Annotated in this window: 58 protein-coding genes and 2 pseudogenes; 33 read left to right on the top strand and 27 right to left on the bottom strand. The window is 65.9% G+C overall.

Translation table 11 applies throughout. From position 1 onward, the window contains the following. Nucleotides 1-530: 530 nt before the first annotated feature. The 6 genes from BP26_RS27320 to BP26_RS0104655 all read left to right on the top strand — a co-directional run bounded on the left by BP26_RS27320 (nt 531) and on the right by BP26_RS0104655 (nt 9710). Nucleotides 531-4766, top strand: a complete 4236-nt coding sequence (locus BP26_RS27320) for a PAS domain S-box protein (RefSeq protein ID WP_051748313.1) — start codon at nt 531-533, stop codon at nt 4764-4766. 149 nt (nt 4767-4915) lie between these two features. Next, entirely contained in the window at nt 4916-6304 is a 1389-nt protein-coding gene (locus BP26_RS0104675; protein WP_157572360.1) for a hypothetical protein, read from the top strand. 2 nt (nt 6305-6306) lie between these two features. After that, nucleotides 6307-6741, top strand: coding sequence for a hypothetical protein (locus tag BP26_RS0104670; protein ID WP_157572359.1), 435 nt, complete (start codon nt 6307-6309; stop codon nt 6739-6741). 1 nt (nt 6742) lies between these two features. Next, entirely contained in the window at nt 6743-8356 is a 1614-nt protein-coding gene (locus BP26_RS0104665; RefSeq protein WP_029919416.1) for a sensor domain-containing diguanylate cyclase, read from the top strand. A 495-nt stretch (nt 8357-8851) separates the two neighbouring features. Then, on the top strand, nt 8852-9226 hold the full coding sequence (locus BP26_RS0104660; protein ID WP_211254827.1) for an ArsR/SmtB family transcription factor: 375 nt from the start codon (nt 8852-8854) through the stop codon (nt 9224-9226). After that, the gene (locus BP26_RS0104655) at nt 9198-9710 is read left to right on the top strand and encodes an SRPBCC family protein (RefSeq protein WP_029919414.1); all 513 of its coding nucleotides are present in this window, start codon (nt 9198-9200) and stop codon (nt 9708-9710) included. The genes BP26_RS0104660 and BP26_RS0104655 overlap by 29 nt, the downstream gene beginning before the upstream one ends. A gap of 319 nt (nt 9711-10029) precedes the next feature. Here BP26_RS0104655 and BP26_RS0104650 read toward each other — a convergent pair whose 3' ends face one another. From BP26_RS0104650 to BP26_RS0104640, 3 genes are read right to left on the bottom strand one after another with little or no spacing between them, the layout of a single operon-like run. Then, nucleotides 10030-10761 carry a Crp/Fnr family transcriptional regulator gene (locus BP26_RS0104650; protein ID WP_029919413.1) on the bottom strand — a complete coding sequence of 244 codons (732 nt, stop codon included), beginning with the start codon at nt 10759-10761 and terminating at the stop codon, nt 10030-10032. Between the two features lie 25 nt (nt 10762-10786). Beyond that, nucleotides 10787-11626, bottom strand: coding sequence for a response regulator (locus BP26_RS0104645; protein WP_029919412.1), 840 nt, complete (start codon nt 11624-11626; stop codon nt 10787-10789). After that, complete coding sequence (locus BP26_RS0104640) at nt 11623-13338, bottom strand: PAS domain-containing hybrid sensor histidine kinase/response regulator (RefSeq protein ID WP_051748308.1); 1716 nt, start codon at nt 13336-13338, stop codon at nt 11623-11625. The genes BP26_RS0104645 and BP26_RS0104640 overlap by 4 nt, the downstream gene beginning before the upstream one ends. A 448-nt stretch (nt 13339-13786) precedes the next feature. Here BP26_RS0104640 and BP26_RS30300 point away from each other — a divergent pair, with 448 nt between their 5' ends. Beyond that, nucleotides 13787-14857, top strand: coding sequence for a YXWGXW repeat-containing protein (locus BP26_RS30300; RefSeq protein ID WP_051748306.1), 1071 nt, complete (start codon nt 13787-13789; stop codon nt 14855-14857). A gap of 70 nt (nt 14858-14927) precedes the next feature. Here BP26_RS30300 and BP26_RS0104630 read toward each other — a convergent pair whose 3' ends face one another. Next, nucleotides 14928-15836, bottom strand: coding sequence for a LysR family transcriptional regulator (locus BP26_RS0104630; protein WP_029919409.1), 909 nt, complete (start codon nt 15834-15836; stop codon nt 14928-14930). 124 nt (nt 15837-15960) lie between these two features. Between BP26_RS0104630 and BP26_RS0104625 the strand changes: the two genes are divergently transcribed. Continuing rightward, nucleotides 15961-16710 carry an SDR family oxidoreductase gene (locus BP26_RS0104625; protein ID WP_029919408.1) on the top strand — a complete coding sequence of 250 codons (750 nt, stop codon included), beginning with the start codon at nt 15961-15963 and terminating at the stop codon, nt 16708-16710. A gap of 73 nt (nt 16711-16783) precedes the next feature. Beyond that, the gene (locus tag BP26_RS0104620) at nt 16784-17548 is read left to right on the top strand and encodes an SDR family oxidoreductase (RefSeq protein WP_029919407.1); all 765 of its coding nucleotides are present in this window, start codon (nt 16784-16786) and stop codon (nt 17546-17548) included. Nucleotides 17549-17566: 18 nt separating this feature from the next. Here BP26_RS0104620 and BP26_RS31015 read toward each other — a convergent pair. The 6 genes and pseudogenes from BP26_RS31015 to BP26_RS0104585 form a co-directional block, all read right to left on the bottom strand. Further along, nucleotides 17567-17947: pseudogene (locus tag BP26_RS31015) on the bottom strand (flavin reductase family protein). A gap of 26 nt (nt 17948-17973) precedes the next feature. After that, the gene (locus BP26_RS0104610; RefSeq protein WP_029919406.1) at nt 17974-18243 is read right to left on the bottom strand and encodes a hypothetical protein; all 270 of its coding nucleotides are present in this window, start codon (nt 18241-18243) and stop codon (nt 17974-17976) included. A 207-nt stretch (nt 18244-18450) separates the two neighbouring features. Further along, nucleotides 18451-18810, bottom strand: coding sequence for a hypothetical protein (locus BP26_RS0104605; RefSeq protein WP_029919405.1), 360 nt, complete (start codon nt 18808-18810; stop codon nt 18451-18453). Between the two features lie 453 nt (nt 18811-19263). Continuing rightward, complete coding sequence (locus BP26_RS0104595) at nt 19264-20754, bottom strand: glycine betaine ABC transporter substrate-binding protein (protein WP_029919404.1); 1491 nt, start codon at nt 20752-20754, stop codon at nt 19264-19266. Beyond that, nucleotides 20751-21509 (bottom strand): ATP-binding cassette domain-containing protein, encoded by a 759-nt coding sequence (locus tag BP26_RS0104590; protein ID WP_029919403.1) that lies wholly within the window; start codon nt 21507-21509, stop codon nt 20751-20753. Before BP26_RS0104590 ends, BP26_RS0104595 begins: the two co-directional genes overlap by 4 nt. Nucleotides 21510-21567: 58 nt before the next feature. Continuing rightward, nucleotides 21568-22452 carry a LysR family transcriptional regulator gene (locus BP26_RS0104585; protein WP_029919402.1) on the bottom strand — a complete coding sequence of 295 codons (885 nt, stop codon included), beginning with the start codon at nt 22450-22452 and terminating at the stop codon, nt 21568-21570. Nucleotides 22453-22549: 97 nt separating this feature from the next. Here BP26_RS0104585 and BP26_RS0104580 point away from each other — a divergent pair, with 97 nt between their 5' ends. After that, the gene (locus BP26_RS0104580; RefSeq protein ID WP_029919401.1) at nt 22550-22954 is read left to right on the top strand and encodes a CidA/LrgA family protein; all 405 of its coding nucleotides are present in this window, start codon (nt 22550-22552) and stop codon (nt 22952-22954) included. After that, complete coding sequence (locus BP26_RS0104575; protein ID WP_029919400.1) at nt 22944-23648, top strand: LrgB family protein; 705 nt, start codon at nt 22944-22946, stop codon at nt 23646-23648. The genes BP26_RS0104580 and BP26_RS0104575 overlap by 11 nt, the downstream gene beginning before the upstream one ends. A 54-nt stretch (nt 23649-23702) precedes the next feature. Here BP26_RS0104575 and BP26_RS30840 read toward each other — a convergent pair whose 3' ends face one another. The 6 genes from BP26_RS30840 to BP26_RS0104550 all read right to left on the bottom strand — a co-directional run bounded on the left by BP26_RS30840 (nt 23703) and on the right by BP26_RS0104550 (nt 28153). Next, nucleotides 23703-23828: a hypothetical protein gene (locus tag BP26_RS30840; RefSeq protein WP_281172680.1), complete on the bottom strand. Its 126-nt coding sequence runs from the start codon at nt 23826-23828 to the stop codon at nt 23703-23705. Between the two features lie 80 nt (nt 23829-23908). Continuing rightward, on the bottom strand, nt 23909-25528 hold the full coding sequence (locus tag BP26_RS0104565; RefSeq protein ID WP_029919399.1) for a S10 family peptidase: 1620 nt from the start codon (nt 25526-25528) through the stop codon (nt 23909-23911). Nucleotides 25529-25701: 173 nt separating this feature from the next. Then, nucleotides 25702-25983: a DUF3299 domain-containing protein gene (locus BP26_RS0104560; RefSeq protein ID WP_051748304.1), complete on the bottom strand. Its 282-nt coding sequence runs from the start codon at nt 25981-25983 to the stop codon at nt 25702-25704. A gap of 365 nt (nt 25984-26348) precedes the next feature. Continuing rightward, entirely contained in the window at nt 26349-26813 is a 465-nt protein-coding gene (locus BP26_RS29180; RefSeq protein WP_157572358.1) for a hypothetical protein, read from the bottom strand. A 129-nt stretch (nt 26814-26942) separates the two neighbouring features. Continuing rightward, on the bottom strand, nt 26943-27446 hold the full coding sequence (locus BP26_RS0104555; RefSeq protein ID WP_084182798.1) for a Fur family transcriptional regulator: 504 nt from the start codon (nt 27444-27446) through the stop codon (nt 26943-26945). Between the two features lie 137 nt (nt 27447-27583). Next, on the bottom strand, nt 27584-28153 hold the full coding sequence (locus BP26_RS0104550) for a TetR/AcrR family transcriptional regulator (RefSeq protein WP_051748302.1): 570 nt from the start codon (nt 28151-28153) through the stop codon (nt 27584-27586). A gap of 196 nt (nt 28154-28349) precedes the next feature. Here BP26_RS0104550 and BP26_RS0104545 point away from each other — a divergent pair, with 196 nt between their 5' ends. The 11 genes from BP26_RS0104545 to BP26_RS0104495 all read left to right on the top strand — a co-directional run bounded on the left by BP26_RS0104545 (nt 28350) and on the right by BP26_RS0104495 (nt 38284). Beyond that, nucleotides 28350-30836 carry a TonB-dependent receptor gene (locus tag BP26_RS0104545; protein WP_051748300.1) on the top strand — a complete coding sequence of 829 codons (2487 nt, stop codon included), beginning with the start codon at nt 28350-28352 and terminating at the stop codon, nt 30834-30836. 29 nt (nt 30837-30865) lie between these two features. Continuing rightward, complete coding sequence (locus tag BP26_RS0104540) at nt 30866-31675, top strand: phytanoyl-CoA dioxygenase family protein (protein WP_029919394.1); 810 nt, start codon at nt 30866-30868, stop codon at nt 31673-31675. A 7-nt stretch (nt 31676-31682) separates the two neighbouring features. Then, on the top strand, nt 31683-32480 hold the full coding sequence (locus tag BP26_RS0104535; RefSeq protein ID WP_029919393.1) for an SDR family NAD(P)-dependent oxidoreductase: 798 nt from the start codon (nt 31683-31685) through the stop codon (nt 32478-32480). A 22-nt stretch (nt 32481-32502) separates the two neighbouring features. Continuing rightward, nucleotides 32503-33441, top strand: a complete 939-nt coding sequence (locus tag BP26_RS26390; RefSeq protein WP_036516146.1) for a bile acid:sodium symporter family protein — start codon at nt 32503-32505, stop codon at nt 33439-33441. Beyond that, on the top strand, nt 33438-34217 hold the full coding sequence (locus tag BP26_RS0104525; protein ID WP_029919392.1) for a hypothetical protein: 780 nt from the start codon (nt 33438-33440) through the stop codon (nt 34215-34217). Before BP26_RS26390 ends, BP26_RS0104525 begins: the two co-directional genes overlap by 4 nt. 18 nt (nt 34218-34235) lie before the next feature. Then, nucleotides 34236-35945, top strand: a complete 1710-nt coding sequence (locus BP26_RS0104520; protein WP_029919391.1) for a neutral/alkaline non-lysosomal ceramidase N-terminal domain-containing protein — start codon at nt 34236-34238, stop codon at nt 35943-35945. A gap of 336 nt (nt 35946-36281) precedes the next feature. Beyond that, complete coding sequence (locus BP26_RS0104515; protein ID WP_029919390.1) at nt 36282-36527, top strand: hypothetical protein; 246 nt, start codon at nt 36282-36284, stop codon at nt 36525-36527. Between the two features lie 45 nt (nt 36528-36572). Next, on the top strand, nt 36573-36926 hold the full coding sequence (locus BP26_RS0104510) for a hypothetical protein (RefSeq protein WP_029919389.1): 354 nt from the start codon (nt 36573-36575) through the stop codon (nt 36924-36926). A gap of 122 nt (nt 36927-37048) precedes the next feature. After that, the gene (locus BP26_RS0104505) at nt 37049-37228 is read left to right on the top strand and encodes a DUF1328 domain-containing protein (RefSeq protein ID WP_029919388.1); all 180 of its coding nucleotides are present in this window, start codon (nt 37049-37051) and stop codon (nt 37226-37228) included. Between the two features lie 316 nt (nt 37229-37544). Further along, nucleotides 37545-37739, top strand: a complete 195-nt coding sequence (locus BP26_RS0104500) for a CsbD family protein (protein WP_029919387.1) — start codon at nt 37545-37547, stop codon at nt 37737-37739. A gap of 272 nt (nt 37740-38011) precedes the next feature. After that, the gene (locus tag BP26_RS0104495; RefSeq protein ID WP_157572355.1) at nt 38012-38284 is read left to right on the top strand and encodes a hypothetical protein; all 273 of its coding nucleotides are present in this window, start codon (nt 38012-38014) and stop codon (nt 38282-38284) included. Nucleotides 38285-38303: 19 nt separating this feature from the next. On the opposite strand, the gene BP26_RS0104490 is transcribed toward BP26_RS0104495, so the two are convergent. Next, nucleotides 38304-38990 carry a GNAT family N-acetyltransferase gene (locus BP26_RS0104490; RefSeq protein ID WP_029919385.1) on the bottom strand — a complete coding sequence of 229 codons (687 nt, stop codon included), beginning with the start codon at nt 38988-38990 and terminating at the stop codon, nt 38304-38306. Nucleotides 38991-39372: 382 nt separating this feature from the next. On the opposite strand from BP26_RS0104490, the gene BP26_RS0104485 reads away from it, so the two are divergent. Beyond that, nucleotides 39373-39714: a chitin binding peritrophin-A domain-containing protein gene (locus BP26_RS0104485; protein WP_029919384.1), complete on the top strand. Its 342-nt coding sequence runs from the start codon at nt 39373-39375 to the stop codon at nt 39712-39714. 11 nt (nt 39715-39725) lie between these two features. Here the strand turns inward: BP26_RS0104485 and BP26_RS0104480 are convergent, their stop codons facing one another. The 4 genes and pseudogenes from BP26_RS0104480 to BP26_RS26385 all read right to left on the bottom strand — a co-directional run bounded on the left by BP26_RS0104480 (nt 39726) and on the right by BP26_RS26385 (nt 42565). Next, a complete protein-coding gene (locus BP26_RS0104480) occupies nt 39726-40010 on the bottom strand; it encodes a hypothetical protein (RefSeq protein ID WP_157572354.1) in 285 nt (94 codons plus the stop codon). 20 nt (nt 40011-40030) lie between these two features. Further along, on the bottom strand, nt 40031-41143 hold the full coding sequence (locus BP26_RS0104475; protein WP_157572353.1) for a hypothetical protein: 1113 nt from the start codon (nt 41141-41143) through the stop codon (nt 40031-40033). A gap of 122 nt (nt 41144-41265) precedes the next feature. Next, nucleotides 41266-41769, bottom strand: coding sequence for a hypothetical protein (locus BP26_RS0104470; RefSeq protein ID WP_029919381.1), 504 nt, complete (start codon nt 41767-41769; stop codon nt 41266-41268). A gap of 506 nt (nt 41770-42275) precedes the next feature. Continuing rightward, a pseudogene (locus tag BP26_RS26385) lies at nt 42276-42565 on the bottom strand (ArsR/SmtB family transcription factor). A gap of 40 nt (nt 42566-42605) precedes the next feature. Between BP26_RS26385 and BP26_RS0104455 the strand changes: the two are divergent. After that, nucleotides 42606-42944: a hypothetical protein gene (locus BP26_RS0104455; RefSeq protein ID WP_029919380.1), complete on the top strand. Its 339-nt coding sequence runs from the start codon at nt 42606-42608 to the stop codon at nt 42942-42944. A gap of 102 nt (nt 42945-43046) precedes the next feature. After that, on the top strand, nt 43047-43253 hold the full coding sequence (locus tag BP26_RS0104450) for a hypothetical protein (protein WP_029919379.1): 207 nt from the start codon (nt 43047-43049) through the stop codon (nt 43251-43253). 49 nt (nt 43254-43302) lie between these two features. Here BP26_RS0104450 and BP26_RS0104445 read toward each other — a convergent pair whose 3' ends face one another. Then, entirely contained in the window at nt 43303-44523 is a 1221-nt protein-coding gene (locus BP26_RS0104445; protein ID WP_029919378.1) for an MFS transporter, read from the bottom strand. Nucleotides 44524-44743: 220 nt separating this feature from the next. On the opposite strand from BP26_RS0104445, the gene BP26_RS0104440 reads away from it, so the two are divergent. Continuing rightward, entirely contained in the window at nt 44744-45157 is a 414-nt protein-coding gene (locus BP26_RS0104440) for a hypothetical protein (protein ID WP_029919377.1), read from the top strand. A gap of 75 nt (nt 45158-45232) precedes the next feature. Here the strand turns inward: BP26_RS0104440 and BP26_RS0104435 are convergent, their stop codons facing one another. After that, nucleotides 45233-45655, bottom strand: a complete 423-nt coding sequence (locus BP26_RS0104435) for an OsmC family protein (RefSeq protein WP_029919376.1) — start codon at nt 45653-45655, stop codon at nt 45233-45235. A 162-nt stretch (nt 45656-45817) separates the two neighbouring features. Here BP26_RS0104435 and BP26_RS30290 point away from each other — a divergent pair, with 162 nt between their 5' ends. Next, nucleotides 45818-46846, top strand: coding sequence for a YXWGXW repeat-containing protein (locus BP26_RS30290; RefSeq protein WP_051748298.1), 1029 nt, complete (start codon nt 45818-45820; stop codon nt 46844-46846). A 29-nt stretch (nt 46847-46875) separates the two neighbouring features. Here the strand turns inward: BP26_RS30290 and BP26_RS0104425 are convergent, their stop codons facing one another. Next, a complete protein-coding gene (locus tag BP26_RS0104425; protein WP_157572352.1) occupies nt 46876-47796 on the bottom strand; it encodes a CPBP family intramembrane glutamic endopeptidase in 921 nt (306 codons plus the stop codon). Between the two features lie 31 nt (nt 47797-47827). On the opposite strand from BP26_RS0104425, the gene BP26_RS29170 reads away from it, so the two are divergent. Continuing rightward, nucleotides 47828-48274 carry a hypothetical protein gene (locus BP26_RS29170; RefSeq protein ID WP_157572351.1) on the top strand — a complete coding sequence of 149 codons (447 nt, stop codon included), beginning with the start codon at nt 47828-47830 and terminating at the stop codon, nt 48272-48274. A gap of 309 nt (nt 48275-48583) precedes the next feature. After that, on the top strand, nt 48584-48784 hold the full coding sequence (locus BP26_RS0104420; RefSeq protein ID WP_029919373.1) for a hypothetical protein: 201 nt from the start codon (nt 48584-48586) through the stop codon (nt 48782-48784). Between the two features lie 112 nt (nt 48785-48896). Here the strand turns inward: BP26_RS0104420 and BP26_RS0104415 are convergent, their stop codons facing one another. Beyond that, a complete protein-coding gene (locus BP26_RS0104415; protein ID WP_245611707.1) occupies nt 48897-50240 on the bottom strand; it encodes an adenylate/guanylate cyclase domain-containing protein in 1344 nt (447 codons plus the stop codon). 100 nt (nt 50241-50340) lie between these two features. Continuing rightward, nucleotides 50341-51837: a flavin monoamine oxidase family protein gene (locus tag BP26_RS0104410; protein ID WP_084182796.1), complete on the bottom strand. Its 1497-nt coding sequence runs from the start codon at nt 51835-51837 to the stop codon at nt 50341-50343. Nucleotides 51838-51948: 111 nt separating this feature from the next. On the opposite strand from BP26_RS0104410, the gene BP26_RS27305 reads away from it, so the two are divergent. Continuing rightward, on the top strand, nt 51949-52968 hold the full coding sequence (locus tag BP26_RS27305) for an AraC family transcriptional regulator (RefSeq protein ID WP_051748296.1): 1020 nt from the start codon (nt 51949-51951) through the stop codon (nt 52966-52968). A gap of 41 nt (nt 52969-53009) precedes the next feature. On the opposite strand, the gene BP26_RS0104400 is transcribed toward BP26_RS27305, so the two are convergent. Next, the gene (locus BP26_RS0104400; RefSeq protein ID WP_029919369.1) at nt 53010-53711 is read right to left on the bottom strand and encodes an ArsR/SmtB family transcription factor; all 702 of its coding nucleotides are present in this window, start codon (nt 53709-53711) and stop codon (nt 53010-53012) included. 247 nt (nt 53712-53958) lie between these two features. On the opposite strand from BP26_RS0104400, the gene BP26_RS31010 reads away from it, so the two are divergent. The 3 genes from BP26_RS31010 (at nt 53959) to BP26_RS0104385 (ending at nt 55153) form a co-directional block, all read left to right on the top strand. Continuing rightward, complete coding sequence (locus tag BP26_RS31010) at nt 53959-54294, top strand: NIPSNAP family protein (RefSeq protein ID WP_029919368.1); 336 nt, start codon at nt 53959-53961, stop codon at nt 54292-54294. A gap of 76 nt (nt 54295-54370) precedes the next feature. Beyond that, nucleotides 54371-54760 carry a c-type cytochrome gene (locus BP26_RS0104390; protein ID WP_051748294.1) on the top strand — a complete coding sequence of 130 codons (390 nt, stop codon included), beginning with the start codon at nt 54371-54373 and terminating at the stop codon, nt 54758-54760. 120 nt (nt 54761-54880) lie between these two features. Continuing rightward, the gene (locus BP26_RS0104385; protein WP_029919366.1) at nt 54881-55153 is read left to right on the top strand and encodes a hypothetical protein; all 273 of its coding nucleotides are present in this window, start codon (nt 54881-54883) and stop codon (nt 55151-55153) included. Nucleotides 55154-55573 lie beyond the last annotated feature (420 nt).

The following is a 55573-nucleotide window of genomic DNA, read 5'->3' as shown; positions in this document are numbered from 1 at the left end:
GGGCTTTCGCCGGGGTGACGATCGAATCCAGGTTTCCTAGCGAATGTCGGCGGCGGTGATACGGCTGTCGGACTTGAAGGCGCCGGTTTCGGCAGCAGTGGCTGGTGCTAAATCGATAGCCGAACGCTATGGGAGTAAAGCTATTGCCTGTCTCCGGCAGTGGGCGCTCATGGTCGAAGACATGACCATGAGCAAGCTTTCGGACAAACGGCGGCCGCTTACAGGCCGAGCCATCAGGAATTCTGAAGATACTTGCCCGAGCTTGAGGACACGCCGCAAAGTCGGGTAGCAGGATCGCAGCTGGCAATGCGGAATCTGAAGGTCTCCATGTTAAACGACCAAGGAGCAGGTGGTGCGCTGGAGGCTCTTTGGCCGTGCTGCGGCGGCGGATGTGACTGGTTGACCTGCGTCAATGCGGCAGCTCGGATAGCACGTATCCTTATCCAAAGGAGCGGCTTGGCCGGAGGGGCCGTTGTCGCGGAGCATGCTGTGAGATTTTGCAGGCGGCCCGCGAGTGCTGGAGTGTATTTATGACGAGTATCCGCCGTCCCCGGCCTTCCATCCGCCGCGCGCTATCCGCCGGACCTGGGCTTCGCGCGCGCAAGGCGGCGGAACAGGCGCTTCAATCTTCCGAACTGCGCTACCGGCGCCTGTTCGAAGCCGCGCAGGACGGCATCCTGATACTCGACGGCCAGACCGGCGCGATCGTCGATGTCAATCCGTTCCTGACCGGTCGCCTTGGCTTCAGCCGGAAAGAGCTGCTGGGCAAGCGGCTGTGGGAGATCGGCCTGTTCAAGGACCAGGAATCCTCGAAGGAGGCGTTTGCCGAACTCGCATCCCATGGCTATGTCCGCTACGACGACCTGAAGCTCCGGTGCAAAGACGGCAGTGCGCTGGCGGTCGAGTTCGTCAGCAACGCCTACGACGTCGCAGGGGACCGCGTCTACCAGTGCAACATCCGCGATATCAGCGGGCGGCGCAAGATCGAGCAGGCGCTGAAAGAAAGCGAGCAGCGCCTGCGCAGCCTCGTCGCGAACGTCTCGGAAGTCATCGGCATCATCGGTGCGGATGGCACGATCATTTATATCAGCCCCGCAATCCGGGCGGTGGGAGGTTATGAGCCGCAGGAAGTGACAGGACACGACCTTCTCGAAGTGGTACACCCGGACGACCGGGCGGCGGCCCGAAGCGCCATATCCACGCTCGCCGTCCGGCCGGGCGAGATGCTGCGCTTCGAACTGCGCCTCCTGCGCAAGGACGGAACGGCCCGCGATATGGAAACCGTGGCGCGGAACCTGCTGGATACGCCCGGCACCAACGGCTTTGTCTTGAGCTCGCGCGACGTCACCGAGAGTAACAAAGCCCAGCGCGACCTGCGGGCGGCGCACGAGCGCCTGCAATCCGCGACCGAAGGCGCCGGGGTCGGCGTGTGGGAGGCCGATCTGCGGACCCGGAAATTGATCTGGGACCCGGGGATGCGGCAGCTTTACGCCCTGCCCGACACCGAGCCGGATCCGGACATTCCGGCGTGGTTCAACCATGTCCATCCGCAGGACCAAGCCAGGTTTCGGGCAAAGGTGCTTGAAGTGCTGGAGGGCAGATCGGATCGTTTCGACGAGGACTTTCGCATTCGCCTGCCTGACGGCGCCGTGCGCTGGCTTCGAGGCCATGGCAAGGTGACCCGGAATCAGAACGGCGCGCCACTGCGCGCCAGCGGTATCAGCCTCGACATCACGGAACGCAAGCAGGCGGAGCAAGCGATCCGGGATGCATTGAGCGAACTGCACGAAGCGCAACGCGTGGCGCACTTCGGCAGTTGGCGCCTGGACAGCGCCACCCAGCAGGTTACATGGACGGACGAGATTTTCGAAATGTTCGGCATGGCGCCCCGGGCGGCCGCGCCTACGTACGCCGAGCAACAGCGGCTTTACACCAAAGAAAGCTTCGAACGCATGGCCGCGGCTCTGCGCCGGGCGGAGGAAGAGGACATTCCGTACGAACTCGACCTAGAGACGGTGCGTGCCGACGGCAGCAACGGCTGGGTGCTTGCACGCGGCAAGGCGGTACGGGACGACAAAGGGCGGATGGTCGGCATGCGCGGCACGGCGCTCGACATCAGCCGACGCAAGCATACCGAGCAGGCGCTCGCCCAGAGCCATGCGCGGTTCCGCGCCCTCACCGAGAATTCGAGCGACCTCATCGTCGTGCTGGACGCCGAAGGGATCGTGCGCTACGCGAGTCCTTCCCTGACACGCATTGGCGGCTATGGGCCCGACGAGATCGTGGGCCGCAGGTTCAGCGAAATCATGCACCCCGACGACGTCGGCAGGATGCTGGAAGACCTCGGCACGATGGTGGCGCAGCCGGGCGACGAGGTGCACACCACCGAGTCGCGCTACAAGCACAAGGACGGCCATTGGATCTGGCTCGCGAGCGTAGCGAAGAACGCCCTGGCCGATCCGGCCGTCAACGGGATCGTCCTGAATGCGCGGGACGTCACCGAGCGCAAGGAGAACGAGTCCGTATTGCTGTGGAAAAATGCCTTCCTGCAGGCGCTCGCGGAGTCGACCCTCGAGGGCATCCTGGTTGTGGATGCCAACGGCCACAAGATCTTCCAGAATCAACGCTGCGTAGAACTTTGGAAGATTCCGCCGGAATTGGCGGACGCCACCGACGACACGCGCCAAGTCGCGTACGTCATGAATGCAACCGTCGATCCCGAGGCTTTCGCGGAGGGCGTGCGTGATCTTTACACGCACCCACAGGAAAAGAGCCTTATGGAAATCCGGTTGAAGGACGGCACCATCCTCGACCGCTACTCGGCGCCGGTAGTGGACGCCGACGGCCACTGCTACGGCCGTATCTGGTCGTTCCGCGACGTCACCGAGTCCAGGCGCGCGGACAAGAAGATCCGGCGCCTGAACCGGGTCTACGCCGTGCTCAGCAGCATCAATGGCCTAATTGTGCGCATTCGCGATCCCATCGAGCTGTTTCGCGAGGCCTCGCGTATCGCCGTGGAAGCGGGCGGCTTCGTCATGGCCTGGGCCGGGCGCGTGGACCGCGAGACGAAGCTGGTGCGCCCCGAAGGCTGGGCAGGCGCGGATGTGCGCGGTTTTCTCGACGCAATCCCGGCTGACAGGCTGGCAACGGTGGCCGGAAACACCGGGCTGCCGGGACGCGCGGTCTACGAAAAACGTCCATTGATCTCGAACGACGTCCTCAACGACCCTCAGCGGAGCATGCGCAAAGAGCTCGCAGAGCGCGGTGTCAAATCGCTCGCCATGCTGCCGCTCCTGCAGGGAGGCCAGGCGCTCGGCGTAGTGGCGTTGTATGCCGCCGAACCAGGGGCTTTCGATGACGAGGAGCTGCGCCTGCTGGTCGAGCTGGCCGGGAACGTGTCGTTCGCCCTCGACTACATGTCGAAGGCCGACAAGGTCGCCTATCTCGCCTACTACGATGTACAGACCGGGCTGCCCAACCGCGCGCTGTTCGTCGAGCGTTTGCAGCAGTACCTCCGGCACGCCGCCGCGATCGGCGAACGCTCCGCACTGGTGCTCATCGATGTACAGCGTTTCCACAACGTCAACGAAACCTTCGGTCGCCAGGTCGGCGACATGGTGCTGAAGGAGCTGGCCGGGCGCCTCGCGGCAAGCGCAGGCGAGGAATCGAGCCCCGCACGCATCGGCACGGACGTATTCGCATTCGTCGCGAAGAACATTGCAGATGCGAGTGGGGCGATGGAGAAAGCGAAACGGAGCCTTGATGCGTGTTTTGCCAAGCCGCTCGTCGTGGAACGCAACGAGCTGCGCCTAGTGGGGCGCACGGGAATCGCCGTGTTCCCGAACGATGCCGCGGACGCCGAGGGCCTTCTCCGCAATGCGGAGGCCGCGCTCGGGAAGGCGAGGGAGGAAGGCGTGGAAGCCCTGTTCTACTCGCCGGAGATGAACGCGCATGTCTCCGAGAAGCTGAACCTGGAAAGTCAGCTGCGGCGCGCCGTCGATGCCGAGGAGTTCGTGCTGCACTATCAGCCCAAGGTCGACACCGTTACCGGAGCGGTGACGTCCCTCGAGGCGCTGATCCGTTGGCAGCGCCCCGACGGAGAACTGCTGCTGCCGCTGCACTTCATCCCGCTGCTGGAGGAAACGGGGCTGATTCTCCCCGTGGGCGAATGGGCGCTGCGCGAAGCCGCTCGCCAGCACGCGGTATGGCGCAGCGCCGGGCTCCCGGCACCGCGCATCGCCGTGAACGTGTCGGCGCTCCAGCTGCGCAGCAAGGACTTCGTCGCGAGGCTTCGCGCGGCGCTGGGCCCGACGCCGGTTGCAGAGTGCGGGCTCGACCTGGAAATCACCGAAAGCGTGATCATGCGGGACGTCCAAGACAACATCGAAAAGCTCTCCGCCGCAAAGAGGCTCGGCATGCGGATCGTCGTCGACGACTTCGGCACCGGCTATTCGTCGCTGCGCTACATCAGCAAGCTCCCGCTCGACGCGTTGAAAGTCGACCATTCCTTCATCGTCGACATGACGAGCAGCCCGGAGGACATGAGCATCGTCACGAGCATCATCGCGCTCGGCCGCGACCTCGGTCTGCTCACCATCGCCGAGGGCATCGAAACCGAGGAGCAGGCCAGGCTCATGCGTCTGCTCAAGTGCGACGAGATGCAGGGCTTCCTTTTCAGCAAGGCACTACCGGCATCGGAGGTCCAGGCGTTCCTCAATAAGTCGATGGCCTCGAAATGGACCGGCTCCGGGCCGGCTTCAACATGAGCGCCATGCGTCGGCCGTCCCTGGGACCTGTGCTGGACAGCGGCTCCGCCCGCGGGTGGGCTGACCTTGGCGCCATCCGCGCTCTGGAAAAGGACCGGTGTTCGGCCGGACATTCGGTGCGGAAGCATGGGGTGATGGAGGCTTCAGCCATGTCGAAGAAAAGGGGTGGACGGAACTTGTCCAACGCCGATCCATTCGCCGCGCAGGCTGCGACCCAGCACCGCGGCCTGGTCGGCATTGGCCTGATTTCCTTGCTTGGCATTGCGGCGTCGTTGTGGGGATCCCCAGCGCCGGCCGCGGAGAATGAAGGCGCGGTTCGGGCCGTGCAGTTCAACGGCTTCGGAACCGTGGGCTCGCTAGCATCGGAGATCACCCAGCCCTGGCATTTTCGTCGCGATTCGGACCAGCCCAACGACGCGGGCGGATATGCCAATATGCTGATCGACTCGCGTATCGGGCTGCAAGCCAACTATATGCCCTCGCCACAATGGGAACTGCTGGGACAAGTCGTAGCCAAGCAGCGTGAACAGGACACCCCGGTGTCCGACATGCTGCAGTGGGCCTTTGTTTCTTACGAGCCGGCAGCGGATTTGAAGATCCGCCTGGGGCGGACCAGTCCGGACGTTTTCCTGCTTGCGGACTACCGCGACGTGGGCTTCGCCTATCCCTGGGTCCGCCCCAGCGTGGAATTCTACGGCTGGTTCCCGATGCATTCCATCGACGGTATCGACCTGACCAAGATCTGGGCAGGGGGCGCGGCGACTTGGCGAGCCAAAGCGCTGTATGGCTACGCCGGATCAACCCTGCCTTCGCCGCCAGGCGACGACCCGATCAAATTGCGCGCCCAGGACTTCACCGGTGTGACGGTGTCACGCGAATCCAACGGCTTTACGGCCAAACTGAGTTACGCAATCTCACGGGTGAGCGTTTCGCGATCCGCCCAGGCCAACCAGGCGATCCAGGCCTTGAGCCCGATCGAGATGCTGGCACCGCAGCTGCCGGCGCAGGTAGTGGCGGAAGAGCGGCAGCTGGTTCAGCAGGAGGCTCCAACGGGAGCCTGGTCGCGTTACTTCGGCCTGGCCCTGGCCTATGATCACAACCCCTGGACGGCCCAAGCCGAAGCCAGCTACGTCAGCGGCGACATCTTTCCGGAGCACGCCATCCGGAGCTACGCCAGCCTGGGGTATCGAATCCGGTCGTTCACGCCCTTCGTCATGGCCAGCCGCGTCTGGCCGCGCAGCCGGCCGTTGAGCGCCCCCACCGATTGGGCGGCTGCGCTGACGCCGCTGATCGGAGCGCCCGACGCGCAAGCGCTCCAGCAGGTCGGAACGCTCTCAGCCATAGACATCAACGCAACCTTGCAGAACCAGCGCTCCGTGGCGCTGGGCCTGCGCTGGGATTTCAGCGCGCGAACGGCGCTGAAGCTGCAATGGGATTACTACCACGTCTACGCCAACGGCGCCGGGCTGTGGGGCGATGGCACGACGGCTGCGGCATACGCCAATATCTTTTCGGCCACGATCGACTTCGTCTTCTGACCGTGCCCTCCCTGACGAACACACTGATCGCCGGGTTGCTGACATTGGGCAGTGCCTGCGCGCGGGCGGACATCTATGTCATCGTCAACAAATCCAGTCCGGTGCACAGTCTGAAGCAACAGGAAGTGCAGGACCTGTACATGGGGCATACCCACAGTTTCTCCAACGGAGACTATGCGCTGTGTTTCGATCTGCCGCGCGACGGCGTCGCATATGCGGCGTTCTACCGCACATTGACGGGGATGTCGGCAGCGCAGCTCGGCAGCTACTGGGCACGCCTGATGTTCACCGGACAGACGCTGCCGCCGCAGCACCTGCCCAGCGAAGACGAAATGCTGGCCGTCGTCGGCCGCAACCCGAGCGCGATCGGTTATCTCAGCCGGCAGCCGACCGACCAGAATGTTCGTGTTGTCCTGGTGCTGAAGACACCGGATTGATATGGCGCTCAACCTCCCATTCCGCAGCCTGCAGGCGCGATTCACGCTGCTGATCGTCCTGGCTGCGGCGCTGTTCGCCGCCATTGCCGCGCCGTTGATCTACACCATCGTCCATGACCGCGCCATCGCCAATGATCGCGTACTGCTCGGCGACCTGGTCAACGCGGTTGAGACGACCGCCGCCGTTGCCGCCTACACCTCGGACCAGCTGCTTCTGCAGGACGTAGTGGACGGTCTGGGGCGAAACAGCCTGGTCTCAAGGGTCGAAATCAAAACATCGGCCGGCACTGTCGCCAGCCACGGTGAACCGTCGGGCCGCGGCGCCCCCCCGGCGGTTGTGGTGGAGCGCGAGCTCACCTCCCCATTCGCCGCAAACCAGCCGGTCGGCTCGCTGCGCATCGAAGCGAACCGGGCCGAGCTGGAAGCAAGCGCACGACACGAAGCGCTGACCCTGGTCGCATTCATGGCATCTATGGTGGTGATGATCTCCGTCATCCTCTACGCCACTGCCCAGTTCTATATTTCCCGGCCGATCGTCAAACTGGCGAATGAGTTGCACAGGATGAGTCCGGGAACTTCCATGCGGTTGCTGGTTCCGGCAAGCCACGCCGACGACGAGATCGGAACCCTGGTGAGCGGAGCCAACGCGGTGCTGAATTCAAACGAGATCGCGCTGCAGCAGGAACGCCGGCTCCGCGAAGAAGTGACCGCCATGGAGGCACAGTACCGAAAGATCTTCGATTCCACCAGCGCCGGCATTTTCGTGCTGGATCGACAGGGCCGCCTGATCAATGCCAATCCCACCGTACTCAAGATCATCGGCACCCCGGCCGGCGAGTTCAAGAAGTTGCAGAACGAGGACTTCATCCGGCGCGTGTTTGCCCGCCCGAATCGGGCGCGAAACATGATCGAACAATCGGCGCGCAGCGGCCAGACTGTTTCGGCCGATCTCGAGTTGCTGCAGAGTGACGCCGCGCCCGCGCACTGGGTGCACTGCCTGATCTCGGTTCAAGGAGAACGTGAGCGGAACGCCGACGCGGAACATACCGACACCACCGAAGGCGTTATCTACGACATCACGGAACGCAGGCGCCAGGAGGACTTGGTGCAACACCAGGCGGAGCACGACACGCTGACCGGTCTGGCGAATCGCGCGGCCACGGAAGCGGCCATCGAACATGCCTTGAACACCGCCAAGGCGCACGACTACAAGCTCACCCTGCTGTACGTCGATCTGGACGGCTTCAAGAGCGTCAACGACACGCGCGGCCATCAGGCCGGCGACATCGTGCTGCAGGAATGTGCGCGCCGCATGCAGGCCACCGTGCGCTCATCGGACCTGGTCGGGCGCATCGGCGGCGACGAATTCATAGTCATGCTCAACAGATGCGGTGTCGAGGATCAAGTCGCGAGCGAAATCGCCGCAAAACTGCTGGCGGTGGTAAGTCAGCCGATTGAGCTGGGCGCTGGACAATCGGTGCAACTCGGCTGCAGCATCGGCATCGCCGGCTTTCCACACCACGGCGACTCATCAGCGGGACTCATTATCGCAGCCGACGCCGCCATGTATGCGGTGAAGCGCAACGGCAAAAACGCCTTTGCGGTGGCTGTGTAGAGTTCGTTGTCCCTTTCCAGGCCAAACACCCACCCCCGATGCGGCGGTTGGTGTATGAATCCACGCGGATTGCAAACTGCACACGTTCGTTGAGGACTATGCGCATAGGAATGTTCGGAGACTCTACTGGGCACAGTTCGAGACCCATGTTCCGTCCAGGCGAACCCAGTCCGACGGGCACGCGCAGAGCGGATGGCTGGGCTGTGGGAAGCCCTAAAAGTCGAGGAGATACTTAGAGCCTGTAACAGAATGAATCGCGCCTGCGACGGCGGTCATTTTTGCGCAGTGCAAGTCGGACAGAGTGCGGCATGGTGAGTCCATGGTGCGCTCTGGCCGGCGCAGCACTGCGCAAAAATGGCCCCGTCCCGAAGGGTTGCGATTCATTCTGTTACAGGCTCTTAGAGAATGTAGTGACCTGTCAGAGGGTTCGGGTAAAGGAAGATCGGCAACCAGATGTCTTGGAATGCGAAATTACAAGGTTGACATCGAGCACAAATGCACTACCCTATGGTAGTGGATAGATTAGATACAACCTTTGCGGCTCTGTCTGATCCGACGCGCCGGGCGATGATCGAACGGCTCTCTCACGGGCCTGCCTCGGTGCGTGGACTGACGGAGCCGTTTGCGCTGTCGCAGCAGATGATTTCAAAACATATTGCCTATCTGGTTCGGGCACGAATTGTGATCAAGACGAAGCGCGGACGCGAGAGCGTATGCACGCTTCGGCCGGAAGCGATTAAGACCGTCAGCGATTGGGCGGTCCGCTACCGCCGGTTCTGGGAAGAGAGCTTCGACAAACTGGAACTGGTCGTCAATCAGATGAAGAAAGAGGAGGCAAGAGATGAAAGAAAACGCGGCAAGCGAAGTTGAGCGGATGGTCGTTACGAGAGTTTTTGATGCCCCACGCGAGTTGGTGTGGAAGGCGTGGACAGAGCCGAAGTACGTGATGCAGTGGTGGGGGCCGAAGGATTTTACTGCGCCGGTCTGCCGGATGGATTTTCGCGTTGGAGGAAAATCTCTCTTCTGCATGAAGACACGGGATGGACAAGAGTTCTGGAACGCCATTGAATATCACGAGATTGTGCCGCTCGAGAAGATCGTGTCCTCCATGTACTTTTCGGACGCGGAGGGCAACAAGATGGAGGCGGAAGAAGTGGGCATAGAACATGAGGCCATCGACGGGGCATTCGATGTGACCCTGTTTGAAGATCTCGGTGATGGCAGGACAAAGCTCACGCAGATTGGAAATGAGCCCATGGAGAGCGCGAGAGAGAGCGGTCAACTCGAAGGCTGGAACCAGATACTCGAAAAACTAGCTGACGTTGTCACGGGGCTGGTAAAGACGAACGGATGAGCCGGAGCTTGATGATCGTCATATGCGAGCGACTAAAGCTTACGTAAAGGCAGGCCAGGGCATCCAAATTCCGACCGTGCCACGTTGGCTCCTTACCTTGCAGGCAGGGGACATTCCACATTCCGCCCTCCGTCGAGATTAATGCCCAGTCTGCGGATATACGCTGCATGACTTATTTGAGCTGTGCCTGAAGCTTCAATCGCATGCCCGATAGCGGTCACCGGCGACAGGCCGGATTGGACCGACACCAGCCTGTCAGTTTGATCACAGGGACGTCGGCGCCGGGACGATTTGGCGGCGGGCCCAACCGGCACCTGCGCTAGACGGCTGCCGCACCCTGACGATGGCGGATGTCCGACAGCAGGCGGCCCGACTCCTGGCGCACCACGGCGTAGCATTCGCAGGAACGCTTTTCCAATCCGGCGCGCTCCAGCACCGAGATATGGCCACGGCGGTAGCTGATGATGCCGTCGCGCTGGAGGTTGCCGGCGGCCTCGGTGATGCCCTCGCGGCGCACGCCGAGGGCGTTGGCGACCAGCTCCTGCGTCATCACCAGTTCGCCGGTCGGCAGGCGGTCGAGCGTGGCCAGCAGCCAGCGGCAGAGCTGCTGCTCGATGGAGTGAAAGCGGTTGCAGGCGGCGGTCTGGAAGATGTGGGTGGACAGGGCCTGGGTATAGCGCAGCAGCAGGTGCCGCACCATGCCGCCGCGGTCGAATTCTTCCTTGAGCAGCCTGCCTTGCAGGCGGTAGCCGTGACCGGCGGTCTGAACGACGGCGGTGATGGGCGTGGTCTCGCCGCCCATGAAGGTGGAGATGCCGAGGATGCCCTCGTTGCCGACGCTGGCGATCTCGGCGGAGATGCCGGATTCCAGGATGTAGAGCATCGAGACGATGGCGGTGGTGGGAAAGTGGACGTAGCGCACCTGAATGCCGGGCTCGTGCAGGACTTCGCCGAGCAGCATCGGCACCAGTTCCAGATGCGGCAGCAGGCGCCCGAATTCCTCCGGCGGCAGGGCGGCGAGGAGATGGTTTTGATTGGGGCTGTGGGGCATGGTGGTTGTCCTGGAATCGTGCGTGCTAATGCTTGACGGTGATTTCCACGCCGATGCCGCGGTAGCCGATGAAGCGGCAGGACTGGCTGAACATGGGCTCGCCGCTGACGCGGAACCTGCGCTGCGTGCCGTCGGCATGATCGCGGTTGACCAGGAAATCCAGGAAGGGCTGGCGCGCGGCGATCATGGCCAGCAGCGCTTCCCGTTCCGCCGCGTTCCAGCCGCTCATCACCGCGCCGGACTTTCCACCCTTGACGGCCTTGGCATCCGCCAGGGAATCGACCTGGATGCCGAGCATGTCCAGCACCGGGCCGGAGACCTTGGTGAAGGCGCCGCTCTCGTCCTGCTCCCAGTACCAGTCGGAGGCCAGCTCGGTGAGGCTGCGGTAGCGGGCCTCGCTCTCGCGCAGCTCGGCGGTGCGTTCGCGCACGGCCAGCTCCAGGGTCTTGCTGTAGTCCTCGAGCTTGCGGTAGAGCAGACGCACTTCGAGCATGTTGTGGATGCGCGTCTTCACCTCCACCAGGTCGAAGGGCTTGCTGATGAAGTCCTTGGCGCCGGCCTCCAGCGCGCGCAGCTTGTGGCCGGGCTGGGCGGTGAGGACGATGACCGGCAGATAGCCGTCGGCGTCGTTGGTCCTGAGGCCGGCCATGACCTGGAAGCCGTCCATGAGCGGCATTTGCAGGTCGAGCAGGATCAGGTCGTAGGCGTTTTTGCGATGCAGGGCGCAGACCTCGGCGGGATCCGTGGTGGAACTGACGCGGGTGTAACCGGCATCGCCCAGCAGCTGTTCCAGCAGGGCCACATTGGATTCCTGGTCGTCGACGATGAGGATGCGGGCGTCGAGAACTTCCACTGCGTTGATCATGCTCTTCCTTCGTCCTTGATCGTGTCGTTGATTGGAGCCGCTCCGGCTTTGGCGAACTTCAGCGCCACATCCAGCGTATCCATGAATTCGTTGACCTTGATCGGCTTGGTCAGGTAACGGAAGAAGCCGGCTTCCAGGCCTTTCTCGATATCGCGGGGAATGGCGTTGGCACTGACCGCCACTACCGGGATGTGCGCGGTTACTGGACCGTCGCCGAGGATGCGCAGCGCCTGGATACCGCTGATGCCGGGCAGGTTGATGTCCATCAGGATCACGTCGGGCAATGCGGCGCGCGCGATCTCGATGCCGCTGATGCCGTCACGCGCGCTGAGCAGGCGGATGTCCGGCCGGCGCGCGATGAGGTCTTCGACCAGCATCAGGTTGGCGGGGTTGTCCTCGACATAGAGAACGGTGCTCTGCTTCACGCCAGCCTGTGCCTGAGGTATTGCCGCCGGCTCGATCGCCGCAACCACCGCGATGCGCTCCTCGGTGAGATTCAGCTCGAGCCAGAACACGCTGCCCTCGCCGACGGTGCTTTCCACGCCGATGGCGCCGCCCATCAGTTCGAGCAGGCGCTTGGACACCACCAGGCCGATGCCGGTGCCTTCTTCGAGGCTGCTCTCCTGGCCGAGACGGTTGAACGGCTGGAACAGCTGCGACAATTGCTCCGCAGTGAGTCCCTGGCCGCTGTCGCGCACGGAGATGCGCATGCGCTGCGCTGTGCTGGCGGCGTATTCCACCACCACCGCCCCGCCCGCCGCGTTGTACTTGATGGCATTGGACAGCAGGTTGATCAGCACCTGCTTGACGCGGGTGCGGTCGGCCTTGACGAAGCAGGGCATTTCGAAACGGGGGAAGCTGATGCCGATGCCGCGCTTCTGCGCCTGCGGCTCGATCATGGCGCGGCATTCCTGCATCACTTCGGGCAGGGAGATGGGCTCGAGCGAGAGGGACAGCTTGCCGGATTCGATCACGGCGAGATCGAGGATTTCGTTGATCAGGTCGAGCAGGTACCAGCCGCCCTTGAGGATCTGCTCGATACTGCGCTTCTGCGACACCGTGGGCGGCGGCGTGCCGGACTCCATCAGCTGGGCGAAGCCGAGGATGGCGCTGAGCGGGGTGCGCAGCTCGTGGCTCATGCTGGAGAGGAAATCCGACTTGGCCAGGTTGGCCTTTTCGGCGACGGCCATGGCGTTGTGCAGCTCCAGCTCCACCTGTTTGCGGATGGAGTTGTCGGCGCCGATCAGCAGGTAGCCGATGATGTCGCCATAGTCGTCGCGCAGGGCGGTGATGGAGACGATGGCGGGGAAGCGGCTGCCGTCCTTGCAGATGTAGGTCAGCTCATAGCTGTCCTCGATGCCGCGCGAGGCCTTGAAAGCCAGGGCCTGGAAGCCAGGGGTGATGGTGGTGGCCAGTTCCAGGCTGAGGGCGCGGGCGCGCTCGATCACTTCCTGCGGGTCGTGGATGTCGCTGGGGCTGATCTTGTTGACGACTTCGACGGCCTGGTAGCCGAGCATGCGCTCGGCGCCGACATTGAAGAGCTGGATGATGCCCTTCTCGTCGGTGGCGATGATGGAGAAGTTGGCGCTGGTGAGGATGGCGTTCTGCAAGGCGCCGGTCTTGAGCAGCGCCTCCTGCCGGCGCACCTCGGTGAGGCCTTCCGTCTTGCCAGCCTCTTCGGAAATGGCGGGGATGCTTGCTTTATCTGACATGGCCGGTCCTGGTGAAACACGTACAGCGCTGTGGCAGCGAGGGGCCGCGGACTGGCTTGCGGGGGAGCGCGGGGACGGCTGCTGAGCAAGGCCGTTCCCGGAAAAGCTGCCAACGATTCGCAACCTGAAGGGGCGTGCACCGCTCCGAACCGGGTTGTGGGAGCGACTATCGCGTACGCGGCGGGCATCGTCCGTACGGAAGGACACATAGGGCGGCGAAATGTGGCGGTTTTTACATGATTGGGGCCGCCCTACCGGGTATTAGTTACAGAGGCGGGCCCCGGGGCCCCGGGTGTGAGCCATTGCATCCCTGCAAGCTACTGATACCAGAGTGGTTTTTCCGGGGATCGGGAGCCGCGGTGGCGGCATGGTCCCTGCTCCTTCAGCAGTGGGACCGTGCATGCCAGGTTCCTGATCGCCCTCCCAAATAAGAAGCAGGAGACCACCCATGTCACGTCATATCACCCCTGGTCCGGGCGCCGCCCCGATCGCCATGCGCGTCGAGGCGAATGTGCCTGCGGAAGGTTCGCGGGCGTTGCGGCTGTCGATCCCGGCAAGACTCCGCCTGCTGGCCTGCGCGGCGGCGCTGTTCGCCCTGCCGCTGACTTCCTTCGCTCAGATCAATGTCTCGATCACGGTGGCGCCGCCGGCCTTGCCGGTATACGAACAGCCGCCGATTCCCGATGACGGCTATATCTGGACGCCGGGCTACTGGGCCTACGGCGACGATGGTTATTACTGGGTGCCGGGAGCCTGGGTGCAACCGCCCTCCCCCGGCCTGCTGTGGACCCCGGGCTATTGGGGCTGGTCCGATGGCGTGTATGCCTGGAACCCCGGCTACTGGGGGCCGCACGTGGGCTTCTACGGCGGCATCAACTACGGCTATGGCTATACCGGCAACGGTTATGCGGGCGGGCGCTGGGACAACGGCCACTTCGCCTATAACCGCGCCGTAAACAACATCCACATCACCAATATCCACAACACCTACAACGAGACGGTGGTCAACAACGTCACGGTGAACCGGGTCAGCTTCAACGGCGGCAATGGCGGCGTGCAGGCGCGCGCCACGGCCGAACAGGAAGCCGCCGCGCGCGAGCGGCATGTGCAAGCGACCGCCGCGCAATCGCAGCGTGAGCAGGAAGCCCGCGCCCATCCGGAGAGGCGGGCGCCGGTGAACAATCATGGTGAGAACAAGGGCGGTGAGAACAACGCCGCGGCACATCGCGAGAGCGACAACCGGGCGGAGCAGAACAAGGCGGCAGACGAACATCGTGCCGACGCGCTGCCTGGGCAAGCGGAGCGCGCACAGCAGCAACAGCACAGCCAGGCGGCGAGCCATCCGCATCCCGCTGCGCCGGCGCCACATCCACAGCCGCGTCCACAACCGCCCCGACCACAGCCGGCGTCCCACCCGCAGCAACCGCACCCGCAGGCTCCACATCCACAAACGGCGCCCCACCCGCAAGCCGCACCGCACCCGCAGGCACCGGAACGTCACGAGGAACCGCACCGCTGAGGATGCGAGACCAAGCTTGATGAAGCACCAGGGGCGCGAAGCGATTCGCGCCCTTTTTTATCGCTCCCGGTCAGCGGTCCCAGGGTGCCTGCTTGCCGGCGAAGGCCTGCACCAGGAAGTCGACCATGACGCGCACCTTGGCGCTGAGGTGGCGGCGGCTGGGGTAGACGGCGAGCACGTCGATGTCCGGCAGGCGGTAGCCGGGCAGCAACTCCACCAGGCGGCGGGCGCGCAGGTCGGCGCCGATGAGGAAGGTGGGCTGCCAGATGACGCCGCGGCCGGCGATGGCGGCGGCGCGGGCGGTGTCGCCGTTGTTGGTGTGTATGGCGTAGCGCACCTTGACGACATGCTCGGCGCCTGCCGCGTCGGTGAAGCGCCACTCGTCCGCGGTGTGGGCGTAGGTGTAGCCGAGGCAGGCGTGTTCGCGCAGGTCGGCCGGGACCTTGGGCGGCGGATGGCCGAGCAGGTAGCCCGGCGAGGCGCAGACGATGTTGCGCGAGGTGGCGAGCTTGCGCGCGGCGTAGGTGGGCGAACCGCCGCGGGCGATGCGGATGCCGAGATCGAAGCCCTCCTCCACCAGGTCGACCACGCGGTCGGCCAGCACCACGTCCAGCTCCACTTCCGGATAGCGCTCCATGAACAGGGGCCATAGCGGCGCGAGGTGGAGGATGCCGAAGCTGACCGGGACGTTGAGGCGCAGGCGGCCGCGCGGGCGCAGGGTGGTGGCGGAGGCCAGGGCCTCGGCTTCGGCCACTTCTTCGAGGATCTGGCGGCTGCGCTCATACAGGGCCTCGCCGCTTTCGGTGAGGGAGAGCTTGCGCGAGCTGCGGTTGAGCAGGCGCGTGCCGAGGTGGGTTTCCAGCTCGACGATGTAGCGGGTGACGTTGGCCGGCGAAGTATCCAGGGCTTCCGCGGCACGGACGAAACTGCCGCGGGCGACGACAGTGGTGAAGATCTCGAAAGCACGCAGGCGATCCATCTTCGACACCATGATTCACTAAAAGTGAATGAATAATGCATTTCCACTGCCTTCATTTACAAGTACAACAAGTCCACAGTGGCGCCCATCAGCTGCACCACTCGACCAACAGGAGCAAAGAACCATGAACAGACTGAACGGCAAGCGCACTCTCATCACGGGCGGCACCAGCGGCATCGGCCTGGAAACGGCCCGGCAGTTCCTGGCCGAAGGCGCCCGCGTAGCGGTGACCGGCAGCAACCCCAAGACGATTGAAGAAGCGCGCAAGGTGCTGGGCGACGAGGCCCTGATCCTGCAGGTGGATGCCGGCGATGTGGCCGGGCAGAAGGAACTGGCCAGGACGCTGGGTAAGGCTTTCGGCCAGCTCGATGCGGTCTTCGTCAATGCCGGCGTGGCGGAGCTGCGGCCGGTGGAAGCCTGGGACGAGGCGGGCTGGGACCGCTCCTTCGCCATCAATCTGAAGGGGCCGTTCTTCCTGGTGCAGGCGCTGCTGCCGATCCTGGCCAAGCCGGCTTCGATCGTGCTCAACACCTCGATCAACGCGCGCATCGGCATGCCGAACTCGAGCGTCTATGCCGCCAGCAAGGCCGGCCTGATCTCGATGGCGCGCACGCTCTCGGGCGAGCTGATCGGCCGCGGCATCCGCGTCAACGCGGTGAGCCCGGGGCCGGTGTCCACGCCGCTGTATGGCAAGCTGGGCCTGGCACCGGGCGAGCTGGAAAAGGTGGCCGGCTCGATCCTGAGCCAGGTGCCGGCGGGCCGCTTCGGCGAGCCTTCCGAGATCGCCAAGACGGTGGTGTTCCTGGCTTCGGACGAGGCGGGCTATATCGTCGGCAGCGAGCTGGTGATCGACGGCGGCATGAGCAATCTGTAATCGCGCGGGCGGCGTAGCCTTGAAAAGCGACACCGCCCGTTCGGCTATCGAGCAACATCAAAGGAGCCAACACATGAATCGCTTGAATGGAAAAGTAGCCATCGTCACCGGTGCCAGCTCGGGCATCGGCCGCGCCACCGCAAAACTGTTCGCCAGCGAAGGGGCGAAGCTGGTGGTGGCGGCGCGTCGCCAGGCGGAACTGGACAGCCTGGTTGCCGAAATCGCCGCCGCGGGCGGCGCGGCGGTGGCGCTGGCCGGGGACGTGCGCTCGGAAGACTATGCCAAGGCGCTGGTGGGCCTGGCGGTGGCGCGTTTCGGCAAGCTGGATATCGCCTTCAACAATGCCGGCACCCTGGGTGAAGGCGGCGCCAGCACGCAGGTTTCGGAGCAGGGCTGGAACGATACCCTGGCCACCAACCTGAACAGCGCGTTCTTCGGCGCCAAGCACCAGATTCCGGAGATCGGCAAGCAAGGCGGCGGCTCGATCATTTTCACCTCCACCTTTGTCGGCTACAGCTTCGCCTTCCCCGGAACGGCGGCCTACGCCGCCAGCAAGTCGGCGCTGATCGGGCTGACCCAGGCGCTGGCCGCGGAGTTCGGACCGCGGGGCGTGCGCGTCAACGCGATCCTGCCGGGCGCGGTGGATACGGCGATGTACCGGGACATGAACGACACGGCGGAGTCGCAGTCGTTCGTCACCGGCTTGCATGCGCTGAAGCGTGTGGCGACGCCGGAGGAGATCGCGCGCTCGGTGCTGTACCTGGCGTCGGACGATTCCTCGTTCGTCACCGGCACGGCGGCGCTGGTCGATGGCGGCGCGTCGATTACCCGGAGTTGAGCCCGGGTCCGACGCGGGCTAGAGATTCTGCGGCAGGAATTTCTTGCGGAAGCCGGGGTTGCGGCCGGATACCATGAAGATGCCGCGGTCGCGGTAGCGGAGGGTTTGAGGGTACTTCGGCCTGGCGGGCACGTGGGCCTTGATCACTTCTGGCCGGCGAGGTCGCAGGTCGGGATGTTGATGACGCATCGCGGCTGCGGCGGATCATCCGGTGACTGTGGTTGGCGTTCCAGATGCAGCAGCCGATGCGGGAAGGCCCGAACGCCACGACCATGTGCCAACCCATGGTCATGGCGTTGTCCTGGCCCTTCCAGCGGGAACTGACCAGGACTATGGGCCAGGCTCGAGGCAGCGGCGGATCTGGCCGACCGGAAAATCCTTTTTCCGCCAGGTTTTCACCCGCGCTCCCTTGAGCGATGCGCGCCTCAGTGCTTGAAGGCGTTCTTGATTTCGGTGTAGCCGGCCAGGAGCGAATCGCCCAGGGACTTGGAGGAAGCGTCGAGGTTGTGGCTTGCGTCCTTGGCGGCGACCTCGGCGCGGCCGAGGTGCTCCTTGAAATCGCTCCACTTGGCTTCCAGCGCTTCCCACTGGGTTTTCATGTCCGCCTTGAACAGGTGGGCCTTGAGAGCCAGTTCGTCGTGCAGGAGTTCCAGGGCCTGGGCCTGGTTGTGTAGGGCTTGCTTGAATTGCGACATGGGATTTCCCTCCTTTGGGATTGGTGCAACCCTGATGGGACCGCGGGCCGGGATTTCGGTTCGCTGGGGCATGTAAAGGCGGACAGGCCTCGCACACAGGAGCTGCTTCCGCGATCGAGTGGTGCGCGCGGTGACCGGGCTTCGCGCACTGACGGAGGTGCTGGCGCAGCAATCGATGCAATCCGCGGCACGCGCCGGGCCGACGCCCTAGCCCATCGCCCGCAGGGCTTCGCTGGTCTGGCCGATGGGCAAGGTGCGTTCGAACAGCGCAGCTGCGTCGTGACCGGGGCCGGGCACGACGGCGGGCTTGGTGTGCTGTGCTGGCGAGGGGCGCGGCACTGCGCCGCGCTGCTGCCAGGCGCCGATGTGTTCCATTGCGATGCGGCCTTTGGCGTTGACGACGCCTTCCGCCACCAGGGCCCGCGCCGCATCCAGCGGCACTTCGGTGGTGCTGGCGATGGGATCCCAGACGAAGGCGCGGCCGGTGCGGCCGATGACGAGGCGGCGGGCGCTGGCCGGGTCCAGCAACTCGAATACGGCGAGCACTTCGGCGGACATCAGAATCATGGCGGGCTTCCCTGGCTGATTGCAGCGTTGAGCTGATGCAGGGATTCTAAAAAAACGCCGTTCAGAAGCTGTGATGGCTCGCACAGGCCGCGGCAAGCGGCTGCGCGGATTGGACTTTTTGGCCTTGGCAGCTTCCCCTCGCTGGCGCTGGGCGGGGCACGCTGACTCCCACGACCTCGGTGGCGCAGTACGGGGCGGCGCTGGCGCGATGGTTCGGGGTGGACGAGAGCGACATGGCGACGGTGCTTCCGAATATCGGCGGGTTCACCACCAGCAACCTGGGGTTCCTGGGATGGGCAGGAGTCCCGACGCGATCCGCCTCCGCTTCGCCGCTCACTCGCCCACTTCGTCATACCGGCGCAAGCCGGTATCCAGGAAGCCCGGCTGCCTCGTGTACGGCCCCTGGATGCCGGCTTGCGCCGGCATGACGGTTGAAGGAGTGGCGCGAGCTTCCTAATTCCGCGCGGGCAGGCGCAGGCCGCGCGGCGTCACCAGGTGCTCGATGCCCTGGAACAGGGCCAGCACCAGCAGGGCCAGCAGGGCGGCGGGTACGGCGCCTTCGAGGATCTGCGGCACGTTGCCGAGGCGGATGCCGGTGAGGATGGGTTCGCCGTAGCCGCCGGCGCCGATGAGGGCGCCGAGGGTGGCGGTGCCGACGTTGATGACGGCGGCGGTGCCGATGCCGGCGATGATGGTGCGCGCCGCCAGCGGCAGTTCGATGCGCAGCAGGCGCACGCCGGCCGGCAGGCCCAGCGAAGCGGCGGCTTCCCGCAACGGCGCCGGGATCGAGGCGAGGCCGCTGAGGGTATTGCGCACGATCGGCAGCAGGCTGTAAAGGAACAGGGCGGCGATGGCCGGCCGCGCGCCGATGCCGAGCAGCGGGATCAGGAACACGAACATCGCCAGCGATGGAATGGTTTGCAGCACGGCGGTGGCGGCGAGGATGGCCTGGCCGAGGCGGCGCACCCGCGCGGCGAAGATGCCGATGGGCAGGCCGAAGACGATGGCGGCGCCCAGGGAAATCCCGACCAGGCGCAGGTGCTCCAGGGTGCGGTGCCAGAGGCGGTCAGCCATGCCGGCGTTCTGTTGTACCGAGCCATTGATACCGAGAAAACCGGCTGCGACGTCGGTCTCGTCGCGCTTATCCAGCATCACCGCAGCGTTCATGTCGCGCATGGCCTGGAGCGACACGCCGCCGGCGAGGTCGCGCAGGCTGGCTTCGAACTGCGGCGTGCGCCGCGCGGCGTCCAGCCGGTACAGCCATACCGCCTGGTATGACGGGAAATAATGCCGGTCGTCCTCCAGCACCTGGATGTGGTAGTTCCGGATTTCGGCGTCGGTGGTATAGAGGTCGATGACGTCGGCGGCGCCGCCGGCCAGGGCGCGGTAGGCCAGACCGTGGTCGAGGGCCTTGATCGAAGTCGGCGCGTAGCCGTAGGCCGCCATCAGGCCGGGCCAGCCGTCGCCGCGGCTCATGAATTCATTGGACAAGCCGAAGCGCAGCTCCGGGTGGGCGCGCAGGTCGGACAGGGTGTGCAAATTCAGGCGCGCGGCCAGCTCCTGGCTGACGCCCAGGGCGTAGCTGTCGTCGAAGCCCAGCGGCTGGCTGATGCCGATGCCCTGTTTGCGCAGGCCTTCGCCGATCCGGTCCAGGGTGGCGTCCGCGGGCAGGTCATGCAGCAGCTCGCGGGTGATGGTGCCGGTGTATTCGGGGTAGGCGTCGATGCTGCCTTCGAGCAGGGCTTTCCACAGGATGGCGCTGCCGCCCATGGCGCGCTTGTGCTCCAGCTGCAAGCCGTGACGCTGGGCCTCGAGGCGCAGCACTTCGGCCAGGACGATGGATTCGGTGAAATTCTTCGAGCCGATGCGCGGCCTGTCATCGGCACTGGACGCCGCGCCGCAGAGCAACAGGCCGGCGAGCGCGACCACGAGCCGCCGGATCATGGCCGCACCTGCGGCAAGTCGCGGTGGGCGTTGATGAAGCGCCGCGCGAAATCATTCGCGGGGTGAGCGAACAACTCTTCCGGCGAGCTGTCCTGTATCACCGCCCCTTGATGCAGCAGCACCAGCCGGCTGGCCAGGAAGGCGGCTTCGGGCAGGTCATGGGTGACTAGGACTACCGTGCTGGCGACATCGGCGAAGACCTGGCGCAACTGCTCCTGCAGGTCGAAGCGCACGACAGGATCGAGCGCGCCCAGCGGCTCGTCGAGCAGCAGGGCCGCGGGGTCGGTCATCAGGGCGCGCATCACGGCGACGCGCTGGCGCTGGCCGCCGGAGAGTTCGGCCGGAAAACGGCGCAGCAGGTCTTGCGGGAGCTGCATGCGTTCGGCCAGTTCCTGCGCGCGCGTATCGATCCTCGCGGCGTTCCAGCCGAGGTGGCGCGGCAACAGGGCGAGGTTGTCGCGCGCGCTCAGGTGCGGGAACAGCCCGCCGTCCTGGGTAACGTAGCCGACGCGGCGGCGCAGGGCCATGCGGCCGTCCGGCTGCAGGGGTTGGCCGTCGACGGTGACTTGTCCCGCATCCGGCCAGTCGAGGCCGATGAGCATGCGCAGCAGGGTCGACTTGCCGGCGCCGCTGCTGCCGATCAGCGCGGTGACACTGCCCGGCTCGAAGCGCAGGCTGACGTTGTCGAGCGCCAGGCCGGAGCCGTGGCGCTTGCTGACGCGTTCCACGCTGAACAGGACAGGTCCCTCCGTCATGCGCCCGCCGGCATTGGGGCACTGGCTGGATTGTCGCACGCGGACGGCGGTCAGCGACTCAGCGGACCTTGTGCGCCTTGGCAGTCAACTCGAGCCAGGCGCGCGCGGCCTGCGAGAGGTAGGCATCGCGGCGCCAGGCCAGCATCAGGTGCCACTTGGCTTGCGGCTCATCGAGCGGCACCCGGCGCACGGCGGGATGGCGGTGCAGTTCGGCGATGCTGCGCGGCAGGAAGGCGACGCCGAGGCCGGCCGCCACCAGTTCGACGATGAAGCGGATCTGGCCGCTGCGCGCGGTGATGGTGGGGGTGAACCCGCGATGCTTGCAGGCGTCGAGGATGATGGGGTTGAGGGCGAAGCCTTCCTCGAACATGATGAAGGGAATTTGCGCCAGGCTGTCGAAGCGGATCTTCCTGCGCTTGCCGAGCGGGTGGTCTCCGGGCAGCAAGGCCACCAGCGGCTCGACGCGGACTTCCTGCGTCTCGAAATCGCCGGCCAGGGGCGCCAGCAGGCCGGCGAGTTCGACCTCGCCGGCCACCAGCATTTGCTGCAGGCGGCGGCTGCCGTGCTCGACCAGGCGGATGTCGATGCCCGGGTAGCGGCTGCGGAAGGTGGCGAACAGCGGCGCGAACAGGGTGTCGCTGCCGATCGGCGGCAGACCCAGACGCAGCACACCGCGCTTGAGGCCGCGCAGTTCGGACAGCTCGGCCACCATGTCCTCGCGCTCGGAAAGAATGGCCTGGGCGCGGCGATACACCACCTCGCCCGCCGCGGTCAGCTCCGCGCGGTGGCCGATTCGGTTGAGCAGGGGCGCGCCAAGCTCATCCTCCAGCGACTTCACCGCCTTGCTGACGGTGGACTGGGTGGCGAAGACCACCGTAGCGGCCTGGGAGAAGCCGCCCTGGCGTACCACTTCGACGAAGGCCCGCAGGGTCCGCAGGTTCATGGCTAGTCGGTAATGGACTGATTTGTAGTCTGATAATTCATTTGTATCATAGTCCGGACACCCCTAGCATGCGCGGCATCGACTCCAGATTGCCGCCATGCGCCCTCTCCGCCTCATCACCCGCCTGCGTTATGCACTGCGCCGCAGCCGCATGCTGCAGATCGGCGTACTGCTCGGCTTCTGGCTGCTGGGCCAGGGTCTGTCGCACTTGATCGGCCTGCCGGTGCCGGGCGGCATCATCGGCATGGCGCTGGTGCTGGCCCTGCTCGCCGGCGGCGTGATCCGCCCGCCCAGCATCCACCGTGGCGCCAACTGGCTGATTGCGGAGATGCTGCTGTTCTTCGTGCCGGCGGTGATGGTGGTGCTCGACCACCGCGAACTGCTTGGCCTGGTGGGGCTGAAGCTGGCGGCGGCGATCGTCGCCGGCACCGTGCTGGTGATGGCGGGCACCGCGCTCACCGTCGATTTCTGCTGCCGCTGGAGAATGCGCCTTGTGGACTGATCCGCTATTGCAGGGCCTGTTCTGGTCGGCCGCGACCATCGGATTCTATGCGGCGGCCAGGCAATTGTTCCGGCGCCTGCCGCGGTGGTGGGCCTCGCCGCTGCTGGTCACGCCCTTGCTGCTGCTGGTTCTGGCCCTGTGCCTGCACGAGCGTTACAGCGGCTACATCCAGTGCACGCACTGGCTGATCCTGATGCTCGGGCCGGCCACGGTTGCCTTCGCCGTGCCGATCTACGAGCAACGCGCGGTGATCCGCCGGCAGTGGCCGGTGCTGCTGGTCGGCGTGTTCGCTGGCAGCGTGATCGCCATGGGTACCGCGTGGATACTGGCCGATGCATTGGGATTGTCCGCCTCGATGCGCATGAGCCTGCTGCCACGCTCGGTGAGCACGCCATTCGCCATGACGGTATCCGGCGATCTCGGCGGCAGTCCGGAACTCACGGCAATGTTCGTGGTGCTGACCGGCCTGATCGGCGCCAGCCTGGGCCAGGGCCTGCTGCAATTCCTGCCGCTGCGCACGGCGGTGGCGCGCGGCGCACTGTTCGGCATGGGCGCGCATGGCGTGGGCGTGGCCACAGCCAACCGCATCGGCCGCGAGGAGGGCTCGATCGCCGGGCTGGTGATGATACTGGCCGGGCTTGGCAACGTGCTGGCGGCGCCGGCGCTTGCTTACCTGCTGCGGCGTTATGCCTGAAACCGCCGCCCATCCCGGAAAGGACCAAAGGCGGCGTACTGCATCACTCAGGGACTACCAGATGCTGACGCGCTTCTCCGGCGGCTGGTACATCTTGTCGCCTTCCTTCACGTCGAAGGCCTTGTAGTAGCCCTCCTGCAGCGCGGCGATGCAGACCAGGCCCAATGGACCTGCTTTCATGAACGATCCCTTTGTGGCTTTCGTTTTTGGGTAGCCCACTGCTGGGCTGGCAAGCCCGCGGGCCTGGAACGGCCGCTGGATTACTCCGCCCTGCCGCCGTCCTTGACGTTATCGGTGCTGCGGATGAAGCCGGCAACGTTGTCGTGGAGCTGCTTCAACGCGGCTTCATGGGCGTAGACCATGTGGCCGGACTCGTAGAAGCGGAACTGGATATTGCCCTGCAGGTTCTGCGGGATCGGCAGGTGCTGCATCTCGTAGACGCCTTCGTAGAACGGCGTGGCCAGGTCGTAGTAGCCGGCGTTGAGCAGGACCTTGAGCTTGGGGTTGTACTTCATCGCCATGGCGAGGTCGGGCATGACATTGGTGGCCTGCGGCAGCGCGATCGGCGCACCGGGGGCCTGGTGCAGGAAGTTCCAGGTCTTCCAGATGTCGATCACCGGCTTGAACTCCTTGCCTTCGCCGTATTTCAGATCCTTGCGCACGTAGTCGTTGAAGACGGAGACGTAGGCCGAGCTGATGGCGGCGGACTGGGGATCGTATTCGGATTCCTCGCTCAGCGGGTCGTAGGCGGGGCCGGAGAAACGGGTATCCAGGCGGCCGGTGACGGTGCCGTTGTCGCCCTGCAGGTTCTGCTCGAACTTGCCGCCGTTGATGCGCAGATCGGCCTTCTCGATGTACTCCACAGGCAGGCCGGTGTACTGGTGCAGCTTCTCGGCGGCGGCCTTCTCCTGCGCCGGGTCCAGTGTGGAACCGGCGGCCAGGGCCACGGCGTAGTCGCCCATGGCGAAGTGCTCGACCTCGGTGAGGAAGGGCACCAGCTCGGCTGGCTGGTTCGGCAGCTTGTGGTGATACCAGGCGGTGGCGGCGTAGGTCGGCAGGGCCAGCTGGTACGGCAGGTCGACGCCCGGATTGAACTGCGGGGCGTCGGCGCTGGCGTCGAAGGCGAGGATCTGCGACAGCAGGATCACACCGTTGAGGTCGACGCTGCAGTCGGTCTCCAGCAGGTTGGCGACGTTGGCGGAGCGGGTGGTGCCGTAGCTTTCACCGAAGAGATACTTGGGCGAGTTCCAGCGGCCGTACTGGCCGATGAATCCGGTGATGAAGCTGGCGAAGGCATGGGCATCGGGATCGACACCCCAGAAGGCCTTCTCATGATCCTTGCCGGCGATGCGGCTGAAGCCGGTGCCGGGAGCGTCGATGAAGACGAGATCGCTGGCGTCGAGCAGGCTGTAGTCGTTGTTGATCAACGGGTACGGCGCGGCGTCGCTGTGGCTGTCGTCGGCGGTGACGACGCGGCGCGGACCGAAGGCGCCCATGTGCAACCAGACAGAGGAGGAGCCGGGGCCGCCGTTGAAAATGAAGGTGACTGGGCGCTCGCTGGCCTTGGCGCCCTTCTTGAAGTAGGCGACGTAGAACATGGAGGCCTCGGCCGGGCCTTCCTTGGCATCCTTGTCCGCGTTCTGCGGCACGTCGTCCCAGCCCTTTGCGTGGACGACGAGTGTGCCGGCCACGGCCTGGTAATCGATGTGACGGCCGCCGACGTTGACGCTGCCTTCGCTGGTCCTGGACTCCGGCTTGAAGGATTCGATCTTGGCGGCGTCGGGCTTGTCCTTGTCCTTGGCCGGGGCGTCGTCGGCCACGGCAGGCAGGGCCAGCGAGGACAGCAGCAGCGCTGCCGCGAACAGTTTTGCTTGTTTCATCCAGGTTCTCTTCTTGTGGGATGGAAAGGCCGTAAGGCCGTTGTAAGACCGGAAATGCCGGCCGACTGATAAATTGATGTTAGATGAGTGCGGGGCCGAAAAGGTGTAAATGTATTTGGCAAGGGCCCATGGAGTTTCCATTCGGTATCGCAACAACCGCGGTGCCGCATGCTTCAACCCTTGGTCACGACACGAGCCTCGCGCAGTTGATAGAGAATGCCGCCCTCGCTGCGCTCGACCAGCTCGAAGCGGCCTTCGACGACGATGAGGTCGTAGCCCATCTCGATGCCCTTGTCGGCGTGTACCTCGACTGCGGACGAGGGACCGCCAGGGGGGTGGAAGAAGCAGCTCCGCGGCACGGCGGAGAGCAGGAAGTGGGTCTGCTTCCCGTTGACGCCCAGGGGCATCATGAAGCCGGCGAGGCGGATGGTCTGGTCCTTCAGGGCCTGCACCATGAAGGGGAAATGCGCATTCGTTCCATTTAGCGGCGCCTCAGCGCGCACAGCGTGTGGGGGCCGCTGTTACGTTATAACAATTAAATGTCATAGCACACCACCAGCCGGCCACATCACCTTTATGCGGCAATCCTCACTCTCGAGAATCCGGGCGCTTTGATGTCGAACACCAGCTCGAAGCCGCGGGGAACAGGGCGCGGAGGCTGGAGCGGGCTTCGCGCGGTTGAGCCTCCATCCCGATGGCGTATTTTCCGAGGAAGATGTCGATTTGCGGTTCGTTGTCCATTGATATGCACAAAGTCGGATGCTCGAGTTCACCGGCGAGGCGGGACGGTCGAGTCTTTGGAGCACCAAGTCGAGTCATGTCACCGCTTGATGAAATTTCCACCGGGAAACTCCTTGGATATGACGATCATGGTTGTCTCCTTTGGCATTTCGGAGAGTACAAGGTCTTTGAAAAGATACTTCGATCGATGATCCGGTGTATTTCTTTTTATGGTTATCACCGGGTTGGGAGGAGAATAACCGTCGGTAACCTGATTCGTAAGGACAATTTCGTAAATCCCAGACCGCAGCCTGCACTTTCGCTTGTATGGCAGCGGTTTGTCTGGAACATTTAAGTCATTGTTGGTGTGCCTCCAAGTCGAAAGCTTGTCTACATCCACAGCACCTTTCTCGCGTAAACGCCTGAGTCCATCATCGTTGTAGGCAGAATAGTCGATTACCGAAATCTCGGAAGCGGTACATTCAACCTTGATAATTCTGTAGGGCCAATCGGCCACGGCAGCGGTTGAAAATAAGGTTAGAAGCAAGCACCAGAAATTTCTCACTACAAGCTCCTAATAACAGGAGAGAAGTGGGGCGGGTCTACCGAAGCCATTGGCCGGTCAGGCCTTACGTCTCCACCAGCAGCTTACGCGCAAAGATCTACTGCTTAACCCATCGACGGATGCGGCCGCCTACTTGGCGCAGTTGCGGCACAGCCCCAGCACTTCGACCACCTGGCGCTGGGCCAGGAAGCCGCGGCGGGCGGCGTCGCGGTCGAGCAGGGTTTCCAGGGCCTGGTCTTCGCCTTCTTCGGCGGCGCCGCAGTCGTTGCACAGGAACAGGACGCCGGCGTGGCGGTGGCCGGGATGTTCGCAGACGCGGAAGGCGCGCAGGGATTCGAGGCGGTGCAGCCAGCCTTCGGCGGCGAGGAAATCCAGGGCGCGGTAGACGGACAGCGGCGCCACTTTCTTGCGCAGGGTGGCGCGTACGCCGTCGAGCACCTGGTAGGCGGTCTGCGGCTGGGCCTGGGCGAACATCTGGCGAAAGACGGCGCGGCGCATCGGCGACAGGCGCTGGCGCCGCTCGGCGCAACGGGCTTCCAGGCGCGCCTCGGCCGCGGCGAGGACGGCGGCCCGGGCCTGTTTGGGGCCGGCAGCGGGCTTGCGTTTCGCGGGCGGCTGAACGGGATTGGGCATGACTTGATGTTACATCGTAACGGGCGCCTGCGGATGACACCCGACGACTAGAGAAAGCGCCCTCCCGGCAGGAATCCCGCCGGCGTCACTCACCATTTCAGGGCGCCGCGTCTCCCTGATGGAGGCGCGGCGCCGGCTCAGGCTTCCCCGGCCAGGCGGACCAGCTCCGCCACCAGCTTCTTGCGCTGCCCCGGGGTGAAGGGGGAGATCTTCAGCACTTCCATCAGCCACAGGCCTTCCGTGGCGAGGTGGATGACGCCGGCGCGCTCGAACGAGAGGCGCCGCGTGATCTGCGGCAGGCGGCGGCGGAAGAAGGCGCGCACCGGGTCGAGCAGGCTGGCGTCGTTGGCGACCGCGGCCAGGAGCGAACCGGACACCAGGTCGATGCTGGCAGGATCGCTCACCGAGTTCATGACGTAAGCGCGGAGCGAGCGGCGCGGCTCATCCGGCTGCGCCTCCATGATCGCCTTATGCACGGTCTCGGTGCGCTCGATCAGGCGCTCGATCATGCCCTGCAGCAGCGATTCCTTGGTCGGAAAGTGGTAGAGCACCCCGCCCTTGCTGAGTCCCGCGCGGCGGGCCGCGGAGTCCAGGGTCAGGGCCGGCGCCCCGTCCGTCACCACCACCGCTTCGGCGGCATCGAGGATGGCGTCGCGCGCGCTCGGGCGGCCTCTGGGCTTTGCCGTTTTGTCGATCTGTGCATTCATTGATCGGAGCATACCCTAAGAGTTAATTTATATACCGTCTGGACGGTTCACTAATTCAGTGGTATCAATTATTCCACAAGATTCACCAGACGCTCGGAAACCGTCGAAGATGCGCAATAAAAAAATCAGGGCCCGTCGCCAGGGAGGCGGGCCCGCCAGCCTGCGACACCTGCGTCCTCGCCATGCGGCGGCGGGCGTGCTGCTGTTGCTGCTCGCGCCGGCCCGGGCGCAGGATGTGGCGGCCGCCGCGCCGCCGGCAAGCGTGGATGCGCCGACGGCGGCACCCGCGGCGCCGCTGAAATCCATCCCGGTGATCGGCGCTGACGATGAGCCCAAGCCGCCCAAGCCCGACCGGCCGGTAGAGGGCCTGCACCAGGTGGTGGTGACGGCGCGGCGCAAGGACGAGTCGGCGCAGGACGTGCCGATCTCGCTGACTGTGCTGGACGGCAACGACCTGGCCAAGGCGGGATTGATGACGCCGCAGGATTTCCAGGAACGGGTGCCGGGCCTGGTCTTCACCTCGGCCAATCCGCGTAACTCCAGCTACACCATCCGCGGGCTCGGCTCGACTTCGGCCAACGACGGCATCGAGAGCAGCGTCGGCATCTTCCTCGACGGCGTGTATCTCGGTCGCCAGGGCCTGTCGGTGTTCGACCTGATCGACCTGGACCGCATCGAGGTGCTGCGCGGGCCGCAGGGCACGCTGTTCGGCAAGAACACCACGGCCGGCGCGCTCAATATCGTGACGAACGGGCCGACCCAGGACTTCGAAGCGACGGCGGAAGGCACCTACGGCAACTACGACTACCGCCAGTTCCGCGGCAGCGTTTCCGGGCCGTTGGTGAAGAACGAGCTGGCGGGGCGCCTGACCGGCTACGTCACCGAACGCGACGGCACCTTCACCAATCTCTACAACGGCCAGGATCTGAACAACCGCGACAAGTTCGGCCTGCGCGGCCAGTTGCTGTGGACGCCGAGCGCGGCGCTGAGCGGGCGCTTCATCGCCGAGTACTCGCACCAGCACGAGCGCTGCTGCGTCTACCCGATGACGGCGATCACGCAGGCCACGCTGAACCGCGACGCCTACATGGAATACCAGCGCGAGCCGATCAACCCCTACAACCGCGCGGTGAGCGAGGACACGCCGACCGAGAACACCATGAACCAGGAGGCGCTGTCCGGGGAGTTCAACTGGATCATCGACCCGCACAACAAGCTCACCAGCATCAGCGCCTTCCGCCACTGGACCTTCACCCCGATCAGCGACGACTACACCACCATGCAGCTGGTGCCGCAGACCGGGCTGGACGACCGCTACCGCCAGCTCAGCCAGGAAATCCGCCTGAGCTCGAATTACGACAGCTTCGACGCGGTGGGCGGCGTCTACTTCCTGTCCGAGCACATCACCGGCAACGAGCAGAACATCCTGGGCAAGGACCTGCTGCCCTGGACCTTCGGCGGCCTGCTGCGCGGCGCCATTCCCGGCGCCACTTACCGCAATACCGGCCTGCTGCTCGACCTGCTGGCCAATCCGGACACGCTGGCGGGCATGGACGTGCACACCGTGACCTACCAGGAAGCGCGCAGCATCGCCGGCTTCGGCTCGGTCAACTGGCACCTGACGCCGCGCTGGGACCTGACCACCGGCGTGCGCTACACCAACGACTCCAAGCACGGCACGGTGTCGCAGTACCGCACCGGCGGCAATCCTTCGGACCAGCGCGTCGACCTGCTGCTCGACGTGCTGCGGCCGGCGTTGTATGCGGTGGACCTGGTGGAAGGCACCAACTACCACACGCTGACCTGGGACAGCCTGCTCGACAGCATCGCCGGCGGCAACTATGCGCGCGACACCCGCTACGACAAGGGCAACTGGTCCGGCCAGGTTTCCACCACCTACCATCTGACCGACGACCTGATGGCCTTCGCCTCCACCGGGCGCGGCTACAAGGCGGGCGGCATCAACCTCGGCACCATCGGCTCCAGCGGCAGCCCGACCTTCAAGCCGGAGACGGCGCTGGATTTCGAAGTGGGCCTGAAGAGCCAGTTCTGGCACCGCCGCGGCATGCTCAACTTCACCGTCTACGAAACCCTGATCAACAACTACCAGGCCCTGACCTTCGACCAGACGCCGACGCTGATCCCCAACCCGCGCCAGATCAACGTGCTCAACGTCGGCCGGGTGCGCCTGCGCGGCGCCGAGCTGGAAAGCCGCGCGATCGTCGTCAAGGGCCTGCTGCTGCGCGGCGGCGTGGCCTACAACCAGGCGATCACCACCAGCTTCCACGATGCGCCGGACGCGGTGACCAAGTCCAATACCGGCGACCTCAGCGGCCAGCGCCTGTACAACGCGCCGCTGTGGACCGGCACCGCCGGGCTCGAATACGGCATCAAGCTGGACAATGCCATGCGGCCCTACGCCGGCATCGACTACTCCTTCCGCAGCGGCTATTACGGCACGGTGGAGCATGGTCCCGGCAGCTACGTCAGCGCCTACAGCCTGAGCAATGCGCGGCTCGGCGTCAGCGGGCGCTCCAACCTGTGGGACATCTCGATCTGGGTGCGCAATCTGTTCGACAAGCAGTACCTGACGGCGGTCTATCCCATCTACGGCGTCGGCGACTACGGCGCGGTGGCGGGCGATCCGCGCACCTATGGCGCCACGCTGCGCCTGAATTTCTGAACAACTCCGGACGGAGCGGACGCATGAGCATCGGCAACGACTATCCCCGGTTCACCCTCGAAGAGCGGCTGACGCCGGAGCAGAACGAGTTCTTCGACACCTACGGCTTCCTGCACTTCCGCGGCTTCATCGACGCGGCGCAGGTGCAGGCGCTGATCCAGGCCTCGCTGGAGGTACAGGCGAAGTGGGTGGAGCAGAAGGTGGAGAAGGTCTACGGCGTGCCGATCAAGTACGGCAAGGACCTCGACGGCCGGCCCATCGTGCAGCGCTTCGCCTTCGCCAACCTGCACAGCCAGGTCCTGGCGCAATTCCTCACCGAGCCGCGCTTCAAGACGCTGTTCCCGCTGGTCGGCGCGCCGGACACGCGGGTCGGCGCCGACGAGAAGGACGGCATGGTCATCAACCACTACGTCAACGGGCCCGACAGCGCCTACAGCCGCCTGGGCTGGCATACCGACGGGCTGCGCGACATCTTCCTGGGCTCGCGCCTGAACCCGCTGCTCAACGTCGGCGTGCACCTGAGCACGCTGGGCATCGAGCACGGCGGCCTGCGCATCATCCCCGGCACGCACCGGCAGAAGCTGTCGCAGTTCCTGTTCCGCAAGCGCTATTTCCTCGACCACGACGCCGACCCGGAGGAGTTGGCGATCGTGCCGACCGCCGGCGATCTCACCGTGCATGACGGCCGCCTGTGGCACCGCGTGGCACAGTCGCAGGTGGTCGGTGAGGCCAGCCGCCGCCGCGTCATCTACATCCCGGTGATCTCCGGCAAGTACGCACCGAAGGACGGGCTCAGCCCCACCCCCCTGTACCAGCGCTTCGCCGGGCTGGTGAAGTGAGAACCCCATGAGCACCCATACCCTGATCACCGGCCCCACCAGCGGCATCGGCCTGGCCCTCGCCGAGGCGCTGGCGGCGCGCGGCGAACCGCTGCTGCTGGTGGCGCGCCGCGCCGACGCGCTGGCGGCACTGGCCGCCGATCTGCGCCAGCGCCACGGCGCGGAGGTGATCGAGCATGCCTGCGACCTGGCCGACGCGGCGCAGGTGGAATTGCTGGCGCAGCGCATCGAGCGGCAGGCGCCCGGCCTGAAGCTGCTGATCAACAACGCCGGCTTCGCCACCTGCGGCGCCTTCGACGAGCAGGACTGGCGCAGCGAACTGGACCTGCTGCAGGTCAACGTGGTGTCGCTGGCGCGGCTGTGCCATGCCGCCGCGCGCCGCATGAAGGCGGACGGCGGCGGCCAGATCCTCAACGTGTCCTCGGTATCCGGCTTCATGCCGGGACCGTGGATGTCCAACTACGCCGCCAGCAAGGCTTACGTGCTGCACTTCTCCGAAGGCCTGCGCGAAGAACTGGCCGGTCACAAGGTCGGCGTCTCGGTGCTGTGCCCCGGCACCACGCGCAGCCCCTTCTTCGGCAAGGCCGGCATCAACCTCGACAAGATCGAGGCGGGCGGCGCGCCGGTGATGACGCCCGAAGCGGTGGCACGCATCACCCTCGCCGCGCTGCCGCGCAATCCGGCGATCATCGTGCCGCGCTGGATCAACCGCGTGCTGGCGGTCAGCCCGCGCTTCGGCCCGCGTTCCCTGCTGCGCAAGGTGGTCGGCCGGCTCTATCGCGACGCCGCGGCGCCGGCCGCCTGATGCCTGTCCTGGAGCCGCCTCCGTGTTCGACGCGCTGAACGGCGCCGGCATCGAACTGCATCCCGGCCAGTTGCCCCTGGTCGGCGCGGTGCAGGCCTTGATGATGGTGATCGTCAGCCTGCACCTCGATCCGGCGCAGCTGCGTCGCACGCTCGGCTCCGGTAAATCCCTGCTGGTGGGCCTGGCGGCGCAATGGCTGCTGCTGCCGACGCTGACCCTGGCGCTGGCCTTGCTCCTGCGCCTGCCGGCGAGTGCCGCCGCGGGGCTGCTGCTGGTGGCGGCCTGTCCCGGTGGCGCCGCCGCGGCCTACCTGAGCCTGGTGGGACGCGGTAACGCGGTGCTCTGCGTCGGCCTGTCCGCCATCGCCACGCTGGCGGCGGCAGTGCTGACCCCGGCGGTCTTCGGTACCGGCGCCTGGCTGCTCGGCGGGTCCGGCGGCAGCGCCGGCATACACCTGGACTTCGTCTCGCTGCTGCGCACCGCGCTCGGCCTGATGCTGCTGCCGCTGCTGGCGGGACTGGCTTTCCGCTGGCGCTTTCCGCAACTCGCGCTGCGGCTGCGCCAGCCCTTGAAGCTGGCGCTGGGCCTGATCCTCGGCATGCTGGTGATCGGCGCGCTCTACGGCAACGCCGGCAAGCTGGCGCAACTGCTCAAACTGCTGGTGCCGCTGGTGGCCCTGCACAATGGCCTGGGCCTGCTCGGCGGCTACCTGCTGGCCTGGGCCGCGCGTCTGCCGGCGGCCGACCGCAGGGCCATCGCGCTCGGCACCGGCATCACCAACTCGGGCCTGAGCGTGGTGCTGGCCTTCAGCCTGTTCCCCGATTCCGCCGCGACCGTCGCGGTGGTGATGTGGTGGAGCGCCTGGCGCCTGTTGTCCGGCGGCGTGGTGGCGCTGTGCTGGGCGCGCGGCGCGTCCCCATCGCCTGCAGCCGAGGAGCCGGCCATGCCGGTGGCGCAATGAAGCTCGGCCCGAACATCCTGCGCGGCCTGGTTCTGGGCGGCCTGATGCTGCTGGCGCAAAGCGCAACCGCCGACGAGCCGGTGCGGCGCTTCTACGGCTATGCCTACGACCTCGATAGCGGCCGCTACCTCTACACCGAAGTGCACGCCCAGCGTTTCGAACAGGGCCGCTGGCTGGGCGGAACCATCGATTACTACGCCGCCGACGGCTCCCTGCTGGGACGCAAGACGCTGGACTTCAGCCGCGACGCCTACGCCCCGCAGTTCCGGCTGGAGCAGGCGGACGGTTCGGTACTGGCGCTCGCCGGGCAGCGCGACGGCGTGGAACTGCAACGCCGCCGCGGCGCCGATCGGCCGCTGGAACGCAAGCACATCACGGCGCCTGCCGCGGGCGACGGCACGCTCTGCGCCGACGCCGGGCTGCTCAACCTGATCCACCGCCATCTGGCCGAATTGCAGAACGGCCAGGCGCTGCGTTTCACCATCCTTGCCGCGGGCAGCCTCGACAGCTTCCGCTTCAGCGCCCGCAAGAGCGGCGAGCGCATGGTCGACGGGCGGCGCGCCATCGCGCTGCGGCTGGAGCCGGACTCGCTGCTGCGCCTGCTGGCCGCGCCGGTGGAGCTGGTCTATGCGCCGGACGGCGACCGCTTGCTGGAATTGCGCGGGCCGTCCAACATTCGCGATCCGCGCACCCACGCGGTCTACAACACCCGCGTCATCTACCCTGACCGGGCGCCGGCCGATGCGCCCGCCACCTTGCCGCCATTGGATGGCTGATGCGATGAGTGACTGACAATGAGCGACTGGATGGTCGGCGCGGCGCGGCGGGAGATCCGCTTTCCCGGCTATGGCTTCGGCATGATGGGTTACGGCCGCGCCACCCAGGTGATCCGCGGCCACGCCACACCGCTGTACAGCCGCGCCTTCTGCATCGCCGACGGCGCGGACGGCGCACCGCTGTTCTTCGCCCAGTCCGAGATCTGCATGATCTTCCCGGAACTGAAGCGCGCGGTGCTGAAACGCCTGGGCGAAAGCCATCCCGGCCTGTTCAGCGAGGAGCGGCTGATGCTCACCGCCTCGCACACGCACAGCGCGCCCGGCGGCTTCTCGCACTTCCCCTTCTACAATTTCTCCATCCCCGGTTTCCGGCCCAAGGTGTTCGACGGCATCGTGCGCAGCCTGTACGAGGCGCTGACGCGGGCCCACGAGCGGCGCCAGCCCGCCACGCTGCACTTCACCCACGGCGATTTCGCCGAGGAATCCGGCGTGGCCTTCAACCGTTCGCTCGCCGCCTACAACCGCAACCCTGGCGTGACGCCGCTGCCCGATACACAGACGCACCTGGCGCTCGAGCGCACCATGTGGCTGCTGCATGCGCGCACCCCGGACGGCCGCGCCATCGGCCAGATCAACTGGTTCGGTGTGCACCCGACCAGCCTGGGCAATACCGGCCACCTGGTGTCCTACGACAACAAGGGCTATGCCGCGGAGTACCTGGAAAAAGCCATGGGGCCGGGCACGGTGGCGATCTTCGCCCAGCAGTTCGCCGGCGACGTCTCGCCCAATGCGCAAGGCAGCAGCCGCAAGGACTGGCGCCGCGGCCCGTACCGGGACGAGACGGCCAACGCGCAGTTCAACGGCCGCCTGCAAAGCGACCAGGCCGCGGCGCTGCTGGCGACCCTGGGCGAACAGCACCGGCTGCGGCCCGGCGCGACCGATGCCGCGCTGGTGCGGCGCGATCTGTCCAGCGTTGAAGTCGATTCCGCCTACACCGGCGGCGTGGCCGGGGAGAAAACCTCGGCGCCCTGCCATGGCCTGCCGTTCTTCCGCGGCTCGCCGGTGGATGGCCCCGGCGCGCCGGCGCCGGTGATCGCGCTGCTGCGTACCCTGGCCCTCGCCGCACGCCGCGCCGAACTGAAACACGCGAAGCGCGCCGGCGGCGCGGTGCTCGAAGCGGTGCTGGCCAAGCAGCGCGCACAGCAGCCCAAGCTGATCGTCTCCGAAGCCGCCGAAGGCACCTTGCTCGGACTGCGCAGTACTCTGCGCCTGCCCGCCTTCCTCGATCCCATCCTCAAGGAAGTGCAACGGCAGGAGCGCGCCGGCGCCCTGGCCGAAAAGCCCTGGGTGCCGTCGGTGCTGCCGCTGCAATATTTCAGGCTGGGCGAACTGGCGTTGATCGGCTTTCCCGGGGAAATCACCACCGTCGCCGGGCGCGAACTGCGCGAACTCTGCGCCACCGTGCTGGCGCCGGCCGGCGTGCGCCAGGTGGTGATCAGCTCCTATGCCAACTCCTACTTCGGCTACTGCACCACCTACCACGAGTATCAGGCGCAGCTGTATGAAGGTGGCCACACGACCTTCGGCAACCGCACTCACGACGCCTTTCGCACCGAGTATGCGCGCTTCCTCGGCGAATGCCTGAAGCCGGCGGCGGAGCGGCGCCTGGAATCGGCGAGCGAGCATCGCTTCTCGCCGGAACTGCTGGCGCTGCGCAGCGTCGCTTAGCGACCGGGTTCCCTCTTCGACCAGGCGCGGGCGGTGGCCCAATCGCGCTGCACGGTGCCGGATCTGCGTTGAGCGATCTTTACAAAGCCCGGTCCCAAACCGTCCGGCAATGTTTTCCCGTACCCCGGACACCAGCATTCCCCTGGGGAGCGCCGGTCGACACTACGCAACCGTCGTGTCCGTGCGGTACCGCACCCACGGCATCCGCATGGATGCGAACGTGGACGGCGGCTGGCCATGTGACGATGCCAGAGTGCGCTACCGCACCGTAATCCCGCGCTCATCGGCAGAGTCTTGCGGCATCTGGCGGGTACGCAGCGCAACGGGACTGACAGCATGATTCGACTCAGGGGCACCAAGAAGAACTACGCGTTCGCCGTATTGGGCGGACTCCTGATGGGCAGCGCCTATGCGATGAGCACGCCCTCGACCCACGCGCACGGTCAGATGCTCGCGGCGCGGCCATCGGCCGCCACGAAAACGCTGAGCGTCGCCGGCACCGGCATTCCGGGCATCGTCAGTCGCGAAGCGGCCGGCAAGCTCCCGGATGAAGGCGCCCGGGTCCGCGTCTGGACCATCTGAGCCGGGCATCCGATCGATCCGCCGCATTCAGGAAACAGCCCGTTCATGACCACCGAAAAATTCGCACGCAGGAACCGGATCATCGCGCAGCACCTCGCCGAGATCGCCCTGCACCAGGAGCAGATCGAAGCGGAAGGCGCGGGCCAGCCGTTCAACCGGCATTTTCGCGAGGTGCTCGGCGCGCAGGAGCATTTGCTCAACGCGGTGGAGCGCCTGCTCGAACAACTGCCCGGCAGGAGCATGACGCGGCACGGCATTGAGCATGCACCTGCGCCAGCGGCCAACGACAGCCTTCACGCAGCTATTACGCAATCGGGCCGAGTATTACCGGTAGTAATTACCGATGCAGCGCAACATGAAGCGGCAGCCTTGTCCGTGGCGACCGGCACAAGCCATTGAACCTGTACAACTAAACCGGATTTACCGGGACGCCGCGAGCAACGGCATGGTCCATGCGCCATCCCTCCCAGGGAATGCCGCATCGACATCCCGACGATTCGAACCAGATGGAGGAAACAACCATGCTGCACTACGCAATCGTATTCCTGATCATCGCCCTGATCGCCGGCGTGCTCGGCTTCGGCGGCATCGCCGGTACCGCCGCAGGCATCGCCAAGATCCTGTTCCTGGTGTTCCTGGTGCTGTTCCTGGTGTCCTTCCTGATGGGACGCCGTCCGCGCGCCGATCTTAAGAGCCTGTAACAGAATGAATCGCGCCTGCGACGGCGGTCATTTTTGCGCAGTGCTGCGCCGGACAGAGTGCGGCATGGTGATTCCATGGTGCGCTCTGTCCGGCGCAGCACTGCGCAAAAATGGCCCCGTCCCGAAGGGTTGCGCCCAAAATCGCGCCAGGCTGCGTTGTCAGCCCCAGCCATGGAATCACCATGGCTGGGGCCTCCGCCTTGCCTGACGCGATTTTGGACTGCAACGCAGGTGCGATTCATTCTGTTACAGGCTCTTAGGCCGCGATCCGCAAATTGCCGGCTCACGCCGCCATCGAACGCAAGGAGTGCAAGCGATGAATGAAGATACCGTCAAGGGAAAATGGAAACAGTTGTCGGGCAAGCTCAAGGAAAAGTGGGGCAAGCTCACCGACGACGACCTGAAGCGTGCCGAAGGCAACAAGGACTATCTGGTCGGCAAGCTGCAGGAGCACTACGGCCTCGCCAAGGACAAGGCGGAGCAACATCTCAAGGAACTGGGCCACCCGTAAGGGTCCCGGCGCAAGGAGAACGACATGCGCGGAATACTGCTGTGGGCGATCGGCCTGCCGATCCCCGTCATCATCCTGCTGTACCTGTTCCACGTCATTTAAACCCGCCCGGACGGGTCAAGTCCCGGGGTGCGCCGACGAAGGCCGGATCCGGGACCGGATCCGGCCTGGCAAAGGAATGACGGCGCTGACATCAAGGAAGATCGGAAGCCGCACCACACGGTGCGGCTTTCTTCACGCACCTACGAAATTCACCGCGGCAAGGAATGCACATGGCTGACATGACGACGCTGGACTGGAAGCACCTGACGGCCATCGCGGACGGCAAATCCGCCACCGCAGCTTCCAGAACCTGCCAGAAGAAACTGACGGAGCGGCAGTACATCGTGCTGCGCCACAACGGCTCGCTGGCCATCACCGGGCTGGGCCGGGAATCCCTGCTGCGCCGGAAATACAAGCTGGCCATTCCGCCGAGCGAGCTCGACACGCCGGAAGTGCCGCGGGTCGTTGCCGAGGCAATGGAAGGCGAAGACCTCGCGGCTTGACGGTCGCGCGCTGTACCGCTCAAACGATCGTTTCGAGCTGCCCCATCGGCAACGCGGCACGGACGCTGAAGCCCATCGCCTCATAGAGCCTGCGCGCGGCGGTGTTGCCCTCGCTCACGTGCAGGAAGGATTCCAGGCCCAGGCCCCGATGCCGCTGCAACAGGGCCTGGGTCAGGCGGCGGGCATGGCCCCGACCGAGGTGATCGGGGTGGGTGCAGACTCCGCTGATTTCCTGGAAGCCGTCGAAGGCCATGCGCTCGCCCGCCATGGCCACCAGCCGGCCATCGGCGAAGATACCCAGGTAGGTGCCCAGCTCGCAGGTGCGCGGGCGGAAGAAATCCGGGAAGGCAAGCTGCGCCAGGCTCAGCATGGCGCGGTGGTCCGCGGGGCCAAGCTCACTGACGGTGATCGCGCCATCGGGTAAGGCTGCTTGCCGCGGCGGAACCATCTGCAGCACCGCGGAGCGTGAGCGGAAACGCCAGGCCGCCGGCAAATCCTGCGGCAAGACACCCAGAAAGTAGGCCCCCGCGGCACCTTCGCCCCGGCGCAGGACCTCATCATCAAGCGGAACATCGGCCGCGGGCACAGCGATGAAAGGCGCGCAAGCCGCCGGATAGCGGCGCACGACGCCGCAGACTTCGGCAAGATGCCGGTGCCGGCCGTTCAGGGCGTGCCAGACGGGGTTGTCGAGCTGGGTGGATTCCATGCGGAATTGTATCGGGCGGCACAGCCGCCTGCGCACCCGGTCCGGACCTGGCCCGATAGTCGATCCGAGCGGAAGACGTACCAAATGGTACATCAAGGCGCCCGAACTCGCGGCGACGAGGCGCCGGCTGCCGTTTGTCGTTCGCCTCCACCTCATTCAATCCAAATCCCGCTCCGCCGCATCCAACTCGCGATCGTGGGCCGTCATGCCGGACCGCGGAGCATGCCGTTCCCTGGCCGGGGCGGCGGCCCCGCGCGCGGCGGGAGCGTTTCTCCCGCCGTCTTCCGGACTTCGCGTCCCGCTTTCATTTCCAGCCGGCGCGCCCGGGAAGCGATGCTATGCACCGGCCTGGCCCTATTGTTCACGGAAGAGGAGGCGGTAGATGAAGAAGTTGACTTGGCGGCACCTGGCGGCGTGTTCCACCGTGGTTGCGGCGGCGGCGCTGTCGAATTCGGCCTGGGCGGGCGTACCTTCGTTCGCGGATGCGCCGGCGATCCACGGCGATTCGAATTTCTGTATCGGCAAGGACGATGGCACGTATGCGCATCCGGACTGCCGGGTGCGTTACTCCTGCGCGCGCAACAGCGCTTCCGAAATTCCCTGCCCTTCCGGCGAAGTATTCGACAAGCTGAAGAACCGCGACGACGATCCCTCGCTTTCCTACTGCAGCGCACCCGCCGTGGCGACGTATGCGGACTGCAGCGGCCTCGCCCCGAAGAAATGATGCGGCGCGGCTTACGGGAGGCGCACTGCGCCTTCCGTAAGCCGACGCTCAACGCAGGATCTGCGGGCCCGGGAGAAGCCCAGGTCCTGATGGTCGTCGTTGTGCACGCCCACATCGCTGCCGAGTGCGGCCAGCAGCGCCAGGGAATCGCCGAGGCGCAGGCATGCGCCGAGGTTGAGCAGGGTCTGCGCGTCGTGCGGCGCCAGCGTGTGATGGATTTCCGCCGGGCACTCGAGCGTTACTTGTGCTTCGAAACATTCGAGCAGGCGCGCCCGCAGCACCGGGCCTCGCGCCAATTGCTACTACGATGAACAACTCATCCGGGGACTGTTGTACGCGTCAGGGCACCAATGAGACAGCACATAGTATCCACGCGAATAGGTGCGAAGCCGCTGCCCGGCGCACTGAGGCCCAACACCTGCCCTCGAAACACGCGCGCGGCAGCGCCGATTATTTGGCCACGATCGGCAAAGAACCGGATATCGTATTTCCACGCTGTGCCGTTCCGATCCAGCTGCGGGTGCGCCGAATAGCGTTGCACTAAGTATTCGTCCACTGGCAGTTCGGCCAGCTTGTGCCGGCTGATGCTCTTGCCGACATAGACACCGCGGCTGGCATGGCCGGATACAGGTTTGAACACCCAGTCCTTGCGTTCGGCGTACCAATCGTCGAGCGGACGCGAGTTCATGGGGACCGTTTTCGCAATCCGGAAACGCTGGCCGCTGCTGGCATCGCATGCCAGTTCCGGCTGTTGTGACCATTCCACGAAGCGGCGCTTGTCGGCAATGGCACGATAGGCCTGCGGTGACGGTGCGATCGCGGTGGTGCCCTCCGACACTGCACGGCGTACGACCCGGTGGCGGGGCTGTTCAAGCGTGAAATCGGTACTGCGCCAATAGATGCGGTCGATCGCCGTGTCACCGTAACGCAAACGACCGGAGTGGTATCGCAATTCGGCTGCGTCGATCACCAGAACCTCGGCGCCCTCTTCGTGCATCATGGCGGCGAGCCCATGCATCTCGCTCAACAGTGGTTGCGTCGCCAAGGCATCATCCACGATCGCCACCACGCCAGCCTGCCGCGGTTCGTTACCGAGCAGGTCTCGCCGGAACAGATCCAGCAGGCGCCCCTGCAACTGTTCCTGCTCCCACTGCGCGCAGCAGTCGTTGACCTGCCGTGCCGCTGCAATGGCAGCCAGGACGCCGCCGGCATTGGTGTTGATCTCGATCAGTACCGGACCCTCGGCGCCGGGGTGCACGTCATAACTGAGCAGCAACGGGGAAACATCCGCACCCCTGTCCGCGACTACGATTCGTTCCCATAACGCGTGTATCCCCTCTGAGACCAGACGCAACGCAGTCTGCGAGAGCGGCACAGAGTCGCCCAGCACCGCCGGAACTTGCGTGACCTGGGCGAGAGTCTCTCTCATGTCATAGCCTTGCAGTTTTTGGCGCAGCGCTGGAAGCTTTCGACGCATTGCCCCAAAAAGAAACTCCGGCCGGTGCCGGAGTTCTCAAAATTCAATTGATATGGCGCTGCGATACCGAGCGTCTACGGTTTCGGCGTCGCATCGGGGGCCGTCGCCGGGGCAGCTTCGCTGTGATGGATCGGGACGGTCTTGTCCTTCATTTTGCTCATGCTTTTACCATCGGCCTGCGAGTGGTCCATCATCATATGATCCTCGCCCTGCGTGTCCGGTGCAGCCATCTTGGGTTTCTGACCACTGTGATGGATGGAACTCTTCTTGTCCTTCATTTTGCTCATGCCTTTGCCGTCGGCCGGCGAGTGCCCCATCATCATATGATCCTCGCCCGGCGAGCCGGCATCCGCCTTGGGCTCGTCGCCCGCATGATGGATGGGTACTCCCTTATCCTTCATTTTGTTCATGCTTTTGCCGTCAGCCGGCGAGTGATCCATCATCATGTGATCCTCGCCCGACGTGCTCGATTGCGGTGCGGCAGGCCCCGGAGCGGCCCGGTCATCAGCGTAAACGACCGCGGTGGCAGCAAGACACATGATTGCCGGCAGAGCAGCGATTTTCAATTTTGAAAACATTGTAAACACTCCTGAGTAACGAAATTGCCTTGGACGGTTGAACTGGAGGCCTGGCAGTTCCTTCAGTCCGCGTAATAGTTGGAAGCCTGACGTCACCGCTCGCCGCAGAATCGAGTTGAGGTTATGTGCTCTTCGACGGTGCGGCATTGAGTTAGATCAATCGCCCTGCTGAGGGAAAGCGACCTGCTTTGCCTATCATTGGTGCCAAGCGCCGTCGCGTCCCGTGGTCACCATTCCGCTCGATCAGCGGGCTCCGGAGATGTTTTTCGTCGCTGCTTGCGCGCAACCTCAATATGTTCAGCGTGATTGCCCTGGGCACCGCCGCCGCCTGGCTGTTCTCGGTGCTGGCGCTGGTCGCCCCAGGGCTGCTGCCGCAATCGTTCAAGCTCGCCAGCGGTGCGCCTGGAAGGCGCTCGAAAAATATTTCATGCCGAAGACCAGCAGGATGGTCACGGGAACGAGACCGATGGTGATGAGGGACAGGGATTCGGACATGGCACTTCCTTTCAGTGGTCGGACTTGGTGGACACGGCGGTCAGGGTCCTGGCGGCCTTGACGACGGCCGCCGGCGTGAGTTCGAAAGCGAAGTCGGCGACCTCGAAATAGTTCAGGGCCTTGCCTTGCCGTCGCGGGACAGCTCGAGCTTGCTGGTGACCAGCCCGACCTCTTCCAGCCTCTGCAGGTGGAGATGCAGCAGAGGGCGGCTGATGCCGACTTGGCGGGCGAGCTGGCTGACGTAGTTGCGGCCACCCGAAGTCAGCGCCGCCGTGATCCGCAGGCGGTACGATAGATACATCAATCAACTGTGTCTGATATCAGGCGACCGCTCGCTGGCGTTGACCGAGAAGAAGTATCCGCGCACCAATACGCTCTGGGCGGAACGGGCCACCAACCTGTCGTGGGCGCTGCTGCTGCAGGACAGCGAGGCCTCGCGCCGGGAGGCGCGGCCGCTGCTGGACCAGGCCACCAGCGATTTCCGCGCCTCGGCCAACATCATGGACTCGGTGGGCCAGGCCTTCCTGCTGCGCGGGCAACTCGACCTGCTCGAAGGCCAACGCGCGGAAGCCCAGGCCGATCTGGGCGAAGCCTTGCGGCGCCTGCAACATGAGCCGGAGCAGAACCCGGCGGCCCTGGCCAAGGCGCAGGCGCTGTTGCGCCGCCTCGACAAGGCCTGAGCTCCACCGGCTGTCGCACAAATCCCACCCGGTGGGCCATCTGGCGGGAATGGCTGCGTGAATCCGTGGTCACAAGTACTCGGGTGTCCACGGAGGACCGACATGAGCACACTCATCCACAACATCGTCAAGACGGACCGGGGCGATTACACCTTCAAGACGCGGGAGGAAGCGGAAGCCTTCTTCATCGCCGTGTCCTTGCGCGAGAAGGAGCGTCGCTCACCCATCGCGGACCCGGCCAGGCCGGCGCCGCGGCGCGGAACCGGCGCCACGGGCCGCGCTGGCCCGAAACAGGGCAAGCGCAACTAAGACGCCGACGGCGCCGACGGACGCTACCGGAAAACGTTATCGCCAAGGTTTATGTAGCGCGGGACGCACGGAACTCGGTGGCGTAGTACAGCAACGCCAGCACCGGCGCGGCGAAACCGAGCCAGGCGGCAAGGCTCCAGCCGCCCACGGCATAGCTCCAGGCGCCCAGCGCCGATCCCGCCGCGCCGCCGAGGAAAAAGGTGGCCATGAACAGGCCGTTGAGGCGGCTGCGGTACTCGGCACCGAGGGCGAAGATGGCGCGCTGGCCGGAGACGAGGTTGGCGGCGACGCCAAGATCGAGAATCACCGCTGCCGCGCCCAGCACCAGCAGCGAGAACAGCGAGCCGTCGTGGCGGCCCTGGCACAGCAGGAAGGCCAGCGCCACGCAGGACATGGCCGCGCCGGTCACCGGACGGCTCCAGCCGCGGTCCGCAAGACGCCCCGCGATAGGGGCAGACACCGCGCCGCCGACGCCGACCAGGGCGAACCAGGCGATGCCTCTCTGCGTCAGTCCGAAGGCGGGACCGGCCAACAGCAGCGGCACGGTGGTCCAGAACAGGCTGAACGCCGCGAACAGGAAGGCGTGGTAGAGGGCGCGGCGGCGCAGGATCGGTGTGGTCCGCACCAGCATCCACATCGAGCGCAGCAGGGCGCCATAGCGCGGCCCGGGCGCGGGCCGGCGCGGCGGCAGCACGCGCAGCAAGGTAATCGCCAGTACGAAGATGAGCCCGGCGGAGGCGAGGAACACGGCATGCCAACCCCAGGCGTCGGCGATCAGGCTGGACAGCGGCCGCGCCAGCATGATGCCGAGCAGCAGGCCGCTCATCACATTGCCGACCACACGGCCGCGCTCCTCCGGCGGCGCCAGGTGCGCCGCGTAGGGCACCAGCACCTGCGCCGCCACCGAGCTGAGCCCCAGCACGAAGGCCGCGGCGAGGAACAGCGGCGCGCTGCGGGAGAGGCCGGCAACCAGCACGGCGCAGCACACCACCAGCAGGGCGCTGACCACCAGGCGACGATTCTCGATGATGTCGCCCAGCGGCACGATGAACAGCAGGCCCAGGCCGTAGCCGATCTGCGTCAACGTCACCACCAGGCCGGAGGCGCGCGCATCGAGGCCGATGGCGGCGCTGATCGGGCCGACCAGGGGCTGGGCGTAGTACAGATCGGCGACGATGATGCCGCAGGCGGCGGCGAGCAGCAGCACCAGGCCGGTGGAGACGCGCGTAGGCTCGGCGCCGGTGGTGGTGAGGGGTGCGGAAGAAGGCAATGCGGGACTCCGGACAGGGCGCAATTTTAAGTGTTTGCGCCGGATGGCGTGAAAGCCTGTTGCAGACGCCGCGGGTTGGCGGTGCAGAAATGAAACGGTTGCCGTCGATGCGGGCCTGAATGCGCCGACCTGCAACGTAGAGGAAACGCATCCGTCATCTGGTGCGGATATTGCTTTTTTCAAGTCCGCGACAAATCCCGCGCAAGGCAAGGAAGCCGATATGCGACTCGCACTGATCCTGTGCGCACTGCTGCCGTGCACAGCGTTCGCCGATGACACAACACGCGTGAAGCAGCTGGAATACCTCGACTACGCCGCCGTCACGGCGGACATGCTGACCACGCATATCGCGGTGCATAACCTCGGCATGGAGGAAGGCAATCCCCTGCTCGGCAAACATCCGGCAGATGGCCTGATCGTAGCCAGCGGCGTGGCGCGCTACGCTATCGGCTACATCGTGGCGCACGGTAACGCTACGCCGCGCACCAAAAGAATCGTGCTCACCGTGATGGACTGCGTCGAACTGGGCGTGGTCGGCAGCAATGTGAGCACCATCACGCACCACGGCGTCACCGAGCCGGTGGCCATCGGCATCGGCATCACCATTCCGCTGGCGGTGGATTTCTGGCCTTGACGAGTGTGCGCGTTACAGACAGCAGCAGGCCGGCGTGAGATGCACGCCGGCCTGTTGAAGCACTGCCTCGGGACGTCAGGCCAGCTTCGCGTCCATGGTGATCTTGGCCTTCATCAGCTTCGACACCGGGCAACCGGCCTTGGCCTTGTTGGCGATGTCGGCGAACTTCACCGCGTCCGCGCCGGGGATGGTGGCGACCACGGTGAGGTGACTGGCGGTGATCTCGAAGCCGTCGCCGACCTTGTCGAGCGTGACTTCGGCGTGGGTCTCGATCTTGTCCGCGGTCAGGCCGGCTTCACCCAGCATCAGGGACAGGGCCATGGAGAAGCAGCCGGCATGGGCGGCGCCGATCAGTTCCTCGGGATTGGTGCCCTTGCCGTCCTCGAAGCGCGACTTGAAGCCGTAAGGCGCTTCCTTCAGCACGCCGGTTTCGGTGGAAATGGTGCCGCCGCCATCCTTGATGCCGCCCTTCCAGACTGCCCATGCTTTCTTTTTCACGTGCTGCTCCTCGATCGGTGAATGAAGGCCGCTTTACCCCTCGCGGCACCTGATTGGACACCGCTTGCGTGAAAACATTGCGACAGGCGGGACGTACGCTGTCGCACAGACGCCGCCGCGGCCAGCGCGCTTTACTCCGGTTTTCCGCGGAGGCGCCATTCCATGCCCTACAAACTCGGTTCACTGGCCCTGGCTCTGGCGCTGTTTGCCGCGCCGGGCGCGTCCTTCGCGCAGATCGGCATTTCGATCACCATCGCGCCGCCCGAGTTGCAGGATTACGAGCAGCCGGTGATGCCGGGCGACGGTTACATCTGGACGCCCGGTTACTGGGCCTACGGCGACGAGGGCTATTACTGGGTGGCGGGCGCCTGGGTCATGCCGCCGTCCGAGGGCGTATTGTGGACGCCGGGCTACTGGGTCTGGAACGATGGCGCCTACGCCTGGAACCGCGGGTACTGGGGCCCGCACATCGGCTTCTACGGCGGCGTCAACTACGGCCACGGCTACGGTGGGCGCGGCTATGACGGCGGGCGCTGGAACAATGGCCGCTTCGACAACAACCGCGCGGTGAACAATATCGGTAACGGCAATGTTCACAATACCTACAACGAACGGGTGAACAACAGCACGGTCAATCGCGTCAGCTTCAACGGGGGCAGCCGCGGCACCCATGCCGCGCCAAGCGGCGAGGAACGCTCGATGGCGCAGGAACACCATGTCGACGCGACCGCCGAGCAGTCGCGGCACGAGCAGGAGGCGCGCGGCAATCACGGCGGGAAGGAGGGGGCGAATCATGAGCGGCCGGCGGACGCCGGCGGCGGAAGGCCGGAAGCGAGAGGCCCGGCTGCCATGCAGCGGCCCACCGCGGTCGCCCGCCCGCAGGCGGCGCCGGCGGAAACACGCGTGGATCACGAGCATGCAGCCGGTGCGATGCGTCCGCAGGCGCAGCCGGACCGTCCGGTGCAGCCGCGTCCAGCAGTGCAGCCGCGGCCGGAGCAGCAGCCGCACCCGGTGCAGGCCTCGCGCCCGCCGCAGCAGTCACACCCCCAGCCGGAACAGCGGCCGCAGCAGCAACAACATCCGCAACAAGCACAGCGCCCGCAGCAACAGGCGCAACCACAGCAGGAATCACATCAGCAACCGCAACACGCCGCGCAGGAATCGCATGAGCACGGACGCCCCGGCGGTTAGTACAACTCCTGGGCCAGGCGGCGCGGCGGTCAGAGTTTCCAGGTATCCATGAACCCGGCGGCATTGGCCGCCGCATCGATCAGGCCGTGCAGCGCCACCACCAGCGTGAAGCTGCGCGTGCGCGCCCACAGCACGCCGAACAACAGGCCCACGACGCCCTGCATGGTGATGCTGTAAGCCGCTGCGGTGAGCAGGGTGGGATGGATGCCCAGGCCTTCGTCGGCACCCGCGCCGCGCAGCCAGAAGCCCGGCGCATGCGCCAGGCCAAAGGCCAGTGCAGCCAGGCAGACGGCGGAGACCTGCGATCCGGTCAACGCGGCCAGCCGCGACTGCAGCAGGCGGCGGAAGAAGAACTCCTCCACCAGCCCAGCCTCCAGCGACATCCAGGCGAAGCACAGCAGGACACCCAGCACCCAGTGTCGCGCCTGGACTTCCGGCGCCAGCAGTTGCCGCGCGCCGGTGCCGACGACGAACTGCACCGCCACCGCGATCACGCCCAGTACCAGGAAGCATAGCCACAGCCGGGCGCGCCCGGCCGTCACCGATCCGGCCGTTGGCCAGGCGCCGTGGGCCAGGCGCAGCACCAGGGCCGGCACCGCGACGAAGGCCGCGAGCTTGAGCAGTGTATTCACCGCATCGTGCCAGCGCGGATCCGGCGCGGCCGGCAACAGCGAGCCGAGCAGATAACCCTTGACGGCGAGGAACAAGGTCACCGCCAGCAGCAGCGCGAGCAGGATCGATGCCTCGTGCCGCAGCGGCGGCGCCGGCGTTCCCGGCGGCGGCAGGCGCAGGCAGCACAGCAGCGCCAATGCCGGCAGGCCAAGACCGAAGATCACCAGCACACCGATGGTGTCCTCCAGCGGACGCCCTCCGGCGGCCAGCACGCCGACACTCAGGCAGTAAGCCAGCACGAACAACCACAGGGCGCGATTGCGCAATACAGCGGGCATGAAGGTTTCCGGAAATCCTGGATGACCCTGCTTGGATGCGCTCACAGGCCGTGCTGGATGTGCGCGCCGCGGCGACTGCCGTGCCGCGACATCGGCGGCAGGCATTGCACTGTTTTATAGCGTCTTTTCGCCGCAATGCAGCATTTGGCAGAACGCGAAATTGGGTATAGCTTATGCGCGAGCGCATGGAGAAGGGATCTTCGGCGCCGCCAAAAAACTAAGGACAGGGGGAGACATGAAAACGGCTCTTGGGGCGGTATTTCTGGTATCCGCAGTTCTCGGCAGTCCAGCCATTCTCGCAGACGACCCAACCGGCACCGCGGCCGGTTCCACCACGGCTGCTTCCAACACGGCAGCCGGCTCGACCACCACGGCAGTTGTGACCGGTGTCGTGACGGCCGTGGTGATCGGGGCGATCGTTGCCGGGTCTTCCGACAACAACGGCTCGTCGACCACTTCCACGACCAGCACGCACTGAAGTTGGCGACCGGCACCGCGGGACATGCTTGCGGTCCCGCGGCAAGCCGGCTGTCGTCGTTTCTGCAAAGCAGGCACTGCGACCCCGCTTGAATGGTCGCTGGTGCTGCGTTGCGTTTTCCTCGCACGGGGGCGCCTGACTGGATGCCGGTTGCTCGTGATGGGCACCGCTCGCACGCCGCGCCGCCCTTTCGTGATGCACCGGCTTCCGCCACACTGCGCGCATGCACATCACGATTCGCACCCTCGCCCTCATGCGGACCGCGGCGCCGGTCCACCGGCGTATCCGCACTGTGGAGTACGCAAGGGCATGAGCGCTTCGCGCTGCCCTTGCGGCGTCATCGCCTATGACGGCGAGATCGTCTGCTACGAATTGCCCAAGCAGGGCGATGCAAATGGCGGCCGCGTGATCGAAGCACAGCGCTTGGGGCAGAAAGTACTGCTGGAGATCACGCCGGAACTGCGCGCGGCGATCGAAGCCGATCTGCGCAAGAGCCGGGAAGTGAAATGAACGCGACCTGGACCTGCTCTATTGCTTCAGCGGCCGACCGGACTTCCTGCAATCGAAGTTTTGAATACTTCCTTGCGGGTGCGGCGGAGCCGATGGCCCAGCCGTTTCCAGATCAGGCCAAAGCGGTATAGCAGACAATCTCGCGGCTGAAGCCCTTGATGATGAGCGGCGCGCGCGCTTCCAGGCGGCAACCCTCGCCCAGCGCGCCGGCCAGCTCCACGGTGCGGCCGTCGAGCAGGATCTCCGCATGGGCGGCGTGCTCGCACAGGCGCGAGGCGAGATTCACCGCGGAGCCAACGGCGGTGTATTCCAGGCGCGAGGTGGCGCCGATCACACCGACGGTGACGGCGCCGCTGGCGACGCCCACGCCGATGCCCAGGGCGTGCGTGCCGGTGCTGCATTCGCGCGTCAGCTCCACGCCGACGCTGCGGATGCGCCGCGCCATCTCCATGCCGCAGCTGGCGTGCTCCCGCATCGGGATCGGCGCGCCGACCAGGATGAGGATGCCGTCGCCGGCGAAGTCCTTGATGGTGGCGCCGTATTCGGCGACCACGGCGCCGACCGCGTCGTAGTACTGGCGCAGCACCTGCAGCACGCGGGCGGAAGGTTGCGCTTCGGCGTAGGCGGTGAAGCCGCGCAGGTCGCAGCAGACCACGGTGATCTCCAGCAGGTTTTCGCGCATGGCGGTCTTGAGGCCGCGCTCGGCCACCAGCTTCGCCACCTGCGGCGACAGGAAGCGCGACATGAATTGCCCGCGCTGGCCTTGCAGCACGTGGTAGCGCACCGAGCCGACCAGGAAGATCATCTGGCCGAGCATGATGGGAACGGTGTTGTAGCGCAGCGGCAGCACCAGGCCGGTGATGAAGCAGGGAATGGCGAAGGCCATGGAGAGGATGCGCACGCGCTCCGCCTTGTCCGGACGGCGGTTGAGCAGCAGCATGATCGAGGTGAGGCTGGCGTAGCCGATGACGATGATCGGCGTGGCGAACATCCAGAAGCCCGAGCGCAGGAAGGCGTTCTCATGATTCAGAGCGCCGAGGAAATCGAGCAGGCGCTTCTCCGGAAACAGGACCGACAGCACGCAGTACAGCACCGCCGCCGCCTGGCCCAGGCGCAGGAGCGCATCGCCGAAGCGCGTATCCAGGTCCTGCGCCGGCACGGTACGGCGCACCAGCAGGATCCATTCGAGCAGGGCGATGCAGGACATGCCTTCGGTGAGGGAGAACCAGCCGTGCAGGGCGACGCTGATGGCCCACTGCTCACCGACCACGATGTTGAGGTCGATGGACAGACCCAGGCCGACGAAGAACAGCGCCAGCCAGCGGCTGCTGAGCGAATCGCGGTCGGCGGAGATGAAAGCCAGCGCCATGCCCAGGGCCAGCAGGCTGACCAGGTTCTGCGACATGAAGTCGCCGGCCGAGATGCCGAGCGGCGACAGCTCACGCACAGTCGACATGCATCCCTCCCCGGGCCTGGCGGCGCGTCATGGCCGTCGCTTTATGGGCGCCGGCGGGACGGCGCATGCGGCACTTTAACGCAGACGCGGGAGTCGCGGCTTATCCCAGCAGGCCCAGCACATCCTTTGCGGTCTGCTCGCCGGCGCGGATGGCGCCGTCCATGTAGCCGGTCCAGCGCAGGGCGGTTTCGGTGCCGGCCCAGTGGATGCGGCCGATGGGTTGGCGCAGGGCCGGGCCCAGGCGGCTGAGCACGCCGGGCGGCAGGATGGTGGCGGGGGCGCCGTTGGTCCAGTCGTCGAGGGTCCAGTCCTTCTCGGCATAGGCCAGGGGCTTGCGCGCGTCGGGGCCGAACCAGCGGGCGAAACAATCAAGCACGGCGGCCTTGCGCGCATCGGCGGAGAGGCTGCGCCAGGCGCGTTCGGAATCGCCGCCGATGAAACCGAGCAGGGCGCTGCCTTCGGCGGACGAGTCGTCGTAGGTGGCGACCACCGGGCCTTGCAGACTGCCGACGTCGCCGGCGTAGCCGCGCTCGCGCCAGAAGGGCTTGTCGTAGGTCAGCACCACCTTGGCGTAGCGGCCCATCGGCGCGCGGCTTTGCAGTTCGCGGCGATTGCCGGCCAGGCCGGGTTCGAAGGCGATGCCAGCCGCCATGGCGGGCGGCAGGGCGAGGATGGCGTAGCGGGCGTGGATGCGCGCGGTGTCGGTGAACACGTCCACGCCGTCCGCGACCTGCGCCACGCGGCGCGCCGGCTGCGACAGCCGCACCGCGGCGCCCAGTTCCTGCGCCATGCGCAGGGACAGTTGCTGCGAGCCGCCTTCGATGACGCTGTCCTGCGCGCCGCCGGCACCGCCGATGAGCATTTCGATGCTGTCGCCCTGCGCCACGTAATAGGCCCAGTACAGCACCGAGATTTCGTCGGGATCGGCGCCGAGGACGGCGCGGGTCATGATGGTGGCGAACTGGCGGGTGGATTCGCTGAAGCTGTGTTCGCGCACCCATTGCGCCAGGGTCATGGCATCGAGCGCCGCCGCATCCGGCGCGGCCCAGGGCGCGGTGGTGCCGACCGCCTGCGCGATCCGGTTCATCCTGTCGATCAGGCGGCCGAGGTCGATCTTGTCGATCAGCGACAGCGAGGGCACCGCGCCGGCGAACTCGATGCGCTGGTCGGGCAGCTCCCAGATGTGCCTGGCGTCGCTGTAGACCGGCTGCAGGCGCAGGCCAAACTCGCTCACCAGGGCGCGCACACGGTCCTGGCTGGGGCCGACGAACTGGCCGCCGATGTCATAACGCCGCGCACCCACCGGGATGGTCCAGGTACGGCCGCCGACGCGGTCGCGCGCTTCCAGTACCGCAACCGTATGTCCCTTGCGCATCAGTTCACGCGCCGCCGTCAACCCGGAAAGGCCGGCCCCGACTACGACGACATCCACCGATTCGGACGGTGCGGCCGCAAGCGGCGCGCTACTGCTTGCCGCCGCGTGGCTGCCTGCCGTCGCGGCCGGCGCATGCAGCGCGGCGGCGCCGAATGCCGCGGCGGCGGACTGGATCAGCTGGCGGCGCTTGGGGTTGGAAGGCTGGTCGCTGTGCTGGGTCATGGGCGGATGGGGCTGGGCTGATGGTGTACGCACTGTAGGCCAGGGACGAAACGGATAATTGACTTTGCGCGACAGGCTGCCGCAACAATTGGCTTCCTCAGAGCACCGCCGATGCAGCCGCAAACCGCCACCGACCCACCGCTGTTCCAGACCGCCTCGCTGTCGCGCATGGCGCAGCTATGCCGCGAGCTGGGGGTGCGCGACGAGGCGATCCACGCACAGGTCGATGCGGCCTGCCGGCGCAGCCTGGCGCATGCCACGCTGGCCCCGGTGCAGCATGCCGGCGCGCTGTTGCAGGCCGGCGCCCTGCTCAGCGGCCGCGACGATTTCGGCCTGCGCCTCGGCGCACGGCATCACCCGGGCGATCTCGGCACGGCCGGCTTCCTGCTGCTGGCGGCGCCCACCGCCGGGGTGATGATCGAGGCGCTCGACCGCCATGGCCGGCTGATCCAGGACCAGGCTTTCGGCGTGGTGGCGGAGACCGGCGGCGTGGAGCTGTATTACACGGCGCCGGTGGACGACCCGGCGCAGCGGCGGCAGGACGCGGAGTTCAGCATCGCCTGCATCGTCGCCGCGGTGCGCACCGCGGTCGGCAGCCGACTGACGCCGCTGGAAGTGAGCTTCGAGCACGCGGCGCCCGCGGACACCGCGCAGCATCGCGCCCTGTTCGGCTGCCCGGTGCGCTTCGGCCGGCCGGCCAACCGCGTGGTGCTGGGCCGCTCGATCCGGCAGATGCCGATCGTCACCGCCGATGCGGCGCTGTTCGGACAGCTCGGCAGCTATGTCGAATCCGGCTTCGGCGCCGGACTGGAAACGGCGGAGCTGGTGGGCATCGTCGGCTGCGTCATCGCCGCCCTGCTGCCCGGCGGCGAGGCCTCGCTCGACGCGGTGGCGCGCCGCCTCGACCTGTCCCCGCGCACCCTGCAACGCAAGCTGGCCCAGGCCGGCGCGGGCTTCGGCGAGCTGCTCGACAGCGCCCGACGCGAGTTGGCGAAGCGCTACGTGCTGGGGACGCGGCTGTCGATGGCGCATATCGCGCAGCTGCTGGGCTATTCCGAATCCGCCACCTTCACCCGCTCCTACCAGCGCTGGCACCAGGTGGCGCCGCGGCGGCACCGGCAGAGAACGTAGGGCGGCCATAGCGCCGGCGGTCGACGCGGCTTGCCGATAGGCTACTCCTGCGCGTTCACACCAAATCGCGCCTGCAACTCACGCCGCCCCGCCCGCGTCACGCCCAGGGCGCGGCTGTCCAGATCCTTCTCCACCCATTTGCGTTGCAGGGCGATTTTCAGCAGGGCCGCGCCGATGGCGCCGCCGATGTGCGGGCGGCGCTCGCTCCAGTCGACGCAGGCGTAGGCGAAGTGGCGGCGCTGGGCGCGCAGGGCATCGACGTCGATGCCGAGGCCGGTCAGGGCGCGTTCGCCCAGCCGCGTGAGTTCGTAGGAACCCTCGCCCGCGCCGGCGGAGAGCCAGCCCAGTTGCAGCAGGCGGTCGTGCAGCGACACGGCCAGGGCGCCGGCCATGTGGTCGTAGCAGGTGCGGGCGGCGCGCAGGCGCGTGGGGGTGTTGGGGACGAAGCGGTCGCGCGGGTTGCCGGCCAAGCCCATCAGCGATTCGAGCAGGGCGGCGACGCGGCCGTTGTCCAGGCTGTAGTAGCGATGCTTGCCCTGGGCCAGGACTTTCACCAGGCGCTGCTGCTTGAGCCTGGCCAGGTGCACGCTGGCGGTGGAGGGGCTGACCTCGGCGACGATGGCCAGCTCGGTACTGGTGCGGGCGTGGCCGTCCATCAGGCAGCACAGCATGCGGGTACGCGCCGGCTCGGCGATGGCGGCGGCGAGCGCGGAAACGCTGACTTCGACCGGGTCGGCATTCATGCTTTGATGGTAAGCGAAGTGTTGCGGCGGCTCAACGCCGAGACTGCGGCGCATGAAGCCGGGCGGACCAGGCGGGGAAGGTGCAGGCGACGGGGATGAAGCACCGCCGCTGCTGACGCGTCGCGCCTTTCTCGCGCGGGGCCTGATCGCCGGCGCGGCGGCGGCGACCGCCTTGGATGCCTCCGCCCTGCGCGCCGATGTACCGGTGACTCCGGCTTCCCTCCTCCAGCCAGACAGGACCGCCAGCATGACCATCAGCTGTTTCATCCGCTATGAGATCGACCCGTTCCAGCGCGAGGCCTTCAAGGAGTACGCGGAGAACTGGGGGCGCATCATCCCCCGCTGCGGCGGCCATCTCCTCGGCTACTTCCTGCCCTACGAGGGCACCAACAACATCGCCTGGGGCCTGATCGCCTTCGACAGCCTCGCCGCCTACGAAGCTTACCGGGCGCGCCTGAAGACCGATGCCGAGGGGCGCAAGAACTTCGCCTTCTCGCAGGAGAAGCGCTTCATCCTGAAGGAGGAGCGCAACTTCGTGGAGGTGGTCGACGGGACATTCGGCATTCCCGCGGTGAAGGGCTGAGCCAGCTTGCGAAGAAGCAGCCGCTTGGCCGGAAGCTTGCCGGGGATTAGGATGCCGTTCGCTCCGGAGTCTCCCGATGAATCGCTTCGCTTCCTTCCATCGGCATCGCCGCCGTCGCATTGACTCGATCCTGCGGCCGGCCTGCATCGGCACGCTTTTGCTGCTGGCGCAGCCGGCCTTCGCGCAAGGCGCGGATCCCGGCAGCAAGGGCAAGGCGATTTACGACAAGTCCTGCGCCAGCTGCCACAGCTCGGGCTTCGGGGCCTTCTTCACCGGGGCGCCGAAGCTCGGCGCCGCCGACTGGAAGGCGCGGCTGGAGAAGGCGGGATCGGTCGACGCGCTGACCGCTTCGGCCATCAAGGGCAAAGGGGACATGCCGCCGCGCGGCGGGGCCGGGGCGAGCCTGTCGGACGATGACCTGAAGATCACGGTCGAATACATCCTGGGTCAAAACGGGCAGCGCTGAGGCCGCTCCGGCTTCAAACCTTCACAACCTCTCCCACATCCAAACTGGTACAAGCAGCCGCGGGGAGAGTATTGCTTGCGGGCGCTGGCCCGAAGGGCCGCAGCGTCCGCGCCGGAGAGCATGCTGAAGCACTCGGGCGAAACCGCCTACCGCGAGCAGGCGCAGATGCATGCGCGCATGTTCGAAGGTGCCGACAAATCGAACATGGCTTCGCCGCCGGAAGTGATGGCCGCTACCATCGCCGGGGCCTTGCGCGCGCAGCGGCCGCGTACGCGCTATGCCACCGGTGGCGGGGCGAAGATGATTCTGGCGTTGCGGCGGTTTACTTCCGATCGCGGGTTTGACTGGTTGATGCGGACGATGGAGAAGCGGATGGCGGGATCGGGGGCTTAGGGTTCTTGTTGCGCTAATTCGCCCTGCTTGCTGGTGTAAAAAGTCGCGTTTTTCTCCATGCGTGCCATGTGTGCCAAGGGTTTTTGTTGGCACGCATGCGGCGAGCGATGCGCGTACGACGTTGTTCGGCAAGCACATTGCGTTCAGCAAAACTGGATCCCCGCCTGCGCGGGGATGACGAAGAGGGCGAAGGAGCGCCCAAGAGCGACGCTTCGGCTTTTGACGTTGCTTTGCGCTTTTGCTGTGCTTTTGATTTACCCCTCCCCGTGTGGCTGCGCCGAGCATCGCAGGCCAAGGTGGAACAGCCGCGCGCAGACGCGGGCGAGGCATGGATGCCGAAGCCGTTTTAGACAGGCCAGGGATGGCCTGTCTAAAACGCCCACCTTGGCCGAGAAGCGCAGGGGACCGAGTAAACACCGA

Source organism: Nevskia soli DSM 19509 (genome assembly GCF_000711955.1).
Taxonomy (GTDB): Bacteria; Pseudomonadota; Gammaproteobacteria; order Nevskiales; family Nevskiaceae; genus Nevskia; species Nevskia soli.
Note: the sequence above shows the minus strand (reverse complement) of the source record. Positions and strands in the feature narration are given on the sequence as shown.

Coding starts and splice junctions, on each gene's coding strand:
- BP26_RS0104605 (WP_029919405.1), bottom strand. CDS start 18,810: ATGATTCTGATGTCCGCCGAAGTGCTCGCCGTATTCGAGTTGCTGGAC.
- BP26_RS0104580 (WP_029919401.1), top strand. CDS start 22,550: ATGCGCCCTCTCCGCCTCATCACCCGCCTGCGTTATGCACTGCGCCGC.
- BP26_RS30300 (WP_051748306.1), top strand. CDS start 13,787: ATGTCACGTCATATCACCCCTGGTCCGGGCGCCGCCCCGATCGCCATG.
- BP26_RS0104630 (WP_029919409.1), bottom strand. CDS start 15,836: ATGGATCGCCTGCGTGCTTTCGAGATCTTCACCACTGTCGTCGCCCGC.
- BP26_RS0104645 (WP_029919412.1), bottom strand. CDS start 11,626: ATGATCAACGCAGTGGAAGTTCTCGACGCCCGCATCCTCATCGTCGAC.
- BP26_RS0104475 (WP_157572353.1), bottom strand. CDS start 41,143: ATGAGAGAGACTCTCGCCCAGGTCACGCAAGTTCCGGCGGTGCTGGGC.
- BP26_RS0104400 (WP_029919369.1), bottom strand. CDS start 53,711: ATGAATGCCGACCCGGTCGAAGTCAGCGTTTCCGCGCTCGCCGCCGCC.
- BP26_RS0104535 (WP_029919393.1), top strand. CDS start 31,683: ATGAGCACCCATACCCTGATCACCGGCCCCACCAGCGGCATCGGCCTG.
- BP26_RS0104385 (WP_029919366.1), top strand. CDS start 54,881: ATGCTGAAGCACTCGGGCGAAACCGCCTACCGCGAGCAGGCGCAGATG.
- BP26_RS0104525 (WP_029919392.1), top strand. CDS start 33,438: ATGAAGCTCGGCCCGAACATCCTGCGCGGCCTGGTTCTGGGCGGCCTG.
- BP26_RS27305 (WP_051748296.1), top strand. CDS start 51,949: ATGCAGCCGCAAACCGCCACCGACCCACCGCTGTTCCAGACCGCCTCG.
- BP26_RS0104500 (WP_029919387.1), top strand. CDS start 37,545: ATGAATGAAGATACCGTCAAGGGAAAATGGAAACAGTTGTCGGGCAAG.
- BP26_RS0104590 (WP_029919403.1), bottom strand. CDS start 21,509: ATGACGGAGGGACCTGTCCTGTTCAGCGTGGAACGCGTCAGCAAGCGC.
- BP26_RS0104565 (WP_029919399.1), bottom strand. CDS start 25,528: ATGAAACAAGCAAAACTGTTCGCGGCAGCGCTGCTGCTGTCCTCGCTG.
- BP26_RS0104505 (WP_029919388.1), top strand. CDS start 37,049: ATGCTGCACTACGCAATCGTATTCCTGATCATCGCCCTGATCGCCGGC.
- BP26_RS0104510 (WP_029919389.1), top strand. CDS start 36,573: ATGACCACCGAAAAATTCGCACGCAGGAACCGGATCATCGCGCAGCAC.
- BP26_RS0104650 (WP_029919413.1), bottom strand. CDS start 10,761: ATGCCCCACAGCCCCAATCAAAACCATCTCCTCGCCGCCCTGCCGCCG.
- BP26_RS0104585 (WP_029919402.1), bottom strand. CDS start 22,452: ATGAACCTGCGGACCCTGCGGGCCTTCGTCGAAGTGGTACGCCAGGGC.
- BP26_RS0104485 (WP_029919384.1), top strand. CDS start 39,373: ATGAAGAAGTTGACTTGGCGGCACCTGGCGGCGTGTTCCACCGTGGTT.
- BP26_RS27320 (WP_051748313.1), top strand. CDS start 531: ATGACGAGTATCCGCCGTCCCCGGCCTTCCATCCGCCGCGCGCTATCC.
- BP26_RS0104595 (WP_029919404.1), bottom strand. CDS start 20,754: ATGATCCGGCGGCTCGTGGTCGCGCTCGCCGGCCTGTTGCTCTGCGGC.
- BP26_RS30290 (WP_051748298.1), top strand. CDS start 45,818: ATGCCCTACAAACTCGGTTCACTGGCCCTGGCTCTGGCGCTGTTTGCC.
- BP26_RS0104640 (WP_051748308.1), bottom strand. CDS start 13,338: ATGTCAGATAAAGCAAGCATCCCCGCCATTTCCGAAGAGGCTGGCAAG.
- BP26_RS0104560 (WP_051748304.1), bottom strand. CDS start 25,983: ATGGTGCAGGCCCTGAAGGACCAGACCATCCGCCTCGCCGGCTTCATG.
- BP26_RS0104410 (WP_084182796.1), bottom strand. CDS start 51,837: ATGACCCAGCACAGCGACCAGCCTTCCAACCCCAAGCGCCGCCAGCTG.
- BP26_RS0104470 (WP_029919381.1), bottom strand. CDS start 41,769: ATGTTTTCAAAATTGAAAATCGCTGCTCTGCCGGCAATCATGTGTCTT.
- BP26_RS0104655 (WP_029919414.1), top strand. CDS start 9,198: ATGAAAGAAAACGCGGCAAGCGAAGTTGAGCGGATGGTCGTTACGAGA.
- BP26_RS0104620 (WP_029919407.1), top strand. CDS start 16,784: ATGAATCGCTTGAATGGAAAAGTAGCCATCGTCACCGGTGCCAGCTCG.
- BP26_RS0104625 (WP_029919408.1), top strand. CDS start 15,961: ATGAACAGACTGAACGGCAAGCGCACTCTCATCACGGGCGGCACCAGC.
- BP26_RS0104555 (WP_084182798.1), bottom strand. CDS start 27,446: ATGCCCAATCCCGTTCAGCCGCCCGCGAAACGCAAGCCCGCTGCCGGC.
- BP26_RS0104675 (WP_157572360.1), top strand. CDS start 4,916: ATGTCGAAGAAAAGGGGTGGACGGAACTTGTCCAACGCCGATCCATTC.
- BP26_RS0104515 (WP_029919390.1), top strand. CDS start 36,282: ATGATTCGACTCAGGGGCACCAAGAAGAACTACGCGTTCGCCGTATTG.
- BP26_RS0104660 (WP_211254827.1), top strand. CDS start 8,852: ATGCACTACCCTATGGTAGTGGATAGATTAGATACAACCTTTGCGGCT.
- BP26_RS0104390 (WP_051748294.1), top strand. CDS start 54,371: ATGAATCGCTTCGCTTCCTTCCATCGGCATCGCCGCCGTCGCATTGAC.
- BP26_RS0104425 (WP_157572352.1), bottom strand. CDS start 47,796: ATGCCCGCTGTATTGCGCAATCGCGCCCTGTGGTTGTTCGTGCTGGCT.
- BP26_RS0104495 (WP_157572355.1), top strand. CDS start 38,012: ATGGCTGACATGACGACGCTGGACTGGAAGCACCTGACGGCCATCGCG.
- BP26_RS0104520 (WP_029919391.1), top strand. CDS start 34,236: ATGAGCGACTGGATGGTCGGCGCGGCGCGGCGGGAGATCCGCTTTCCC.
- BP26_RS0104450 (WP_029919379.1), top strand. CDS start 43,047: ATGAGCACACTCATCCACAACATCGTCAAGACGGACCGGGGCGATTAC.
- BP26_RS0104415 (WP_245611707.1), bottom strand. CDS start 50,240: ATGTCGACTGTGCGTGAGCTGTCGCCGCTCGGCATCTCGGCCGGCGAC.
- BP26_RS30840 (WP_281172680.1), bottom strand. CDS start 23,828: ATGAAAGCAGGTCCATTGGGCCTGGTCTGCATCGCCGCGCTGCAGGAG.
- BP26_RS0104610 (WP_029919406.1), bottom strand. CDS start 18,243: ATGTCGCAATTCAAGCAAGCCCTACACAACCAGGCCCAGGCCCTGGAA.
- BP26_RS0104665 (WP_029919416.1), top strand. CDS start 6,743: ATGGCGCTCAACCTCCCATTCCGCAGCCTGCAGGCGCGATTCACGCTG.
- BP26_RS0104440 (WP_029919377.1), top strand. CDS start 44,744: ATGCGACTCGCACTGATCCTGTGCGCACTGCTGCCGTGCACAGCGTTC.
- BP26_RS0104550 (WP_051748302.1), bottom strand. CDS start 28,153: ATGAATGCACAGATCGACAAAACGGCAAAGCCCAGAGGCCGCCCGAGC.
- BP26_RS0104490 (WP_029919385.1), bottom strand. CDS start 38,990: ATGGAATCCACCCAGCTCGACAACCCCGTCTGGCACGCCCTGAACGGC.
- BP26_RS0104420 (WP_029919373.1), top strand. CDS start 48,584: ATGAGCGCTTCGCGCTGCCCTTGCGGCGTCATCGCCTATGACGGCGAG.
- BP26_RS31010 (WP_029919368.1), top strand. CDS start 53,959: ATGACCATCAGCTGTTTCATCCGCTATGAGATCGACCCGTTCCAGCGC.